The 53,206-nt window shown below is 65.3% G+C and carries 54 protein-coding genes; 22 read left to right on the top strand and 32 right to left on the bottom strand.

The window, feature by feature from the left end; translation table 11 throughout:
• Positions 1–156: 156 nt before the first annotated feature.
• Positions 157–495 (bottom strand): hypothetical protein, encoded by a 339-nt coding sequence (locus tag H3H39_RS26725; RefSeq protein ID WP_182157536.1) that lies wholly within the window; start codon positions 493–495, stop codon positions 157–159.
• A gap of 166 nt (positions 496–661) precedes the next feature.
• On the opposite strand from H3H39_RS26725, the gene H3H39_RS26720 reads away from it, so the two are divergent.
• Positions 662–1,936 (top strand): TCR/Tet family MFS transporter, encoded by a 1,275-nt coding sequence (locus tag H3H39_RS26720; RefSeq protein ID WP_182157534.1) that lies wholly within the window; start codon positions 662–664, stop codon positions 1,934–1,936.
• A gap of 16 nt (positions 1,937–1,952) precedes the next feature.
• Entirely contained in the window at positions 1,953–2,780 is an 828-nt protein-coding gene (locus H3H39_RS26715) for a substrate-binding periplasmic protein (RefSeq protein ID WP_182157532.1), read from the top strand.
• A gap of 59 nt (positions 2,781–2,839) precedes the next feature.
• Here the strand turns inward: H3H39_RS26715 and H3H39_RS26710 are convergent, their stop codons facing one another.
• A complete protein-coding gene (locus H3H39_RS26710) occupies positions 2,840–3,100 on the bottom strand; it encodes a CCDC90 family protein (protein WP_182157530.1) in 261 nt (86 codons plus the stop codon).
• 288 nt (positions 3,101–3,388) lie between these two features.
• Between H3H39_RS26710 and trpS the strand changes: the two genes are divergently transcribed.
• From trpS to H3H39_RS26695, 3 genes are read left to right on the top strand one after another with little or no spacing between them, the layout of a single operon-like run.
• Positions 3,389–4,411: a tryptophan--tRNA ligase gene (gene trpS, locus H3H39_RS26705; protein WP_182157529.1), complete on the top strand. Its 1,023-nt coding sequence runs from the start codon at positions 3,389–3,391 to the stop codon at positions 4,409–4,411.
• A 35-nt stretch (positions 4,412–4,446) separates the two neighbouring features.
• Complete coding sequence (locus H3H39_RS28430) at positions 4,447–4,953, top strand: DUF1294 domain-containing protein (protein ID WP_182157527.1); 507 nt, start codon at positions 4,447–4,449, stop codon at positions 4,951–4,953.
• Positions 4,954–5,001: 48 nt separating this feature from the next.
• Complete coding sequence (locus H3H39_RS26695; RefSeq protein ID WP_182157526.1) at positions 5,002–5,949, top strand: DMT family transporter; 948 nt, start codon at positions 5,002–5,004, stop codon at positions 5,947–5,949.
• A 9-nt stretch (positions 5,950–5,958) separates the two neighbouring features.
• On the opposite strand, the gene H3H39_RS26690 is transcribed toward H3H39_RS26695, so the two are convergent.
• Together H3H39_RS26690 and H3H39_RS26685 are read right to left on the bottom strand one after the other, a co-directional pair.
• Complete coding sequence (locus H3H39_RS26690; RefSeq protein ID WP_182157524.1) at positions 5,959–6,579, bottom strand: LON peptidase substrate-binding domain-containing protein; 621 nt, start codon at positions 6,577–6,579, stop codon at positions 5,959–5,961.
• A gap of 285 nt (positions 6,580–6,864) precedes the next feature.
• A complete protein-coding gene (locus H3H39_RS26685; RefSeq protein WP_182157522.1) occupies positions 6,865–7,155 on the bottom strand; it encodes an H-NS histone family protein in 291 nt (96 codons plus the stop codon).
• 456 nt (positions 7,156–7,611) lie between these two features.
• Here H3H39_RS26685 and asd point away from each other — a divergent pair, with 456 nt between their 5' ends.
• The gene (gene asd / locus H3H39_RS26680) at positions 7,612–8,457 is read left to right on the top strand and encodes an archaetidylserine decarboxylase (RefSeq protein WP_182157520.1); all 846 of its coding nucleotides are present in this window, start codon (positions 7,612–7,614) and stop codon (positions 8,455–8,457) included.
• A gap of 10 nt (positions 8,458–8,467) precedes the next feature.
• Here the strand turns inward: asd and H3H39_RS26675 are convergent, their stop codons facing one another.
• Positions 8,468–9,373: a LysR family transcriptional regulator gene (locus H3H39_RS26675; RefSeq protein ID WP_182157518.1), complete on the bottom strand. Its 906-nt coding sequence runs from the start codon at positions 9,371–9,373 to the stop codon at positions 8,468–8,470.
• Positions 9,374–9,484: 111 nt separating this feature from the next.
• Between H3H39_RS26675 and H3H39_RS26670 the strand changes: the two genes are divergently transcribed.
• The 5 genes from H3H39_RS26670 (at position 9,485) to H3H39_RS26650 (ending at position 13,444) form a co-directional block, all read left to right on the top strand.
• On the top strand, positions 9,485–10,084 hold the full coding sequence (locus H3H39_RS26670; RefSeq protein WP_182157517.1) for an FMN-dependent NADH-azoreductase: 600 nt from the start codon (positions 9,485–9,487) through the stop codon (positions 10,082–10,084).
• Positions 10,085–10,130: 46 nt separating this feature from the next.
• Positions 10,131–11,021 carry a pirin family protein gene (locus H3H39_RS26665; RefSeq protein WP_182157515.1) on the top strand — a complete coding sequence of 297 codons (891 nt, stop codon included), beginning with the start codon at positions 10,131–10,133 and terminating at the stop codon, positions 11,019–11,021.
• Between the two features lie 113 nt (positions 11,022–11,134).
• Positions 11,135–11,602: a hypothetical protein gene (locus tag H3H39_RS26660; protein ID WP_182157513.1), complete on the top strand. Its 468-nt coding sequence runs from the start codon at positions 11,135–11,137 to the stop codon at positions 11,600–11,602.
• Between the two features lie 31 nt (positions 11,603–11,633).
• Positions 11,634–12,593: a M14 family metallopeptidase gene (locus H3H39_RS26655; RefSeq protein ID WP_182157512.1), complete on the top strand. Its 960-nt coding sequence runs from the start codon at positions 11,634–11,636 to the stop codon at positions 12,591–12,593.
• A gap of 86 nt (positions 12,594–12,679) precedes the next feature.
• Positions 12,680–13,444 (top strand): substrate-binding periplasmic protein, encoded by a 765-nt coding sequence (locus H3H39_RS26650; protein WP_182157510.1) that lies wholly within the window; start codon positions 12,680–12,682, stop codon positions 13,442–13,444.
• Between the two features lie 108 nt (positions 13,445–13,552).
• Here the strand turns inward: H3H39_RS26650 and sugE are convergent, their stop codons facing one another.
• Positions 13,553–13,870, bottom strand: coding sequence for a quaternary ammonium compound efflux SMR transporter SugE (gene sugE / locus H3H39_RS26645; RefSeq protein ID WP_182157508.1), 318 nt, complete (start codon positions 13,868–13,870; stop codon positions 13,553–13,555).
• Between the two features lie 50 nt (positions 13,871–13,920).
• Between sugE and H3H39_RS26640 the strand changes: the two genes are divergently transcribed.
• The 3 genes from H3H39_RS26640 to H3H39_RS26630 are packed head-to-tail and all read left to right on the top strand — an operon-like array spanning position 13,921 to position 15,592.
• Entirely contained in the window at positions 13,921–14,166 is a 246-nt protein-coding gene (locus H3H39_RS26640) for a hypothetical protein (protein WP_182157506.1), read from the top strand.
• Positions 14,167–14,184: 18 nt separating this feature from the next.
• Positions 14,185–14,481, top strand: a complete 297-nt coding sequence (locus tag H3H39_RS26635; protein WP_182157504.1) for an ArsR/SmtB family transcription factor — start codon at positions 14,185–14,187, stop codon at positions 14,479–14,481.
• A 49-nt stretch (positions 14,482–14,530) separates the two neighbouring features.
• Complete coding sequence (locus H3H39_RS26630) at positions 14,531–15,592, top strand: alkene reductase (RefSeq protein WP_182157502.1); 1,062 nt, start codon at positions 14,531–14,533, stop codon at positions 15,590–15,592.
• 154 nt (positions 15,593–15,746) lie between these two features.
• On the opposite strand, the gene H3H39_RS26625 is transcribed toward H3H39_RS26630, so the two are convergent.
• The 7 genes from H3H39_RS26625 to H3H39_RS26595 all read right to left on the bottom strand — a co-directional run bounded on the left by H3H39_RS26625 (position 15,747) and on the right by H3H39_RS26595 (position 23,683).
• Positions 15,747–16,715 carry an MBL fold metallo-hydrolase gene (locus H3H39_RS26625; protein ID WP_182157500.1) on the bottom strand — a complete coding sequence of 323 codons (969 nt, stop codon included), beginning with the start codon at positions 16,713–16,715 and terminating at the stop codon, positions 15,747–15,749.
• 83 nt (positions 16,716–16,798) lie between these two features.
• Positions 16,799–18,325, bottom strand: a complete 1,527-nt coding sequence (locus H3H39_RS27685; protein WP_220461686.1) for an acetate kinase — start codon at positions 18,323–18,325, stop codon at positions 16,799–16,801.
• 51 nt (positions 18,326–18,376) lie between these two features.
• Complete coding sequence (locus H3H39_RS26615; RefSeq protein ID WP_229218330.1) at positions 18,377–18,931, bottom strand: hypothetical protein; 555 nt, start codon at positions 18,929–18,931, stop codon at positions 18,377–18,379.
• A gap of 14 nt (positions 18,932–18,945) precedes the next feature.
• Positions 18,946–19,629 (bottom strand): C39 family peptidase, encoded by a 684-nt coding sequence (locus tag H3H39_RS26610; RefSeq protein ID WP_182157499.1) that lies wholly within the window; start codon positions 19,627–19,629, stop codon positions 18,946–18,948.
• A complete protein-coding gene (locus tag H3H39_RS26605) occupies positions 19,626–20,081 on the bottom strand; it encodes a hypothetical protein (RefSeq protein ID WP_182157497.1) in 456 nt (151 codons plus the stop codon). The genes H3H39_RS26610 and H3H39_RS26605 overlap by 4 nt, the downstream gene beginning before the upstream one ends.
• Before the next feature lie 68 nt (positions 20,082–20,149).
• Complete coding sequence (locus H3H39_RS26600) at positions 20,150–21,910, bottom strand: hypothetical protein (RefSeq protein ID WP_182157495.1); 1,761 nt, start codon at positions 21,908–21,910, stop codon at positions 20,150–20,152.
• Positions 21,911–22,294: 384 nt separating this feature from the next.
• On the bottom strand, positions 22,295–23,683 hold the full coding sequence (locus H3H39_RS26595) for a sigma-54 dependent transcriptional regulator (protein ID WP_182157493.1): 1,389 nt from the start codon (positions 23,681–23,683) through the stop codon (positions 22,295–22,297).
• Positions 23,684–23,916: 233 nt separating this feature from the next.
• Here H3H39_RS26595 and H3H39_RS26590 point away from each other — a divergent pair, with 233 nt between their 5' ends.
• Positions 23,917–24,537, top strand: a complete 621-nt coding sequence (locus tag H3H39_RS26590) for a 1-acyl-sn-glycerol-3-phosphate acyltransferase (RefSeq protein ID WP_182157492.1) — start codon at positions 23,917–23,919, stop codon at positions 24,535–24,537.
• Between the two features lie 37 nt (positions 24,538–24,574).
• Here H3H39_RS26590 and H3H39_RS26585 read toward each other — a convergent pair whose 3' ends face one another.
• From H3H39_RS26585 to cyoA, 15 genes are all read right to left on the bottom strand, one after another.
• Positions 24,575–25,147, bottom strand: coding sequence for a HupE/UreJ family protein (locus tag H3H39_RS26585; protein ID WP_182157490.1), 573 nt, complete (start codon positions 25,145–25,147; stop codon positions 24,575–24,577).
• A complete protein-coding gene (gene ureG, locus H3H39_RS26580; protein ID WP_182157476.1) occupies positions 25,144–25,791 on the bottom strand; it encodes an urease accessory protein UreG in 648 nt (215 codons plus the stop codon). The genes H3H39_RS26585 and ureG overlap by 4 nt, the downstream gene beginning before the upstream one ends.
• A 21-nt stretch (positions 25,792–25,812) precedes the next feature.
• Entirely contained in the window at positions 25,813–26,493 is a 681-nt protein-coding gene (locus H3H39_RS26575) for an urease accessory protein UreF (RefSeq protein WP_182157544.1), read from the bottom strand.
• Positions 26,493–26,999 carry an urease accessory protein UreE gene (ureE, locus tag H3H39_RS26570; RefSeq protein ID WP_182157474.1) on the bottom strand — a complete coding sequence of 169 codons (507 nt, stop codon included), beginning with the start codon at positions 26,997–26,999 and terminating at the stop codon, positions 26,493–26,495. The genes H3H39_RS26575 and ureE overlap by 1 nt, the downstream gene beginning before the upstream one ends.
• 16 nt (positions 27,000–27,015) lie before the next feature.
• A complete protein-coding gene (ureC, locus tag H3H39_RS26565; protein ID WP_182157473.1) occupies positions 27,016–28,716 on the bottom strand; it encodes an urease subunit alpha in 1,701 nt (566 codons plus the stop codon).
• A gap of 1 nt (position 28,717) precedes the next feature.
• A complete protein-coding gene (locus H3H39_RS26560) occupies positions 28,718–29,044 on the bottom strand; it encodes an urease subunit beta (RefSeq protein WP_182157471.1) in 327 nt (108 codons plus the stop codon).
• A 90-nt stretch (positions 29,045–29,134) separates the two neighbouring features.
• A complete protein-coding gene (locus H3H39_RS26555) occupies positions 29,135–29,437 on the bottom strand; it encodes an urease subunit gamma (RefSeq protein WP_182157469.1) in 303 nt (100 codons plus the stop codon).
• 12 nt (positions 29,438–29,449) lie between these two features.
• Positions 29,450–30,301: an urease accessory protein UreD gene (locus H3H39_RS26550; protein WP_182157468.1), complete on the bottom strand. Its 852-nt coding sequence runs from the start codon at positions 30,299–30,301 to the stop codon at positions 29,450–29,452.
• Between the two features lie 356 nt (positions 30,302–30,657).
• Positions 30,658–31,194, bottom strand: coding sequence for a response regulator transcription factor (locus H3H39_RS26545; RefSeq protein ID WP_182157466.1), 537 nt, complete (start codon positions 31,192–31,194; stop codon positions 30,658–30,660).
• Positions 31,184–32,533: an ATP-binding protein gene (locus tag H3H39_RS26540; protein WP_182157464.1), complete on the bottom strand. Its 1,350-nt coding sequence runs from the start codon at positions 32,531–32,533 to the stop codon at positions 31,184–31,186. The genes H3H39_RS26545 and H3H39_RS26540 overlap by 11 nt, the downstream gene beginning before the upstream one ends.
• Entirely contained in the window at positions 32,517–33,281 is a 765-nt protein-coding gene (locus H3H39_RS26535) for an SURF1 family protein (RefSeq protein ID WP_229218328.1), read from the bottom strand. Before H3H39_RS26535 ends, H3H39_RS26540 begins: the two co-directional genes overlap by 17 nt.
• A 32-nt stretch (positions 33,282–33,313) precedes the next feature.
• On the bottom strand, positions 33,314–33,742 hold the full coding sequence (gene cyoD, locus H3H39_RS26530; protein WP_182157463.1) for a cytochrome o ubiquinol oxidase subunit IV: 429 nt from the start codon (positions 33,740–33,742) through the stop codon (positions 33,314–33,316).
• Positions 33,739–34,368, bottom strand: coding sequence for a cytochrome o ubiquinol oxidase subunit III (gene cyoC / locus H3H39_RS26525; protein WP_229218327.1), 630 nt, complete (start codon positions 34,366–34,368; stop codon positions 33,739–33,741). The genes cyoD and cyoC overlap by 4 nt, the downstream gene beginning before the upstream one ends.
• Position 34,369: 1 nt before the next feature.
• A complete protein-coding gene (gene cyoB / locus H3H39_RS26520; RefSeq protein ID WP_182157461.1) occupies positions 34,370–36,373 on the bottom strand; it encodes a cytochrome o ubiquinol oxidase subunit I in 2,004 nt (667 codons plus the stop codon).
• The gene (gene cyoA, locus H3H39_RS26515) at positions 36,357–37,364 is read right to left on the bottom strand and encodes a ubiquinol oxidase subunit II (RefSeq protein ID WP_182157459.1); all 1,008 of its coding nucleotides are present in this window, start codon (positions 37,362–37,364) and stop codon (positions 36,357–36,359) included. The genes cyoB and cyoA overlap by 17 nt, the downstream gene beginning before the upstream one ends.
• A gap of 129 nt (positions 37,365–37,493) precedes the next feature.
• Here cyoA and H3H39_RS26510 point away from each other — a divergent pair, with 129 nt between their 5' ends.
• Both H3H39_RS26510 and H3H39_RS26505 read left to right on the top strand, forming a co-directional pair.
• Entirely contained in the window at positions 37,494–38,843 is a 1,350-nt protein-coding gene (locus H3H39_RS26510; protein ID WP_182157457.1) for an MFS transporter, read from the top strand.
• 322 nt (positions 38,844–39,165) lie between these two features.
• Entirely contained in the window at positions 39,166–41,157 is a 1,992-nt protein-coding gene (locus H3H39_RS26505) for a diguanylate cyclase (protein WP_182157456.1), read from the top strand.
• Between the two features lie 37 nt (positions 41,158–41,194).
• On the opposite strand, the gene H3H39_RS26500 is transcribed toward H3H39_RS26505, so the two are convergent.
• Positions 41,195–42,856 (bottom strand): sensor domain-containing diguanylate cyclase, encoded by a 1,662-nt coding sequence (locus H3H39_RS26500; RefSeq protein ID WP_182157455.1) that lies wholly within the window; start codon positions 42,854–42,856, stop codon positions 41,195–41,197.
• 269 nt (positions 42,857–43,125) lie between these two features.
• Here H3H39_RS26500 and H3H39_RS26495 point away from each other — a divergent pair, with 269 nt between their 5' ends.
• The gene (locus tag H3H39_RS26495) at positions 43,126–44,643 is read left to right on the top strand and encodes a S10 family peptidase (protein ID WP_182157449.1); all 1,518 of its coding nucleotides are present in this window, start codon (positions 43,126–43,128) and stop codon (positions 44,641–44,643) included.
• 10 nt (positions 44,644–44,653) lie between these two features.
• Here the strand turns inward: H3H39_RS26495 and H3H39_RS26490 are convergent, their stop codons facing one another.
• The 3 genes from H3H39_RS26490 to H3H39_RS26480 all read right to left on the bottom strand — a co-directional run bounded on the left by H3H39_RS26490 (position 44,654) and on the right by H3H39_RS26480 (position 48,070).
• A complete protein-coding gene (locus tag H3H39_RS26490) occupies positions 44,654–45,619 on the bottom strand; it encodes a cation diffusion facilitator family transporter (protein ID WP_182157447.1) in 966 nt (321 codons plus the stop codon).
• Positions 45,620–45,704: 85 nt separating this feature from the next.
• Entirely contained in the window at positions 45,705–46,703 is a 999-nt protein-coding gene (locus H3H39_RS26485) for a L,D-transpeptidase family protein (RefSeq protein WP_229218326.1), read from the bottom strand.
• Between the two features lie 389 nt (positions 46,704–47,092).
• Positions 47,093–48,070, bottom strand: a complete 978-nt coding sequence (locus tag H3H39_RS26480) for a CE1 family esterase (RefSeq protein WP_311196995.1) — start codon at positions 48,068–48,070, stop codon at positions 47,093–47,095.
• A 213-nt stretch (positions 48,071–48,283) separates the two neighbouring features.
• On the opposite strand from H3H39_RS26480, the gene H3H39_RS26475 reads away from it, so the two are divergent.
• The 4 genes from H3H39_RS26475 (at position 48,284) to H3H39_RS26460 (ending at position 53,028) form a co-directional block, all read left to right on the top strand.
• Positions 48,284–48,682 (top strand): DUF2946 domain-containing protein, encoded by a 399-nt coding sequence (locus H3H39_RS26475; RefSeq protein ID WP_182157446.1) that lies wholly within the window; start codon positions 48,284–48,286, stop codon positions 48,680–48,682.
• A gap of 167 nt (positions 48,683–48,849) precedes the next feature.
• A complete protein-coding gene (locus H3H39_RS26470) occupies positions 48,850–51,222 on the top strand; it encodes a TonB-dependent receptor (protein WP_182157444.1) in 2,373 nt (790 codons plus the stop codon).
• Positions 51,223–51,247: 25 nt separating this feature from the next.
• The gene (locus tag H3H39_RS26465) at positions 51,248–52,522 is read left to right on the top strand and encodes a sialidase family protein (protein WP_182157442.1); all 1,275 of its coding nucleotides are present in this window, start codon (positions 51,248–51,250) and stop codon (positions 52,520–52,522) included.
• Positions 52,522–53,028: a thioredoxin domain-containing protein gene (locus H3H39_RS26460; RefSeq protein WP_182157441.1), complete on the top strand. Its 507-nt coding sequence runs from the start codon at positions 52,522–52,524 to the stop codon at positions 53,026–53,028. The genes H3H39_RS26465 and H3H39_RS26460 overlap by 1 nt, the downstream gene beginning before the upstream one ends.
• Positions 53,029–53,206 lie beyond the last annotated feature (178 nt).

The following is a 53,206-nucleotide window of genomic DNA, read 5'->3' as shown; positions in this document are numbered from 1 at the left end:
CAACCAAGCGCTAATTGCTCTCGCCAGGCGGCGCTGCGATGTCATCTACGCCATGATGCGAGACGGCACACTTTATTGTCCTGCCTCCGTCACAACTGCTTGACGAACGACATAGGGACACCCCCCTCCAAAGCACATGCGCGTCGGCCCGCGCCCTCACCGCTGGGCGGCGGCCCCCGTGGGCATGGCTTGGCGGATGGCCAGCCATGGCTGCACGCCCTGTCGGCCAGCCGCCGCAGGCGCGGGCACAGCGGGCGCAGGAGTGGCTGCGGGCGTGGGGGTAGCTGCGGGCGCGGGACGGACGCCGCGGCGCACTTCATCCCCACTCTCCTGAGTACGATGTGCGGTCGGCGCATCCTGGCGCGGACGGGCCGGCGCCGGCGCCCGCAAGTCTTCACCGCGCGGGCCCATGACGACGTTCGAGGTCGGCGTGTCGTCCAGCGCGTGCGCGCACGTGCAGAGCAAAATCAGGCTGGCGGCTAACATGGTGCGCATCGACGTCTCCCGATGTTGTTATTTGTTGTATTATTTTGCACAACACAAATGAAATTGGCAAGCAAATAATGTTTCTTTTCATCAAAACCTTGCACCGTGCGCGTGCACAACGAATTTCCGTGCCGCTCTATGGCGCGCCCCTGTTTCATGCCACAATCGCATCACCATGACCATCACTCACGACGCCACCGTCCCGTCCGCGCCCCCCCCTTCCGCGCCCGCCGGCAACCTCAATTTCGTTCTCGTCTGCGTATTCATCGACATGCTGGGCATCGGCCTGGTGGTGCCGGTGCTGCCCATCCTGGTGGGCGAGTTCGTGCATGGCCGCGCCGGCCAGGCGTGGTGGTATGGTGCGCTCAGTTCCACCTTCGGCCTGATGCAATTCATCTTCATGCCCATGCTGGGCGCACTCAGCGACCGCATCGGCCGCCGTCCCGTGCTGCTGTATTCGATGGCGGGCATGTGCCTCAATTTCCTGGCCACGGCCTGGGCGCCCAACCTGGCTTGCCTGTTCATCGGCCGGGTGGTGGGCGGCATGTCGTCGGCCAGCATGTCGGTGGCGTCGGCCTACGCGTCCGACATTTCCACGCCAGACAACCGCGCCAAGAGCTTCGGCAAGGTCGGCGCCGCGTTCGGGCTGGGCTTCATCTGCGGCCCCATGCTGGGCGGCCTGCTGGGCAGCGTGAATCTGCACCTGCCGTTTTATGTGGCCGCCGCGCTGTCGGCCGCCAATTTCGTCTACGGCTACCTGGTGGTGCCGGAATCGCTGCCACAGGCGCGGCGCCAGACCTTCAAGCTGGCCAAGGTCAATCCGCTGGCGGCCATCGCCAAGCTGGCGCGGCGCACCGATATCCGTGGCCTGGTGATCGTCTACTCGCTGGTCACGTTCGCCCAGATGATGTTGCATTCGACCTGGGTGCTGTATACCCACTTCCGCTTCGGCTGGAGCCCGCGTGAAAACGGCATCGCGCTGTTCTGCGTGGGGCTGGCGGCGGCCGTCGTGCAGGCTGGCCTGCTGGGCGTGCTGATCCGGCGCCTGGGCGAAGTTCGATTGATGCTGGTGGGCCTGGGCTCGGGTTGCATCACCTACATGCTGTACGGCCTGGCCACCGAGGGCTGGATGATGTACGTCTTCATCCTGTGCAACCTGCTGGCGTTCGCGGCCGGCCCGGCGCTGCAGGGCATCATCTCCAAGGCCACGCCGGCGCAGGAACAGGGCGAACTGATGGGATCGCTGCAGTCGATCAGCAGCCTGGGCATCATCGTCATGCCGCTGCTGGGCAATACCATCGTGGCCAAGGTGAGCGACCTGCCGGCGCGCGACTGGCGCATCGGTACCACCTTCTTCGCCTGCGCCGCCATGCAGGCGCTGGCCATCCTGGTGGCGCGCCGCTATTTCCACCTGAGCCGGCTGCGCCAGCAGGCGCGGATGCAGGCCTGAACCCGCCACAATTCCTATGAAGCTGCTTCCGTCGCCGTCGCGTGGCCCCCTGGCTTGGCTGCTGGCCTTGCTGGCTGGCGCCGCCGGCATGGCCGGGGCCGCGTGCTCACGCGACATCAGCGCGCCGGTGGCGCCGACCGGCGCCAGCGTCATCATCGAAGCGGGTAAAGTCAGCGGTATCTACCCGGAGCTGTTGCGCGACGTCGGCCAGAGCAAAGGCTGCACCTTCCTGTTCCCCATTGTGCCGCGCGCGCGCCAGGTAGCCCTGTTCGAGGCGGGCAAGGCCGACATGCTGGTACCGGCCACGCGCACGGCCGCGCGCGACCAGCTCGGCATCTTCGTCCCCATGATGGGCCACCGCGCCACCCTGATCTCGCTGGCCAGCGACCGCGCGCCCATCACCAGCGCCAAGGAGTTGCTGGAGAGGCGCGAGCTGCGGGTGGCCGTGGTGCGCGGCTTCGATCATGGCGAACAATACACGGCGCTGGTGAAGGAACTGGCCAAACAGGGACGCCTGTTCACGGAAGTGGACGTGAGCGCCGTGGCGCGCCTGCTCAATATGGGCGCGGTCGACATCACCATCATGGGGCCGACCATCCTGGCCGGGGCCATCGCCCACGAACCGCGCGTGAGCGGCATGCTCGACAAACTGCGGCTGGAGCCGATACCGGAACTGCCCTGGGGCCAGAGCGGCGCCTACATTTCACGCCTGTCGCTCATGCCGGAAGACCAGCGCGCGCTGCGCGAACTGCTGGAACAGGCCGCCAAATCGGGCGCGGTGATGGAGGGTTTCCGGCGCTATCATCGGCCCGACATCCTGGCCGCCAGCGTGCGGGCGCACTGATGACGGCGGCCATGCGCCGCCCAAGGATACGCAGGGTCGCTGAGAAGGGACCGGAACAACTAGTGCAGCAATTTCATCAGCGCGCCCAGTACCGTCGTCTGCACCACCGTCAGACTGACGATCCACATGAGCAGTTCCACTTTCAGTTGCACCAGTTTGACGTCCATGCGTTGCTCCAGGGCGAGCAGATCGTCCTTGGTCGCCAGCGTATTCGTCACCAGGTCCCAGATCGCGTTGGCCAGCACGGCCGCCTGCCTGTCGCTGAAGCCTCCTTCCACCAGAGTGTCCTTGAATGCCAGTGAATTGAATGGAGATGTCATTATGCGCCTCTGGGCGGCCTGATTCTGTTTAGATCGTGCGGGCCGGCCTCAAGTTCCCCGGCCACCTCCACGTTTGACCGGCCACAACAACTTGACAGACCGCCGCCGAACTGCAACCATACGCGGCATGAAATTGACCCCTATACCTCGTTCGAATGTGAATTGGTGGCGCCGCTGACAGCGAGCGGCCACTGTTTATCCATAGTGAATGATGTTTTTATCAACGCCGCCTCCGCCAGGCGGCGTTTTTATTGGCGCGCCGGACGGGGGTAACGTAAAGGAACCCTGATGAGTCTGCCAGCCAAGTCCACCTCCCCCGCCGTGATCCTGACCGGCGACCGCCCCACCGGCCCCCTGCACCTGGGTCATTACGTGGGCAGCCTGCGCAACCGCGTCACCTACCAGCACGACTACAAGCAGTACATCATGCTGGCCGACTCGCAAGCACTGACCGACAATATGGACGACACGGGCAAGGTGCACCGCAACGTGGTCGAAGTGGCGCTGGACTACCTGGCCGTGGGCATCGACCCTGCCAAGTCCACCATCCTGATCCAGTCGCAGATTCCGGAACTGGCCGAGCTGACCTTCTATTACCTGAACCTGGTGACGGTGGCCCGCCTGGAGCGCAACCCCACCGTCAAGGCCGAAATCGTGCTGCGCGGCTTCGAACGCGACATTCCGGCCGGCTTCCTCACCTATCCCGCCAGCCAGGCGGCCGACATCACGGCGTTCAAGGCCGCGCTGGTGCCGGTGGGCGAAGACCAGATTCCCATGATCGAGCAGACCAACGAAATCGTGCGCCGCTTCAACCGCCTCGCCAACCAGGACATCCTGGTCGAATGCAAGGCGCTGGTACCGGAAATCGGCCGCCTGCCCGGTATCGACGGCAAGGCCAAGATGAGCAAATCGCTGGGCAACACCATCAACCTGGGCGCCAGCGCCGCCGAGATCACGGCCGCCGTCAAGAAGGTCTACACGGACCCACTGCACCTGCGCGTGGAAGACCCCGGCCACCTGGAAGGCAACGTCGCTTTCATCTACCTGGACGCATTCGATCCCGACCAGGCCGCACTGGCCGAAATGAAAGCCCATTACGTGCGTGGCGGCCTGGGCGACAGCATCGTCAAGAAACGCCTCGAACTGGTGCTGCAGGAAATGCTGGCCCCGATCCGCGCGCGCCGCGAGGAACTGGCCAAGGACCGTGGCTACATCATGCAAATACTGAAGGATGGCACGGCCGCCGCGCGCGAAGTGGCGGCCCGCACCGCCGACGAAGTGAAGGCCGCGCTTGGCCTGAGCTACTTCTAACGGCCTGAGTCTCACCGTCCAGGCACGCGCAAGCCATGTCCACCGCACGCCGGCCACGCCCGGCCGACCGGCGCACCAGCAGCAACGTCGCCGGTAGTGGCCGGAGCACCGCCGCCGGTGGTGGCCGTAGCAAGGCTGCCGATGGTGGCCGTGGCAAGGCAACAGATGCTAGCCGTGGCAAGGCTGCCAGTGCTACGGGCGGCGTCGGCTACCTGGCGCTGGCCGCCTTCGCCCTGCTCTACCTGGCCGCCACCCTGCTGTGGCGATTGCCGTCGTGGGTGGCGCTGCTGTATGGGGTGGCGAGCGTGTTGTGCTTTGCTGCCTACGCGCTCGACAAGGCGGCCGCCGTGCGCGGCCGCTGGCGCACGCCGGAACGCACGCTGCTGATGCTGGGCCTGGCATGCGGCTGGCCGGGCGCCATCCTGGCCCAGCAATGGCTGCGGCACAAGTCCAGCAAGACGGCGTTCCGCGCCGTATTCTGGTGCACCGTGGCGGCCAACGTGGCCGCCTTCACCTGGCTGGCCCGGTGGCAAGCGGCGTAAGAATCGCTCGCCATCCTCAGCAAGAAATCAATGTAGAAAGTCTGGCCGATGTGGAATGGCGTGTTGTGTGGCTTGCTGGCCGGTGCGATGTGGGGCATGGTGTTCATCGTGCCGGAACTGATGGCGGCCTACTCGCCGCTGGAGCTGGCCGTGGGCCGCTACGTCGCCTATGGCGCCATCGCTGCCGGCCTGATGCTGCCGCGCCTGAACAGCCTGTTGCACCGGCTCGACCGGGGCGACTACCTGGCCCTGCTGCGCCACGCGCTGGCCGGCAACATCGTCTATTACATGCTGCTGGCACTGGGCGTGAAGCTGGCAGGCGTGGCGCCCACTTCGCTCATCATCGGGGTGCTGCCCATCTCCGTCACACTGATGGGACACAAGGACCACGGCTCAGTGCCGTTGCGCCAGCTGACCTTGCCGCTGCTGGTGGTCACGGCCGGCATCGTCTGCATCAATATCGACGTATTCACCCATGACAGCGGCGGCGCTGGCATCGCCATCGGCCAAAAACTGGTGGGCGTGCTGTGCGCCACCGGCGCCCTGTTGTGCTGGAGCTGGTACACGCTGGACAACGCGCGCTACCTCAAGCGCAATGCCCACTTCAGCAGCGGCGAATGGTCAGCCCTGTACGGCCTGGCCAGCGGCCTGATCGCGCTGGTGATCGGCGTGGCCGCCTTTGCCATCTACCATGCCGACGTGACGGGCGCGGCCGGTGCGGCCAGCGGCCGCCACTGGGGCACATTCTGGCTCGTCAACGCGCTGCTGGCATTGGGCGCCTCCGTGATCGGCAACCATTTATGGAACGTGGCCAGCCGGCGCGTGCCCGTCACGCTGTCAGGCCAGCTGATCCTGTTCGAAACCCTGTTCGCCCTGCTCTACGGTTTCATCTACAAGCAACAACTGCCGCGCCCGCTGGAAGTGGCGGCCATCGTGCTGTTGATCGTGGGCGTGGTGTGGTCGGTGCGCGTGCATGCGCTGGAGGAGGCGCACTAGCCGCGCGCGCTACTGGCTGGTCAACAGGCCGTTCTCGCTCAGCAGATCCTGGATCAGTTCCAGCCGCAGCACGGGATTATCCTGCAGCAGCAGCCGCTGCTTGTCGCGCAAGTCCAGCCGCAGCAGTTCGCACCAGCGGTTGGCCACCCAGCCCGCGTCATCGAGCCGGTATGGCGGCGCCAGGTGCATATTGGCGGTGGAAATCTGTTTCTTTTCCAGCGAGCGGATCAGCGAGCCGAGCGCATCGGCCACGTTGCGCTGTTCCTCGGGCACGGGCACGGCCCGGTCGCCATCGAGCGGATCGACGTCGGCCACCCACAAGCCGTGCCTGAGCCGCTCCGCGTTACGCACCTGGAAGCGCGTGGTGCCCACGCACGACACGCGCAGCAAGCCCGGCATGGGCGCCGACCAGTCGATGATACGGGCCATGGTGCCGACGCTGGACAATACTTGCTCCTGCTCCGGCACTTGCACCTCGCTCCCCTCCAGCAACGGCACCACGCCAAACGGTTCGTCCTGAGCGATGCAGCGTTTGATCAAATCCAGGTAGCGCACTTCAAACACTTGCAGCGGCAGGTGCCCGTCGGGGAATAAGACTGTATTCAGTGGAAATAGTGAAATGGCAAGCATCCCGCATGATCGCACAGATCGGGACGGCCGGCATTGCCCTAAACGGGTGATAGCGCAAGAAAGGCAATAAGCCAGACTTCCTTTCACCACAAAAGCAACAGGTATGGGAGAAGGCGGCAGGAATATAACGCTGCGCGCCGTGCACCGGTCAGGGCACCGGCGATAAAACACGATCACGCTGGCGCGGACCAATGCAGTACCCGTCCACACCGGCGGCGACGCTGGCGATCAACCCGGGATCCGCGCACTGGCATTCAATCCAGCGCACGCGCTCCCGGTCCGCCATTATTTGATCAGATATTGATCCTTGTTTTTACCTTCCAGCCACTTTGGTGCGCGGCCGCGGCCGGTCCAGGTTTGGCCGGTAGCGTCGTCGCGATATTTGGTGGGCACGGGGGCGCGCGTCTTGACTGGTTTGGCTTTCGTCACCGCACCCAGGTCGGCCAGCGTCAAGCCATAGTCGCGCATGATGGCGGCGATTTTTTCCTTGGCTGCCTGCAATTCCGTCTTGCGTGCGGTTTCGGCCAGGTTTTCCAATTCCGCGATCTTTGCTTTGTATTCCTGGTACGTCGTCATATTTATATCCTCTAGATCGGTTGAGAGCGAATGTTTAAACTCGTCTTTCGTGGCGTTGCGGCTTAACTCTCGGTGTGACATTGTGTGAGAATTCACCAGATGCCAATTTACCATAAGACTGGCGAATTGTTATGGCGATATACACAACAAATACCAATATAAATAGTATTTCGAATAATTTCTACAACTTTCTGAATGTATTTCAGAATCCGCGGGAGAATAGCGGTGAAATAGCGGATACCAATGCCAAGCACGCCAGAGACAGTAAGTATCAAGCGAACTTTTTGTTACAACGCAATACCCAAGCAGTTAAATCCAGGTTAAAGCGCGGGGCTGCCGCAAACCCGGCGCGGCCCGCGCCGATCACTAGATGGGATGCCCTAGCATGGGAAGTACATTTTTTCCCCGGCCCGACGCTATAATGCGTCACCATTTATTCGCCATGGATTGACTATCGTGTCCGACCGCCTTGCCGTGCTGCCCCAATACCTGCTTCCCAAGGGAGCGCTGACCAATTTCGCGGGACGCGTGGCCGGCGCCAAAGGCGGCTCCGCCACCACCGGCCTGATCCGCTGGTTCGTGGGCCGCTACGACGTCAACATGGACGAGGCGCTCGATCCCGATATCAGCCACTACGCCAGCTTCAACGAGTTCTTCACGCGCGCACTGCGCCCGGACGCCCGCCCGCTGGCGCCGGCCGATTACGTCTGCCCGGTCGATGGCCGCATCAGCCAGTTCGGCGCGATCGAGGACGACCAGATCTTCCAGGCAAAAGGCCATCAATTCAGCACCACCGCCCTGCTGGGCGGCGACAGCGCGCTGGCCGAACACTTCCGCCACGGCAGCTTCGCCAACCTGTACCTGAGCCCGCGCGACTATCACCGCATCCACATGCCCTGCGATGGCAAGCTGACCCGCATGATCTATATTCCGGGCGCCCTGTTCTCCGTCAACCCCACCACGGCGCGTGGCGTGCCCGGCCTGTTCGCGCGCAATGAACGCGTGGTGTGCGTGTTCGAAGGCGCCCACGGCCCCTTCGTGCTGACGCTGGTGGGCGCCACCATCGTCGGCAGCATGGCCACCGTCTGGCATGGCGTGGTCAATCCGCCGCGCTCGGCCGCGGTGCGCCAGTGGCATTACGCGGACCAGAACATCGTGCTGAAAAAAGGCGAGGAAATGGGCCGCTTCCTGCTCGGCTCCACGGTCGTCATGCTGTTCCCCAAGGACACCATCCACTTCAATGCCGGCTGGCAGCCGGCCGCCGCCGTCCGCTTGGGCGAGATGATGGGCAACACGAAATAAGCGCCACACCTCACACGGCGCTGTCCGCCGTGAAGCTCGCTTCTAGCATGTCGAGAAATACCCTGGTCTTGGCCGGCATCAGCCGGCGGCCGGGGAACACGGCCCAGCCCGTCACCGTCGGAAAACACCAGTCCGGCAACACCCGCACCAATTCCCCCGTTTGCAGATAAGGCAGCGCCAGCTGTCGCGTGCTGACCGCGATACCGACGCCCGTGCGCGCCATGCGTACCAGCAAGTCCGGCGAATTGGCCATCACGCGCACCGGCAATTCCCGCTCCCATAAAATCTTGCCCCGCTGCAGGGTCCAGCGGGTGAGCCCGTTCACGCGCGGCGGCAGGCTCAGCAAATCGTGCTGGAACAGGTCGTCCGGATGTTCGGGCAAGCCATGTAAGCCGGTGTAGGTGGGCGCCGCGTACAGTTCCAGCGTGCTCATGACGATGCGGCGCGCGGCCAGGGTGGCATCGTCGGGCAGCGCACCCATGCGGATGGCCAGGTCGAAGTTCTCGGCCACCAGGTCGACCCGGCGTGGCGACAGGTCCAGCTCCAGCGAAATGGCCGGGTATTGCGCCATGAAACGGGCCAGCAAGGCACCCATGATCAGATTGGCGAAATCGGCCGGCATGGACACGCGCAGCAGCCCGCTGGGCGCGTCCTGCCGGTGCTGGGCCAGCGCGCCGGCCGCCTCTGTTTCCTCGGTGACCCGGCGCGCGTGTTCCAGCAGGCTGGCGCCGAATTCCGTCAATACCAGCTTGCGCGTGGTCCGCTGCAGCAGCCGCTCGCCCAGCTGCGTTTCCAGCAGCGACAAGCGGCGCGAGACGGTGGACTTGGGCAATTGCACGCGCGCAGCGGCCAGGCTGAGACTGCCGCACTCGACAATGCGGGCGAACAGCAGCAAGTCGCCAGGGTCGATTTCCATGATTGTTCCATTGGCGGACTAATGTTATCCATTTTAACGGCTTCCGGATCATTTTTGGAACTGATAAAGTTCTTCCATCGTAACAACAACCCCACAGAAACGGAGCACACCATGAACATCCTGCAAATCAATTCCAGCGCCCGCAGCATCGGTTCCGAATCGACCCGCCTGGCCGACGCCCTGGTCGCCAAGCTGAGCGCCACCGCCACCAACGTCAGCGTGACCCGCCGCGACCTGGCCGCCCAGCCTCACCCCGTGCTGGACGAGACGGCACTGCAAGCCCTGTTCACCCCGGCCGACCAGCGTAACGCCGAGCAGGCCGCCCGCGTGGCCCTGGATGACGCCCTGATCGCCCAGGTGCAGGCAGCGGATGTGATCGTGATCGGCTCGCCGATGTATAACTTCGGCATTACCGTGCAACTGAAAAGCTGGTTCGACGCCATCGCCCGCGCCGGCGTGACCTTCCAGTACACGGCCACCGGCCCCGTCGGCCTGCTGACCGGCAAGAAAGTATATGTGGCCGTGGCCCGCGGCGGCATGCACCGCGATGGCCCGACCGACACCCAGTTGCCGCACCTGAAGACCTTCCTGGCCTTCCTGGGCTTGACCGACGTGCAGTTCGTGTACGCTGAAGGCATGGGCCTGGGCCCGGACGCAGTGGCCAAGGCGCAAGCCCAGGCTGACGCGGAAATCAACGCCGTCCTCGTATAAACAACGTGCCGCGCCGCAGGGCGGCGCGCAAAGATGGGAGAAAGTGATGACACAGACTACGACTGCCGTATCCGAACCAGTGCAGCAAGGCCGCACGGTGGAACGCCTGATCCACGGCCAGGCCGTGATGGATGGGGCCGGCGTCAAGATCAACCGCGTCCTGACCCAAGCCTTGCAGCGCCGCCTCGACCCGTTTCTGATGCTGGACGCGTTCGGCAGCGACGAGGCCAACGATTACATCGCCGGCTTCCCGTCGCACCCGCACCGGGGCTTTGAAACCGTGTCCTACATGCTCACCGGACGCATGCGCCACAAGGACAGCGCCGGCCATGAAGGCTTGCTCACCAGTGGCGGCGTGCAGTGGATGACGGCTGGGCGGGGTGTGATCCATTCGGAAATGCCGGAGCAGGAGGAAGGCGTGATGGAAGGCTTCCAGCTGTGGTTGAACCTGCCCGCGCGCGACAAGATGCGCGCGCCGTGGTACCGCGACTTCAACGGTGCGGACATCCCCCGCTACACCACGCCCGAAGGGGTGACGGTGCGGGTGATCGCCGGGCGCAGCCATGGTGTGGACGGCGCCGTCCAGCGCGAGGTGACGGAACCGCTGTACCTGGACCTGGAGATCCCGGCCGGCGCCAGCTTCAGCCAGTTGCTGCCGGAAGGCCACAACGCTTTCCTGTACACCTACCGGGGCACGGTCACGGTGGGCGACAAAGCGGTGCCGTCGAAGGCGATGGCGATCCTGGCCAACACGGCCGGCGCCGATGGCGTGACGCTGCACGCTGCCGAGGCCAGCCGGGTCATCCTGCTGGCGGGCCAGCCCCTGAACGAGCCGATCGCGCAATACGGCCCGTTTGTGATGAACACCCAGGCCGAGATTTTCGCGGCCGTGGAAGACTTCCGCGCCGGCCGCCTGGGCGAGGAAGCCCAAGTCTGACATTGCGGTCACATCGATCACACCAGCCGCCGGGTTGCGCAAACCCGGGGCTGGTTTCTTTTCACTCCCCATCCGCACTGCCGCTGGCGTTGTATTGCAGCTAAAATAACGCCATGACTTCCACCCTCCTCGCCTGGCTGCGCCACCTGAGCCGCGTGTGCGGCTTCGAGACGGCCGACGCTTTTCCGCCCGGCCATCCCTACGCGCGCACGCGCTGGAACGGCGCGTACTTCGACATCGCCTCCGACGTCAAACCGGAGCAAATCGAAAACCGGCTGTGCGAAGCGATCGCCAACACGCCGCTGGTGTTCGGTTACATCACCAATCCCACGCCGCGCATGCAGCGCACGCTGCTGGCCGCGCTGGAACAACGCATGCGCAACAACCGTGGCCGCGCCACCGAGCTGGCCTTGCTGCTGATCGAGGCTTACCGCAGCCCGCACGTGATGGAAGTCTTGCCGGGCCTGCGCGCAGCCATCGCCAGCACCGACGGTCAGGACGATGGCGAGCGGGCCCGCAGTCTGATGGCTTACCTCGGCAGCATGCAATCGCCATTCGACGTGATCGACGCCCGCCCCTGAGCATGGCGCGGCCACCCCGGCGGAGAAACGCATGAACCCAGCCAGCCAAATCCAATTCAAATCCGTGCAATATTGCGGCCAGGGGGACGGCCCACGCCTGATCGTGCTGGGCGCCGTGCATGGCAACGAGACTTGCGGCACGCGCGCCATCGAACGCCTGATGGCGCAACTCGACAGTGGCGCCCTGCACATCGCCAACGGTTGCCTGACGCTGGTGCCGGTGGCCAATCCCCTTGCCTATGCCAAGGGTGAACGGGCCGGCGACCGCAACCTGAACCGCAACCTGTTCCCCAATGCCGCGCCGCAGGACTTCGAGGACCACGTGGCCAACTGGCTGTGTCCGCTACTAGCCAGCCATGACGTGCTGCTGGACCTGCACTCGTTCAACGCCCACAGCCAGCCGTTCGTGATGGTGGGGCCGCGCGACAACAATGGCCCGCTGGAACCATTCCAGCACGCACGCCAGGAACGGGCACTGGCGCGGCGGCTGGGCGTACGCCGCTGCGTGGAGGGCTGGCTGCGCACCTATGGCCAGGGCGTGCAACGGCGTCTGCGCGGCGACAGCCAACTGGACCTGGTGCTGCGTTACGGCGTCGGCACCACGGAATACATGCGCAGCACAGGCGGCTATGCCCTTACGCTCGAATGCGGCCAGCATGCCGATCCGCAGGCGCCACACGTGGCTTACCAGGCGATCCTGAACACGCTGGCCTTCCTCGGCTTGACGGACACGGCGGCTCCGGAAGCGCTGCCCGACGCGCAGTTGGACGTGCTTAGCATGGCCGAAGTGCATGACAAGCACCATGCCGGCGACCATTTCAGCCGCGACTGGGCCAGCTTCGACCCGGTACGCCAGGGCGAGGAAATCGGCCGCCGCGCCGACGGCACGCCCGTGCTGGCTGGCTTCGATGGGGTGATGCTGTTCCCCGATAGCGCAGCCGGGGCCAATTGCGAATGGTATTACCTGGCCCGCCCCAGCCCGGGCCTTTGACAAGGGCGATGTTTTTTGGTCCGGCCCACGCCATGCAATGGTGGCGCGCTGCGGGCGATGCGTCTAGAATCGTCGCAGGAGGCAACATGCATATCCCTGCGTTACTATTGTTGGCGACCGCCGCCTTCACCGCATGGCCGGCCTTCGCACGTGCAGGGGCGATCACGCTGACCGTGCAGGCCCAGGAAAGCCTGCCGCCCAAGTGGATCGACCGGGGCGACCACAGCGAGGGCATGTGTCCCGACATCCTGCACGCCATCGAGAAGGCGGAGCCGCGGTTGCACTTTACCGGCCAGCACGAATTCCGTTCCCTCCCCGTCATCGAACAAGGGCTGGCGGCAGGCAGCGTGACTTGCGCCTGCGCATTACTGGACACGGCGCACCGGCGCGCCATCGCCAACATCGTGGGCAAGCCGCTATACATGGTACGGCACCGGGTGGCGGCGGCCGCCAGCGATCATGTCAAGGTCGACAGCCTGGACGCGCTGATCAAGCTCAAGCCGCTGATCAATACCTCGCGCGGGGCCGGCTATTCGGATCAATTGCGGGCGCTGGGCCTGAAGGTGGACGACAGCTCCAGCGACAATATGGTCAACCTGAAGAAGATCATCGCCGGCCATGGACGGTTCTTTTACATGAACGAGCTGTCGTTGAACTGGATCCTGCGCGAGACTGGCATGCGGGACCAGATTCGTATTGTGCCAGGCGTGCTGAAGGAAGAACCGGTCTTTTTCTGGGTCAGCAAGAAAACGCCGCCCGCCACCGCCCAGTTGCTGGACCAGACCTTGCTCAAACTCAGGACCAATGGCGAGCTGAACCGAATTTACGAGCGCTGGAGTGCGGCGCGCTGACGGGCCGGGCCGCGCAGGCCGTGGCCAGCTGCCCAGGGCGCGGCCGGTGGTTCAGGCCGTGGTCGGTTGCTCAGGGCGAAGCCGGTCGTTCAGGCCATGGTCAGTTGCTCAGGCCGTGGCCAGTTTCAGGCCGAGGATGCCGGCCACGATCATGGCGATGCACACCAGCCGGGCCACGCTGGCCGGTTCGCCGAGCACGATAATGCCAAAAATCACGGTGCCCACCGTGCCGATCCCGGTCCAGATGGCGTAGGCCGTTCCCAGGGGCAAGTTACGCAGGGCCAATCCCAGCAAGCCTACGCTGCCCGCCATGGCCAGCAGGGTCAACACGGACGGCACGGGCCGGGTAAATCCCGCCGTGTACTTCAGTCCCACGGCCCAGGCCACTTCCAGCAGGCCGGCCAGTATCAAAATCAACCAGGTCAACGTCATCTCCTTATTCGGCAAGGCCGCAGTGTAGCACCGCCCCGGCCGGCTTGCCTGCCACCACCGCGACCAGGACCAGGACCGGGACCTTCAACTTCAACTTCAACTTCAACTTCAACTTCAACTTCAACTTCAACTTCACCTTCACCTTCACCTTCACCTTTACCTTCACCTTCACCTTCACCTTCACCTTCACCTTTACCACCATTTTGGAGCACCGCCAGCACGCTTTCGATTTATATCGTAATATGGCGATATTGAAATCGGTAAAAACCGATACATATATCGTCCTGTGACGAAACAAGCGAGCAATCATGGATATCGATGCAATTCACAAAGCGCTGGCCAACCCGATGCGACGCCAGATCCTGGCGTGGCTCAAGGAGCCGGAAGTATTTTTCGCCGACCAGCAACACCCGCTCAGTCTGGGGGTGTGCGCCGGCCTGATCGACCGCCGCTGCGCACTGTCGCAATCGACCGTGTCGGCCCACCTGGCCACGCTGCAAAAGGCCGGGCTGATCGTGTCGTACCGGGTTGGCCAGTGGAATTACTTCAAGCGCGATGAAGCGACCATCCAGGCTTTTCTCGACCACATGAATACGGGCCTCTGAACGGGGCACGCCCTCGCCGGCCTGGTCCGGCACTTTTAAGGAACTCATCATGGCAAATCTGTTCGACCCCATCACCATCGGCAACCTCACCCTGAAAAACCGCATTGTCATGGCGCCGCTCACCCGTTCCCGCGCCGTCGGCGGCGGCCGCGTGCCCAACGCCTTGATGGCCAAGTACTACACCCAGCGTGCCAGCGCCGGCCTGATCCTGAGCGAGGCGACGGCCGTCACGCCCCAGGGTGTGGGTTACGCGGACACGCCCGGCCTGTGGTCGGATGAGCAGGTGGAAGGCTGGAAGCTGGTGACGAGCGCCGTGCACGCGGCCGGCGGCCGCATCTTTGCTCAACTGTGGCATGTGGGCCGCATTTCCGACCCATCCTTCCTCGACGGCCAGCCACCGGTCGCGCCCAGCGCCATCGCCGCCAAGGGCAACGTGAGCCTGTTGCGTCCGCAACGCCCCTTCCCCGTGCCGCGCGCACTGGAGACGGCCGAACTGCCGGGCATCGTGGCCGCCTATCGCAAGGCGGCGGAAAACGCCAAGCTGGCCGGTTTTGATGGCGTGGAAGTACACGGCGCCAACGGCTACCTGCTCGACCAGTTCCTGCAAGACAGCACCAACCAGCGCACCGACAACTATGGCGGCTCGATCGAAAACCGCGCCCGCCTGCTGCTGGAAGTGACGGACGCCTGCATCGCTGTGTGGGGTGCCGAGCGCGTGGGCATGCACCTGGCGCCACGCCGCGACACCCACGACATGGGTGACTCGGACCCGGCCGCCACCTTCGGTTACGTGGCCCGCGAACTGGGCAAACGCAAGATCGCCTTCATCTGCGCGCGCGAAGCGGTGGGTGACGACAGCCTGGCGCCGATGATCAAGCGCGAGTTCGGTGGCGTGTTCATCGCCAACGAGAAGATGGACAAGCAGACCGCCCAGCATGTGCTCGACGCTGGCACGGCCGACGCGATCGCGTTCGGCAAGGCTTTCATCGCCAATCCCGACCTGCCGCGCCGCTTGCAACTGGACGCGCCGCTCAACGAATGGAAGATGGAAACCTTCTACCATTCGACGGAAGAAGGCTACACCGACTACCCGGCGCTGGAAGTGGCGTAAAACAGGCACGGGGCGCCGCGGCGCCTCATGGCACGTTGCCCGCCCACCACGGCCACTGATGAATTTGGGACGTGATGGGCGTGGGGACGCAACACCTGCCAAGTAAAACAGGGCGCCGTGGCGCCCTGTTCCCGTTTACCGCCGCGACACCCGGTCAGCGGGGAATCTCATAGTTGACTGGCACGAACTGATAGCCCTTGCCGCTGCTGCGCAGATGCCCCAGGGCCGGGAATTGCAGGTGGGCCGCGCCGATCAGGTAGCCCTGTTTGGCTGCGTCGGCAAAAGCCGCCTTGCGCTGGACAGCGGCCGACTTATTGTCCGTATCGAACGCGATGGTCACGGCCGGCGCGTCGAACTGGACGGCCGCCACGTGCATCAAGTCGCCCAGCAGCACCAGCTTCTGGCCCTTGCTTTCCACCACGTAGGTGGTATGCCCCGGCGTGTGGCCGGCGCTGGCATAGGACTTCACGCCCGGCACCAGTTCCGTGTTGCCTGTGATCGGCAGAAACTTATTGGCCTGCACGTACGGCCCCAGCGCGCCCATGGCCCCCTGGAAGAACCCCTTCTGCTCGGCCGGCGCCTTGTCCAGGTTGGCCTGGCTGAGCCAGTAGTCGGCGTCCGCCTTGCCGGCCCGCACCACGGCGTTGGGGAAGACGCGTTGGCCATCGGCCATCAGCCCGCCCACGTGATCCGGATGCAAATGAGTGATGTAGATTTCGTCGACCTGCTCGGGCTGGTAACCGGCCGCCTTCAGGTTCGCCACCAGCTTGCCCAGCGTGGGACCGAACAGCCCGGCCGCGCCCACGTCCACCAGCACCAGTTTCTCGCCCGTGTTGATCAGGTAGCCGTTGACCGACGTTTCCAGCGGGCTGTGCTCGAACGACTTGGCCAGCGCCTGGTCGGCCTTCTGCTTGGGCATCTTGAGCAAGGTGTCGACGGGCAGCTCAAGCGTGCCGTCATTGAGCACGGTCACTTCGAAATCGCCCAGCATGGCGCGGTAAAAGCCCGGCGCCTGGAATTTGGCCAGGGGCGCGGCCCCCTGGGCCGGTGCGGCGCAGATGGCGGCGGCGATGGCCAGACCCAGGGCGGCACGGGCCGGGATGGAGAGCGTGGTCGAAATCATGTGTTCCCTTTGTAAAGAAGTTGCCAGGAACACTAAGATACCTGAACCGCAAGGTTCCTGCTGAGCTCGCTTTGAACAGCCGCCTAAAACGTGAAGGGCAGCCGCACCGACAGTTGCACATCCGGCGTGTCGCGGGTCAAGCCCGCGCCCACGGCCACGTTGATGGTGCGCCGCTCGCTGAGCCGATAGGACATCCCCATCAGCAACGTGCCCAGCTGGGTGCGCACGGAACCGGGCACGGGCTGGCCGTTCTGGCGGGTACGGGCGATGGAACTGTGGTCGTAACCAAAGCTCATGGCCAGCTTGTCGTTCAGCGCCAGCCCCACCCCAAAGTTGAAGCCGAACACACCACCAGGCGCCACCGTGCCCAGCGGCTCGGACTGACCGTTCAGCACCTGGCGCATCACGTTGCTGCGCCGGAAATTGTGCAGATAGCTGACGCTGCCGAACAGGATGGCCGGATCGCTGGGATAAAGCCAGGTGAGGCTCGGTTGCAGCGCATAAAAACCGGAACCGGTCGGCAACTGCAAGGGCAAGCCCGTGCCGGTGGCGTCAGGACCCACGCAACGGGTCACACAATCGGTGACGACGTCGAACGGATCCTTGCCGCTACGGGTCTTCAGGCGCAGGCCACCGATGTAATAAGCCTCGCTGCTGGCACCGCGCCGGAACTGGTGGCGCAGCGCCAGTTCGACGTCGCCCAGCGACTTGCCGCTGGTATCGAAGGCCCGGTCCACCCCGGTGCCGGTGAGGATTTCGCGGCTGACCGTGCTGTCGGAACGGTACACATAGGGTACTTTCAGCTCCACTTCCGTACGCGGACCGATGCCATAGCGCCCCGTGAGCGTGGCCGTCGTCGTGTTGCGTTTGAGTTCGCGGATATCGACCAAGCCGATCAGCAAGGCCGGAATAATGGTGTAGCCGACCAGCGCCACCCGGTTGCTGGAGGAATAGCCGAACTGCAGCGACGGCTCCAGCACGTAGTGGCCCTTGGCCGTGAGCACGCCCGGCTGCTCGAACAGGGGCGCCACCTCGGGTGGGCGGCCCTCGCCCGGCGGCGCTTCGCCCACGGGTCTGCTGCCCGCCGCCGGCCCGGCCACCTGAGCTTGTCCTTGACCTTGACCTTGCCCCTGCGCTTGCGCTTGCGCTTGTCCTTGTCCTTGTCCTTGTCCTTGTCCTTGTCCTTGCGCTTGTCCCTGAGGTTGAGGTTGAGGTTGAGGTTGCGCTGGCGATTGCCCTTGCGCTAATCCTGGTCCTTGAACTTGTCCTTGCCCCGTTCCGCGTTGTGCCGCCAAGTGCGTGTCGGAGACGGCGAACGCCGCGCCGGCCTGGCCGCCCTGTCCAACTCGGCTGCCCGGGCCGCCCGGGCCGCCATCCTCCGGCCCGGCCCTGCCCTGCTCAAGCTGGCGCCGCAGCGCCTGCAATTGCACCTTTTGCTCGGCCAGTTGTTGCTGCATATCCCGCAGCCGCACCTGCAACTCAGTCAGCGACACGCCAGCCGCCGTCTGCTCCTGGCCGGCCGCCCCGCCCTGCTGCGCGAGCACAGGCGCACTGCACAGCACCACGGACAATCCTATCGAACTGATACGCACCTTCTCGCGGTATGCCATTGTCTCTCCCCAAGCGTGGGTGGCGCCAAGGCCACAGGCGGCGGCCGCGCCCTACTTCGGGCGCACGGCATTGCTGAGCGCATCGCGCAGGCCGCCTTCGAAATTCAGACTCTTGAGCAAGGACAAACTGTTGACGACCGTGCTGATGGTCGTCTGGCTGCGGATCAACTGGTCACTGGCACTGTTCTGGATCACCAGCGCCCCTGCCGCCTGCCCGGTCAGCGTGGCGTCGAACACATTGCCCGCGCCGTTCTGCACCAGCGTCAACGCCGCCAGCGCGTCGCCGGCCAGCGCGCCATGGCCCGCCACCACCTTGCCCACGTCGGAAAGAGTAAAGTTACTACTTGCCACGACGTTGCCATTGATCGAAACCAATCTTTCTACACCTAGCGACAAAATCAAGCCATTGCCCGCGTCCAGGCCACCGCGCGCCGCCTCGAGCCGGCTGTCATCCACGGCCACCCAGTCGTCGGGCGTGTCGTGGGCCAGGGCCGGCGCACAGCACAGGCACAACGTCAGCAACACCGGTCGCAGGTACGGCAGGCGCGACGGGCTTGGCGGCGCCGGCGATGCTGGCGACGTTGGCGACATAGGCAAAATTGGCATAGCCGCACGCTCCCTCAGAAATTGCCTGCGCCGTTCTTGAGCAGCGTGACATCGGCCAGGCCGCGGCTCTCGAACGCGTCCACCAATGGCGCCTGCGGCGCGGCGCGCCAGTCGGCCACCGCGTTGAAGCGTGCCGCGCCACGCCAGCCGTGTATCACGAACAGCAGCCGGTTGCGCCAGATGGCCTCGAACGCCGCCTCGCTCATGGCGCGCGTGCCTGCGGCCGGGTCGCCCAGCAACACCCGTCCCCCGGCGACGCCCTTGACGACGACAAAATGCTGATAACCGTGGTCCGACACCAGCACGATGGCCGGATAACGCGCTTGCACCAGCTTGGCCAGCGGCAACTCGTAACCATCGGCCGTAAAGCCGTGCTGGGCCAGGTAGCGCTTCATGTCCAGCAAAGAGAACCCTTCGCGCCGTATCTTCGCCTGGTCGCCGTGGCTGATCATTTCCGTAAACACGTGCTGTTCATCGACCGGGTAGCCGTAGTGATAGCTGAGCAAGGTGGCCACGGCCGCCGAGCCGCAACTGAAGTCAAACTGCTGATGCACCGTGCTCTGGTAGCGCATGGCCTTCAGGCTGGCGACGGGGGGCGCGAAAGAGCCGCCCCCGGCCGGCAATTCCAGCTCGACGGCGCGCGCCATCCGGCCACACAAGGCGGCAAGTACCAACAGGCTGATAGCGGCGCGTTTCATTGTAGTTGCACGTTGATAATGGTCGCGTTCTGGATCAACACGTTCGCGCCCGAGTTCTGTATCGCCACCGGCAAACCGGAAGCATTGCTGAACGAACCGTTGGTGATGATGTTGGCGCCCGTGGCCACGTTGACGGCCGTATTGCCCGCCACCGCGCCGTTGAGTTTCATGTCGTTCCACACCGTATCCGTTCCGCCGCGCAGCTGGGCCAGCCGGTCCGCCGCCAACGGGGCCACCCCGAATGGGGCGTCATCGGCGTCGCCCGACGCCGTTGCCGCCGCCAGCGACACGACTGGCAGCAGCACCGTCACGGGGACCGGCCCCGGCGCGGTGATCGGCATGATGGCCGGCTGGGCTATGTCACTGGTATCGGCCGCCTCTCCATAGGCCACGCCCTGCAGGCACGCGGCCAAGGCCAAAGCACCACCGATAGAATGTTGTCGAATGTGCATATCGTCCTCTGTCTGGAAGTGATGGACGGCGGCGGGCCGTTGCCCTGGTCCGCCGCCGCCACCGCGCACTACTTACCGACCTGCAAGTTGGCCTGCACGTTCACGCTTTGCTGTACCAGCGATGCGATCCCGCTGTTCTGGTTGACGACCATCACGCCGGCCGCCGACTGACCCACATTGCTCATGGTGTTGGACATGTTGAACGTGCCCGCGTCCACCGAGACATTGCCGGACGCGCCCCCCGTGCCGCCCGCGCCAGCGCCACCCGTGCCGGCGCCAGCCGTGTTGGTGCCGCCCGCGCCGCCGGCGCCGCCCGTGTTGCCGCCACCGCCAGCACCACCGGCACCGCCGTCACCGGCGGTGGCGCTGCCGTTGCTCGGGTTGCCATTGCTGCCATTGCCGCCCGTGGCCGTGCCGCCACCGGCGCCGGCGCCGCCCGTGTTCTGGGCCATGCCGCTGGCCGCGCCATTGCCGCCGGCCGCACCGGCCGCACCGGCGCCACCGGCAGTACTGCCATTACCACCGGCCGCACCCGCGCCACCGGCGCCGGTGGTCGCCGCCGCGCCCGCGCCCGCCGTGTTGTTCACGCCCGCGCCGGCACCACCGGCACCGCTGGTGGCTGCGCCGCCGGCCGCGCCTGCGCCAGCCGTGTTGGTACCGGCGGCGCCCGCCGCCCCGGCGCCACCGGCACCACCGGCCGCGCCCGTACCACCGGCGCCACCGGTGGACGCGCCGGCCGTGCTGTTGCTGTCACCCGAGGTCGCGCCGCCGCCCGTGCTGTTGCCCGTCGACGCGCTGGCCGCCTGGCTTGGTGGCGTGCCTGGCGTCGTCTCGCCCGGGGCGCCATGGTTGTTGGTCGCGCTGGCGCCGCCGGAGGTGGCGCCGCCGGCACCGGGCATGTTGCTGGCCGTGGAGGTGCCGCCGCCGGCCCCGCCTCCGGCCGCGCCGGCACCACCGAGGCCGCCGGTACCGCCGCCACCGCCAGCGCCACCGGCGGCGTTGCCCGTGCTGCCGCCCATGCCGCCATTGGCGCCATTGGCCACGCCGGTACCGCCGCCGGCGCCGCCGGTCGAACCGCCAGCGTTGCCGCCCGCGCCGCCGGTGGCCAAGCCCGTCGCGCCACCCATGCCACCCGCACCGCCGCCCGCATTGCCGGAATTGCCGCCGGCGCCACCGGCGCCACCGGCCGCGCCCGCACCGCCGGCACCGCTGGTGGCATTGGCCGCCGTGCCTCCGCCACCGCCGGCACCGCCAGTCGCGCCACCGCCATACGCATCGCCATTGCTGGCGCTGCCATTGGTGGCCGTGCCGCCAATGCCGCCAGCGGCGCCATTGCCGCCCGCCGCGCCGCCACCGGTGCCGCCGGTGGCGGTGACCATGCCGCCCGTGCCGGTACCGCCCGTGCCGCCGGCCGCGGCGCCACCGGTGGTATTACCGGCGTTGCTGGCCGTGTTGCCGATATTCTGGACGGAGTTGTTGCTGACCGATCCGTTCAGTGTGCTGGTGGCCGTGGCGTTGGAATTGTTGAACGAATTACTGAAGGTGGACGTGGCAGCGGCCCCGTTGTTGGCGGACACAGCGCCAGCAGCGCTGGCAGCGGCCCCACCGGAGCTGCTGTTGTTATCATTCTTGTTGCTGCTGTCGTTGTTACGGTTGCTGCTGCTGTCGTTATTGCGGTTGCTGCTGCTGTCCTGCGAGGCGCTGGCATTGTCGTTGGCGATCGCACCGGCGCCCGATTGGGCGGTCGACACAGTAGGCGGTGTCGTCTGGGCATACGCGCTGACGCTGAACGCGAGCGCGATGGCCGTACTGATCAGAGTTCTTTTCATGGCTGTTTCCTAGCTTCCAAGGGTTGATCGGTAAGTTGCTGGCCGGGCGTAATGCCCGGCCAGCCAGTCACCGCAAGCTTGATGCCACCTGCCGTGCGCCGACGGCAAGTCCCTGAAAAACAAGAATATATTGCCGCGTATTTCAATCATCGACGAGGTACGCACAGTGTATCGGCCGCCTGTTTGTCTCATCCGTGTGACAGCGGCGAGCGGACTGGACGGCGACAGCCGGCGGGGGGCGGCGGAAGTCGCATGAGGCGTCATAGCGCAGCGCCCGTTCCCGCGACTGAAAAATTTCCAGGCGCAAGCTGTAACATGCCGGTGACACTGCAATTGCACATCCGTGGCGCCTCAGCGGTACCTCCGTGGCGCCTCAGCGATACATCAGGGCTGGCTGGCCCGCGACGGCGGCGGGATGCCGTGCTTGGCCAGCAGCCGGTACAGCGTCATGCGCGAGACACCCAGCGCGCGCGCGGCCACCGTCATGTTGCTGCCCGCCCGCAGCAACGAAGCGTCGATGGCGTCGCGCTCGGCGCGGCTGCGGGCATCTCCCAGCGGCGCCCCGTCCGGCCCGGTGACGCCATCGGCCAGTCCCAGGTCCTGCGCGGAGATCAGCCGTCCCTCGGCCATCACCATGGCCCGCCGCACGCGGTTGATCAGTTCCCGCACATTGCCGGGCCAGTCATGCTCACGCAACATCTGCATGGCCCGGGCGCTGAAGCCGCGCAGGCGCGGCGCGCGCTCGGCCGCATAAAGACGGAAGAAGTGTTCGGCCAGCGCCGCCACATCGTCGCGCCGCTCGCGCAGCGGCGGCACGTCCAGCGCCAGCACATTGAGGCGGTAATACAGGTCCTCGCGGAACGCGCCGCGCTGCACCGCCTGCTGCAACTGCACGTGCGAGGCGGCGATCACGCGCACATCAACCTCCATGCTGCGGGTGGCGCCGACCCGGCAGATCGTCTTTTCCTGCAGGAAGCGCAACAGGTTGGCCTGCAATTCCATCGGCAAATCACCAATTTCGTCGAGAAACAGGGAACCGCCCTCGGCCGACTCGATCAGCCCCCGCTTCTCGCGCGCCGCGCCGGTGAACGCCCCCCGTTCATAACCGAACAGTTCGGACTGGATCAGGCTGGCTGGCATGGCGCCGCAGTTGACGGGCACAAACGGTCCGGCCGCCCGCGGCGAGCACAGATGCACGGCCTTGGCCACCAGCTCCTTGCCGCTGCCGCTCTCGCCCCAGATCAGCACGGGCGCGCTGGCCCCGGCCACCTTGCCGATCTGGTTGCGCAAGCGCACGATGGCCGCGCTGTGCCCCGTCAGCGCGGCGTCCGGCGCGGACAGGGGCCCTTCCGCCCCCTCAGGCGAGCCGGGCGCGCCGGCGCCGCCCGGCGGCCCGCCCCGCAAGGAAGCCATGCCCTGCGCGTGGCCCAGCGCATAGGACAGGCGCGCCGCATCGAGCGGCCAGGTATGGAAATCCCAACAATGCTCCTGCACCAGGCGGCGCCAGACGGGCAGCAGCAGTGCCGGCGGGTGAAACACGGCGATCCACAGCATGTACCAATGCTCGCGCAGGAAGGCGTCCAGCGCGTCCTCCCCGTGCGGATGGTCATCGAACAGCAGCAGCCCGACCGGCGCGGGACGCATGCGCAGGGCCCGGCGCGCCTCGGCCAGCCCTTTCGCCGGGCACAGCGTCCAGCCGGACAAGGCGGCCGCCGCCGTGTCCAGCACGCCATGCTGGCCCAAGGCCAGGCATAAAATGGGAGTCGCGTTCATTTACCACCCGTTCACGAAGTCCGCGCCGCACAGTTTGACCGGCGTGACTAGTTTTGACCGGGAAAGCGTCCTATTGTTCCCTTGATAAGGCGGCCTCGGCATGGGTGGGCGGTGGAAGCGCTTGCCGCTCCGGCCCCGCCCGGATAGAATGCGGGCGGATTTTTTGACTAGCGAGATGCCAGCCTGTCAATAGTGAAATTAAAACAAACTATAAGAACGACGGGGTGATGAGCATGACCGACTATCTCTTGCGGCCGAGTGATCTGCCCACCTGGCGCCAGCGCGCCTCACTGCGCCTGCTGGGCCTGTTCGGCTGGCGCATGTTGTACCGGCCGCTGCCGGGGCCGCGCGGCATCTGCGTGATCTATCCGCACACGTCGAACTGGGATTTCCCGGTCGGCTTGCTGGGTAAATGGGCGCTCGACCTGCCGTTCCGCTGGCTGGCCAAGGATTCCCTGTTCAAGTCGCCACTGGGCAAATGGTTCCGCTCGCTGGGCGGCGAGCCGGTGGAACGGGGCACGCCCAGCGGCACCATCAAAACGCAGGCGGCGCGCATGAACGCGGCCGACTGGTACTGGGTCGGCATCACGCCGGAAGGCACGCGCAGCTACCGCCCCAACTGGAAGAGCGGGTTTTACCACCTGGCGCTGGAAGCCAAGGTGCCGCTGGTGCTGGTCTACATCGATTTCCCGAACAAGACGCTGGGGCTGGTGGACCATGTGCACCTGACGGGCGACCAGGAGACCGACTTGGCCGCCATCCGCGCCGGCTACGAAGGCCACCTCGGCCTGTACCCGGAAAAGGCGGCGCCCATCGTCCTGTCCGAACGCCGCCAGGAACCGCGCGACAAATAAATACCGCGCCGCGCGCTCAGCAAAACCGCGCCCGTGCTCAGGCCAATCCCGCCGCGGCGGCGGCTGCCGCCAGCATCACCCCGGCCGCCGCGATCATGGCGCCGGCCAGCTTGAGCAAGAGCGCCGGGCTGACGCGGGCCAGCAAGCGCCCCGTTTCCAGCAGCAGCGCGCTGGCCAACAGCAGTCCCATAGCGCTGGCCACCTCAGGCATCTCGTGTCCGTGCGCGTTGCCGTGCAGGACGGCGAACGCCGCCAGTATCAGCGCGCCCACGACGGCAGGCAAACGGGCGGCCACGAAGATCAGCACCCCCAGCACCGCCACCGACAGCGCGATGCCGGTTTCCAGTTCCGGAATTTCCAGACCGGCCACACCCGTCACCACGCCCACGAACAGCATCGCCAGGAAGGCCAGCGGCAGCATGCGCGCGTGCGGCTGGCGCATGCTCCAGATACCGACGGCCAGCATGGCCAGCACATGGTCCAGGCCCGTGAACGGATGGATAAAACCGGCCGCGAAGCCGTGCGCATGGGCCCCGGCGGCCGGGTGGGCCAGCGCGGGCAGGCAGGCCAGCGCCAGCGCCCCGGCCAGGAATGGCTTGAGATATGTCATGTGAGCTCCTTTGCGATGTGATGGTCTGGTCCCAGCAAGCCCTGCTCGCGGATGAAATCGATCACGGCCGCCACGCCTTCGCCGCTGCGCAGGTTGGTGAACAGGAAGGGGCGCGCGCCGCGCATGCGTTTAGCATCTTGCGCCATGATGTCCAGGTTGGCGCCCACGTACGGCGCCAGGTCCGTCTTGTTGATGATCAGCAGATCGGAACGGGTGATGCCGGGGCCGCCCTTGCGCGGGATCTTCTCGCCACCCGCCACGTCGATCACGTAGATGGTGAGGTCGGACAGCTCCGGGCTGAAGGTGGCGGCCAGGTTGTCGCCGCCCGACTCCACCAGGATCAAGTCCAGGTTGGGAAAATCGGCCTGCATGCGGGCGATCGCTTCCAGGTTGATGGAGGCGTCCTCGCGGATGGCTGTGTGCGGACAGCCGCCCGTCTCCACGCCCATCAGCCGTTCGGCCGGCAGCGCGTCGGCGCGCAGCAGGATCTCCATGTCTTCCTTGGTGTAGATGTCGTTGGTGATGACGGCCATGTCGAACTGCTCGCGCATGCCCTTGCACAGCATCTCGCACAGCGCTGTCTTGCCCGAACCTACCGGGCCGCCTATGCCCACGCGCAGCGGATTGGAAGTGATGGTTGTCATATTGGTGTTCTCTCTCTCAAATCAGGACCGGTACAAGCGGCTGTACTGCGCCTCGTGCCGCAGCGACAGCAGTGACAGGCCGGGCGCCCAGTTGCCCATATCGTCATCGGCCACGGTTTGCGCGTAGCGCGCGGCCGCCTCCAGCTCGGGCCGCAGCGACAGCAGCATGCGCTGCCCCGCCACCTGCCCCAGCGGCACGGATTTCACGCACACCAGCACCTGGTTCTCGGCCCAGGCGAACAGCATGGCCAGCAACGCCGCCTCGTGCGGCATGTCCAGCGCGGCCACGGCGCAGGCGTAGGCCGCTGGCAGCGGCACTTCGGGCGCGCGCCGCAACAGCGCCAGCAAGTCCGCATCGGCGATCTCCAGTTGCCCGATCAACTGGGCCAGCGAATAGCCCATCTGGATCGTCTCGGCGCGAAATTCAGCGCTGTCGCGCGAGGCGATGAAGCGCTCCGTCCAGGCATCCACGGCTTGCGCGTCGCGCTGGGCGTAGGCCCGCATCAACCGCCAGCACACGGGCGCTTCCCACTGCGCCACCACCTCGTGCAGGTGGCGCGCGATCCACGCGCGCGCGGACGCGGCGTCGCGCACCATGCCATGCTCCAACGCCGCCTCCAGCCCCTGCGAATAGCTGTACGCGCCGATCGGCAAGGCCGGACTGGCGAACTGCAGCAAATTCAACAGGGCGGACGCTTGCATCATGCCGTGTCGCCCGGACGGTGGATCTTCTGGCGCAGCGGGATCGGCGCCAGCGGATGATGGTCGTGATGGCCATGGCCGCCACCATAGGCGCCCGACTCCGGCTCGAAGGCCGCCATCTCCTCCTCCACGCGCGCGCCCAGGCCGGCCAGCATGTCCTTCAGCACGGCGTCGGCGCGGATGCGCAGGAAGCCATCGCCCACCTGCGCCTGCGTGTGCCGGTTCCCCAGGTGGAAGGCACAGCGCAGCAGGGCCTGCGCGTCGGCGCAGGTCACTTTGTAGGTCGGCTCGGGCGCCGCCACCACCCGCACCACGCGCCGGTCCTCGCCCGTGAGCAGGTCGCCGTCGCGCAGCACGGTGCCGCGCACGGTGAACACGGCCACCTCCTCGCCCGTGTCGAGGGTGGCGCGCAGACGGCATTTCTCGCGCAGTTCATAAGGCAGCACCAGTTGCGCGGCGATCTCGCCGGCGTTGGCGTTGGCCAGTTTGGTATGCAATGTGAGCATGGATTCCCCTGCGTAGTCAGAACAGGAAGTAGCGCTGCGCCATTGGCAGCACGGCCGCCGCCTCGCACACCAGCAGCTCGCCGTCGGCGCGTACTTCATAGGTTTCGGGATCGACTTCCATCTTCGGCGTGGCAAAGTTATGGATCATGTCGGCCTTGCGCAGCGCGCGCATGTTCTTCGCCACGATCAGCGTCTTGTTCAATTTGAGCTGGTCGCCGATGCCCGCATCGAACGCAGACTGCGAGACAAAGGTGAACGACTTTTTCAGCCCGCCGCCGAAGGCGCCGAACATCATCCGGTAATGCACCGGCTGCGGCGTGGGGATGGAGGCGTTGGGGTCGCCCATCTGCGCCGCCGCGATCATGCCGCCCTTCAGGATCAGCGACGGCTTGACGCCGAAGAAGGCCGGCTTCCACAGCACCAGGTCGGCGATCTTGCCCGGCTCCAGCGAACCGACGGCGTGCGCGATGCCGTGCGTGATGGCGGGGTTGATGGTGTACTTGGCCACGTAGCGCTTGACGCGGAAGTTGTCGTTGCGGGCCGTATCGGGCGCCAGCGGACCGCGCTGCAGTTTCATCTTGTGCGCCGTCTGCCAGGTGCGCATGATCACCTCGCCCACCCGGCCCATGGCTTGCGAATCGGACGACATCATCGATATGGCGCCCAGGTCATGCAGGATATCCTCGGCGGCGATGGTCTCGCGCCGGATGCGCGATTCAGCGAACGCCACATCCTCGGCGATGGCCGCGTCCAGGTGGTGGCACACCATCAGCATGTCCAGGTGTTCGTCCAGCGTGTTGACGGTGTAGGGGCGGGTGGGATTGGTGGACGACGGCAGCACATTGCCCTGCCCCACGGCCGCGATGATGTCCGGCGCATGGCCGCCACCCGCGCCCTCGGTGTGGAAGGTGTGAATGGTGCGGTCCTTGAAGGCGGCCAGCGTGTGCTCCAGGAAGCCGCCCTCGTTCAAGGTGTCGCTGTGAATGGCCACCTGCACGTCCATGCGGTCGGCCACCGACAGGCAGTTGTCGATTGCGGCCGGGGTGCTGCCCCAGTCCTCGTGCAGTTTCAGGCCGATGGCGCCGGCCCGCACCTGCTCCTCCAGCGGCGCCGGCTGGCTCACGTTACCCTTGCCCAGGAAGCCCAGGTTCATGGGGAAGGCGTCGGCCGCGCCCAACATCGCGTGCAAATGCCAAGGCCCTGGTGTACAGGTGGTGGCCGAGGTGCCGGCCGCCGGGCCGGTGCCGCCGCCTATCATGGTGGTCACCCCGCTCATCAGCGCTTCCTCGATCTGCTGCGGGCAGATGAAGTGGATGTGCGTATCGACTCCGCCGGCCGTGACGATCATGCCCTCGCCCGCGATGATCTCGGTGGCGCCGCCGATGGCCATCGTCACGTTGGGCTGGATGTCGGGATTGCCGGCCTTGCCGATCACCGCGATCATGCCGTCCTTCAGGCCGATGTCGGCCTTGACGATGCCCCAGTGGTCGACGATGACGGCGTTGGTGATGACCGTGTCCATCACGTGCGCGTGGACGCGCTGCGACTGGCCCATGCCATCGCGGATCACCTTGCCGCCGCCGAATTTCACTTCCTCGCCATAGGTGGCGTAGTCGTGCTCGATCTCGATAAACAACTCGCTGTCGGCCAGCCGGATGCGGTCCCCTTTGGTGGGGCCGAACATCTCAGCGTAAGCCTGGCGCGAAATAGTCGCCATATCAGCTCCTGGGTGGAGTGGATTTCAGTTTGCCCTGCACTGCGCCGTTGAAGCCGTAAACCTCCTGGTCGCCAGCCAGTTTGACCAGTTCAACGGTGCGCTGCTGGCCCGGCTCAAAACGGACGGCGGTACCGGCCGCAATGTTCAGGCGCATACCATATGCCTTCCAGCGCTCGAAACCGAGGGCGGAATTGACTTCGAAAAAATGGAAATGCGAACCGACCTGGATCGGCCGGTCGCCGCGGTTATGGACCACCACGGTGGCCGTCTCGCGTCCCACATTCAAACCAATTTCGCCCTCTTCGAGCATATATTCGCCGGGGATCATGAAGGGCTCCTTAAAAACAGAAAAATAATGTGCGTCGTCGGCCGGATGGGCCACGGGCACGTGGGGAATGGGCCGAGATCATCGGCACATTCATGGAATCGGGTGATGCACGGTCACCAGCTTGCTGCCGTCCGGGAAAGTGGCCTCCACCTGAATGTCGGGAATCATCTCGGGCACGCCTTCCATCACGTCGGCGCGGGTCAGGATCTTGGCGCCATCGGACATCAGCTGCGCCACCGTCTTGCCATCGCGCGCCCCTTCCATGATGGCGCAGGTAATCAGCGCGATGGCTTCCGGATAATTGAGCTTCAAGCCGCGCGCGAGGCGGCGCTCGGCCAGCAGGCCAGCCGTGAAGATCAGCAGTTTGTCTTTTTCGCGTGGGGTCAGGTCCATGATGGTTCCAGTTCAGGTTTGCCAGATGCGCGGCGTGACGGCCGCGCGTTCCAGCAGATGGGGGCGCACGCGGCGCCACACGGCGAGCATGGTGCGGCGCGCGGCCTCGCTGTCGTCGCCCAGATGGCGCGCCACCAGCACGCCCCTGGTTTGGGTGATGCCGAACGCCGTATCGGCCGCCATCCCGGCGCGCAGCTCGTCCAGCAGCGATGCGGGCAGCGGCGCGCCGATGGCGATCAGCGTGGCGCAGACGGTGTGGCCATTGAGCGCCAGCGGACTATCGAGCCGGCCACCCAGCAAGGCGCCCTGCTCCCACCAGATCAATTTGCCGTCGCGGCGGATTTGCGTGCGCTGCGCCACGCAGCCGGTGGCGAACGTTTCGCCCGATGCGCGCCGGCCCATGCAAAGAATTTCGCAACCGATATAGCGGGCGTCGGCGGCCAAGTGGATAGTCTGTTCCAGCGCAACGTCGGCCTGGTCGAAAAAGATGGTTTCCTGCGGCAGCCATTCGAGCGACCCGCCCTGGCCTACCTCCAGCAGCACCGTCTGGCGTGAACGCTTGCCGTTGGCCTTGTACCACTTGGCCGCGCCGGGCGTGGTGAGCAAGGCCCGCGCGAGCTCGCCCACAGTGACGGCGATGGCAAGCTGGTCGCCGCCCACTACGCCGCCGGGCGGATGGACGATGATCGCGTGGCACACGGCGCCGCCTTCCGGGTACAGCGCCTTTTGCACCCGCAGCGGGCCCACGTGGGTGTTATCGATCAGGCGGGTGGTACCGGCATCGTCGGCGAATCGCAGCGCGAGACTGGCCTGCCAGGCGCTATGGCTGGCGGCCGCTTCGGTCGGTGCGATGCAATCGGGCATGGTGGGGCAATCAACAGTGATAACCCTTACTGATCAGCAATATCCGTGCCAGCGTTTATGTTCCGTTAAGCATGCTTTGAGTCAACTTTCCGCACTGGCCTGGTTATTTTGCACCAATTCCGTGCGGCGTTGGGACAACATCAGGTCAGTGAGTCGGTGTCATGAGTCGGTGTCAGGTCTGTCTTTTGGACACAAAGATGACACCTTTGCGCTAAATCAAACGGTATCCTATTAGATACACGGCCCCCAATTTACGCTAATTTGGTAACCGACAAATCGCACGTTGAGAAGAATCAAAGGTGCGCGCCCACTGTCCGAATGACAGACCTGACACCGAATCAGGACACCGAATTGGCTTACTTCACCCGCTGCTTCTCGAGCTTGCGCGCCAGCGTGCGGCGGTGCATGCCCAACCGGCGGGCCGTTTCGGAGATGTTGAAGTCGGTCTCGGCCAGCACGGCGTGGATGCGCTCCCATTCCAGCGTCTTGATCGAGGTGGAACGCGCTGTCACTTCAATCTCCGCGCTGCCGGCCACGTGGCCGAACGCGGCTTCGATGTCGTCCGTGTTGGACGGTTTGGCCAGGTACTGGCAGGCGCCCAGCTTGATCGCTTCGACCGCCGTGTTGATGCTGGCGAAGCCGGTCAGCACGACGATCAGCATCTCCTCGTCATGCTGGTGCAGCATCTGCACGCAGGCCAGGCCAGAGGAGTTGCCCTTCAACTTGAGGTCGACCACGGCGTATCCGGGATCGTGTTCTTCCAGCAGCGCCGCCGCCTCCTCCTGGTTGGCGGCCACCAGCACCGTGTAGTCGCGCCGTTCGAACGAGCGGCTCAGGGTGCGCGCGAACGCGGCGTCGTCTTCGATAATCAGTAACAGTCGTTCATTCGGCATCGGCCGGCTCCTCTTGCAACACCAGCGCGGCCAGCGGCAGCCGCATTTGTACCGACGCGCCACCTTGCGGCCGGTTGCGTGCTTCGACCGTGCCGCCCAGCGTGCGGGCGACGTTCACGGACAGGAACAGTCCCAGCCCCCCGCCCGGCCGGCCCTTGCTCGAATTGTAGGGCTTGCCGAACTGGGCCAGGATCTCGGGCGCGAAGCCCGGTCCACTGTCGGCCACGGACATGACCAGCATGTCGTCCTCGCGGGTGGCGACAAAGCTCAGCCATTCGGGCGACGCTTCCAGCGCATTGTCGAGCACGTTGCAGATCATCTGTTTCAAGGCCGAGTCGAACACCACCGGCAAGTCCTCGCCGATGCGGTTGTAATAGTCGAACGAGGCCACAGGACGGCTGGCGCGCCATTCGGCCGTCAGCTGATCAAGAAAAGTGTGGATGGTGGTGCGCACGGACGATTCGCCGCGCGCTTCGCCAGCCGACAGCAAAATGCCGCTGACGATGGATTTGCACCGTTGCAGCTGGGTCTGCATTTCCGTGATGTCGTCCAGCAGGTCGGGGTTCTTGCTGACGGCGGGCATGCGGCGCCAGTCGCCCAGGATCACGGACAGCGTGGCCAGCGGCGTGCCCAGTTCATGCGCGGCGCCCGAGGCCAGCAAGCCCATACGGACGATGTGCTCTTCCTCGGCGGCGCGCTGGCGCAGCGCGGCCAGCTTGGCGTCGCCGGCGCGCAGGTTGTTGGTGATGCGGCGGATGAAGAACACCAGCAGCGCGGCGTCCAGCGCGAAGCACAGCAGCAGGCCTTGCACGTACAGGCTGAAGATGCCGCGGCTGTGATCCAGTTGCAGCGGCAGCGGCTTGGCGAACAGGGCCAGCCCGGCCAGGCACACGCTGGTGGCCAGCACGATGATCCAGGTGGCCCAGCCGCGCAGCAGCACGGCGCTCAGAATCACTTGCAGCAGGTAGAGGAAGGCGAACGGGTTGTTGGTGCCGCCGCTCAGGTAGAGCTGGGTCGTGAGGCTGATCACGTCCACCAGCAGGGACAGGAACAGTTCACTGTTCGTCACTTCCTGCTGTTCGCTCCAGCGCAGATGGCTGGCGACGTTGAAGGCGACCAGGCAGGCCACCACTTCCAGCATGTACGGCAGCGGCAGTTGCACGCCGAATACGATGGCGGCGATGACGATCGTCGTCACCTGCCCCGCCACGGCGATCCAGCGCAACTGGATCAGCAACAGCATGTTTTTATGTCCGGGCGCGCGGCCGCCTCTGACGGCCGCATTCCAGCGCTCCGTCAAGCCGGTTTCCCTGCCCTGGCCTTCATTTTGATTCTCCATCACGGCGTGTCCATTTGTCTCGCGTCAGCAACAGGCAAGCACCAGCGGCCATCAGGGCGAGCGCGAACCAGGTGAGCGCATAAACCAAATGGTTGTTGCGGAACGAAATCACGGTCAGCCCACCCACGGGGTGCGCGCCATCGGGCGACGCGGCGTCCGCATCCGCCTCGGCGTCGAGGAAGTACGGGGCCACGCGGCGCAAACGATGCGCGCCGGCGATGGCGTCCACGTCGCGCGAGTACCAGCGACTGGTGGCGGCGTCATTGTAACGCACCACGCTGCCACGCGGCTCGCTCAGGCGCAGCGGGCCGGTGATGGTGGTCTCGTCCGGACCGCCGGCCGCGTGCGGCAGGCAGCTGTTGGGCTGTGCGCGGGAGGGCGCGGCGGGGTTGTAGTCGCCGGGACGGGCTGGCACGAAGCCACGATTGATCAGTAATATGGTGCCATCGGGGCGGCACAGGGGCGTGAGCAGCCAGAAACCGGTGCCCTGCTCGGTGGATGCCTGGACCCGGGTGGAGAAATTGGGCAGCCAGTTGCCGGCCGCCGTGATACGCAGGTATTCGTCCGTCGTGGCCGTCAGGTGCGGCCACAGGGACGGACCGGGCGCGGGCACCGGCGCGGCATGCACGCGCTGGTTGACCCGTCCAATGAGATCGAGTTTCCATTGCAGGCGCCACAACTGCCAGCAGCCCAGCGCCAGGAAACCGGCCAACATCAGTGCGGCGCCGGCCAGCCATGCGAAACGCATGGTGGACCGGCGCCGCCGTCCGGCCGCTTCCATCATGGCATGTCGCGCATTTTCTGCACGACCGTGCCCACGTCCTGGGCCATGCCAGGCATCATGTTGTGGTTCAGGTGGTACATGACCCAGATCGAGCCGCTCAGCATGATCACCAGCAGCATGGTGGTGAACAGCAGCGCCAGCATGTTCCAGCCGCCTTCCGCTTTCGCGTTCATGTGCAGGAAGTAGACCATGTGGACGACGATCTGCACCGCCGCGATGGCCAGGATGACGAAGGCGGTGGTGCTCGATTTATCGAACACCTTGCCCATCACCATCCAGAACGGGATGGCCGTCAGGATCACGGACAGGATGAAACCGATCGCGTAAGTCTTCAGGCTGCCGTGGTTGGCGTGATCGTCATGGCCGTGGTGGCCGTGGTGGCCGTGCTCGTCGTGGCCGTGGCCGTGGTGATTGTGGTCGCTCATGGCAGCACTCCCATCAGGTAGACAAAGGTAAATACGCCGATCCAGACCACGTCCAGGAAGTGCCAGAACATCGACAGGCACATCAGGCGGCGGCCGTTCTCGGGCGTCAGGCCATGCTTGATGACCTGGAACATCAGGGTCACCAGCCACACGATACCGAACGTCACGTGCAGGCCGTGGGTGCCGACCAGCGCGAAGAACGAGGTCAGGAAACCGCTGCGCTGGGGACCGGCGCCTTCGGCGATCAGGTGCGCGAACTCTTGCAGTTCCAGGGTCAGGAAGCAGGCACCGAGCACGCCGGTGATGGCCAGCCACACCAGGGTGGCGGTCTTCTGCTTCTTGGCCATGGTCAGCATGGCGAAGCCGTAGGTGATCGACGACAGCAGCAGGAACGCCGTGTTCAGGGCCACCACAGGCAGCTCGAAGATCTCGGCGCCCGAGGGGCCGCCCGCGTAGTTGCGGCCCAATACGGCGTAAGTCGCGAACAGGCAGGCGAAGATCAGGCAGTCGCTCATCAGGTACAGCCAGAAACCGAGCAGCGTGCCGTTTTCCGGGTGGTGCTCGAGCACGTAGTAACGCGCGCTCGGGTCGGCGCTCATGGCGCCGGCGGGGATATTAGCGTTCATCTCAGGCAGCACTTTCCAGCAGACGGGTACGATCGTTCTCAACGCGGGTCACATGGTCCGCCTTGATGTAGTAATCGCGGTTGTAATTGAACGTGTGGATGATGATGGCGGCCATCATCACGACGAAGCTCACGCCGGCCAGCAGCCACATATTCCAGATCAGGGCGAAGCCCACCACGGCGCTCAGGGCGGCGATGATGAAGCCGGCGCCGGTGTTCTTCGGCATGTGGATGTCGACGTAGCCTTTCAGCGGACGCTGGTAGCCATTCTTCTTCATGTCGGCCCAGGTGTCGTTATCGTGCACCATCGGCGTGAAGGCGAAGTTGTAGTCCGGCGGTGGCGACGAGGTCGACCACTCCAGCGTACGGCCGCCCCATGGGTCGCCCGTCACGTCGCGCAGCGTGGCGCGGTTCTTGAAGCTCACGTAGAACTGCATCAGCATGGCGCCGATACCGCCGGCGATCATCACGGCGCCAACGGCGGCGATGATGAACCAGATGTGCAGCGAAGGATCTTCGAAGTGGCTCATGCGGCGGGTCACGCCCATCAGGCCCAGTACGTACAGGGGCATGAAGGCCAGGTAGAAGCCGATGGTCCACAGCCAGAACGACCACTTGCCCCAGTAGCTGTCGAGCTTGTAGCCGAAGGCTTTCGGGAACCAGTAGTTGATACCGGCGAACAGGCCGAACACCACGCCGCCGATGATGACGTTGTGGAAGTGGGCGATCAGGAACAGCGAGTTATGCAGCACGAAGTCGGCTGGCGGCACGGCCAGCAGCACGCCCGTCATACCACCGATGACGAAGGTGATCATGAAGCTGATGGTCCACATCATGGGCAGTTCGAAGCGGATACGGCCGCGGTACATGGTGAACAGCCAGTTGAAGATCTTGGCGCCGGTCGGGATCGAGATGATCATCGTGGTGATGCCGAAGAACGAGTTGACGCTGGCGCCCGACCCCATGGTGAAGAAGTGGTGCAGCCACACCAGGTAGGACAGGATGGTGATCACGACGGTCGCGTACACCATCGAGGTGTAGCCGAACAGGCGCTTGCTGCAGAAGGTGGACACCACTTCCGAGAAGATGCCGAACACGGGCAGCACCAGGATGTAGACCTCGGGGTGGCCCCAGATCCAGATCAGGTTCACGTACATCATGGCGTTGCCGCCCATGTCGTTGGTGAAGAAGTTGGTGCCGAACATGCGGTCCAGCGACAGCATGGCCAGCACGGCCGTCAGCACGGGGAAAGCGGCCACGATCAGCACGTTGGTGCACAGGGCGGTCCAGGTGAAGACAGGCATCTTCATCATGGTCATGCCGGGGGCGCGCATCTTGATGATGGTGACGATCAGGTTCACGCCCGACAGCAGCGTGCCCACACCGGCGATCTGCAGCGACCAGATGTAGTAGTCCACGCCCACGTCGGGGCTGGCCAGGATGCCCGACAGGGGCGGATAGGCGAGCCAGCCGGTGCGGGCGAATTCACCCACGAACAGCGACACCATGGTCAGGCCGCCGCCGAACACCGCCATCCAGAACGAGAAGTTGTTCAGGAACGGGAAGGCGACGTCGCGCGCGCCGATCTGCAGCGGCACCACGTAGTTCATCAGGCCCGTCACCAACGGCATGGCGACGAAGAAGATCATGATCACGCCGTGGGCGGTGAAGATCTGGTCGTAGTGGTGCGGTGGCAGGAAGCCGTTGGCGTCGCCGAACGACAGCACTTGCTGGGCGCGCATCATCAGTGCGTCGGCGAAGCCGCGCAGCAGCATCACGAGGCCGAAGATCATGTACATGATGCCGATCTTCTTGTGGTCGATACTGGTCACCCAGTCGCGCCACAGGGGGCCCCACAGGCGGAATTTGGTGAGCAGGCCGAGGACGAGCGCGCCGCCCAGCGCCACCATGGCGAAGGTGCCGAGCAGGATAGGCTCATGGAACGGAATCGCATCCCAGCTCAGCCGGCCGAGTAGGAGCTTGGTCAGGTCAGTATGGTCTTGCATTGTCAGTCTTCTGCGAAGTGGATGGGGTAACGCAAATCTCGGCGCCGTTCAGGGCCACGCGGCCATCCTTTTCAGGGGCGGCGTTCTTTTGCGCGTCGGCGGCCATCATGGCGTTGATGCAGGTGCTGCCATCGGCCACGCAGCGGTTCACGACTTTGCTGAACAGTTCAGCATCGACGGCGCCGTAGTGGCGCACCGGCTCGCGTTCGCTGGGCTGGGCCAGCTGCTGGTAACCAGCGCGGCTCAGTTCGCCACCGGCGGACTTGGCCGACTTGATCCAGTCGCCGAACTCGGCCTGGCTCACGCCGCGGTACTTGAAGCGCATGTGCGAGAAACCGGCGCCGCTGTAGTTGGCCGAGAAGCCTTCCCACTCGCCGGGCTTGTTGATCACGGCGTTGAGCGTGGTCTGCATGCCGGGCATGGCGTAGATCTGGCCGGCCAGCGCGGGGATGTAGAACGCGTTCATCACGGTCGAGGCGGTGATCTGGAACCGCACGGGCACGTCGACCGGGGTCACCAGTTCATTCACGGTGGCGATACCCTGCTCCGGATAAATGAACAGCCACTTCCAGTCCAGCGCCACCACTTGCACCACCAGCGGCTTGACGTCGGCGGCCACGGGACGGTTGGCGTCGATGCGGCTCAGGGGACGGAACGGATCGAGCAAGTGGGTGCTGATCCAGGTCAGCAGACCCAGCACGATGATGATCAGCAGGGGCGCACCCCAGATCACCAGCTCCAGCTTGGTCGAGTGGTCCCAGTCCGGGTCATACTTGGCCTGGGTATTGTTCTGGCGATAACGCCATGCGAACAGGAGGGTCAGTGCGATTACCGGAACGATAATCAGCAGCATCAACAGCGTAGCGACAACGACGAGGTGTCCCTGCTGAGCAGCAATGTCACCGGAAGGATTGAGCACCACCGTATTACAGCCGGCCATGGCCAGCAGGGGGAGCAGCATCAGTCCGCGACGAACGGTCGGAGAAATCATGCGGTTTTATGCGTTACACAAAGTGGAGATCATGCTACTGTAACGGTAACGGCTCGCTCTGGCGATTGGACACTTTGCCCCACCCCCACGGGCGTGACCGTCTATTAAAACGACTTAGAGACGACAACCATGGCAAATACGACTACTTTCGGCGGCAATGGCCGCGTCGACTATCCACCGCGTCATACCGACAGCGGCGCCCGCAACATCAACTCGCGCGACGGGCATATCGCCCCCGGCGAGATCGCAATCGGCGTCGTGATCGGCAGGGCCTCTGAATATTTCGACTTTTTCGTCTACGCCATCGCATCCGTGCTGGTGTTTCCTTCCATCTTCTTCCCGTTTGACGGTCGTCTCGAAGGCACGCTGTACGCCTTCGCCATCTTCGCCTTCGCCTTCATCGCCCGCCCGTTCGGCACGCTGGCGTTCATGTACATACAACAACGGTTCAACCGCGAGACCAAGCTGACGCTGGCGCTCGTGCTGCTGGGCGCCTCCACGGCCGGCATCGCCTTCCTGCCGACCTATGCCACGCTGGGGCCGCTGTCCATCCTGCTGCTGTCGGTGCTGCGGGTGGGCCAGGGCGTGGCGCTGGGCGGCTCGTGGGACGGCCTGCCCTCGCTGCTGGCGCTGAACGCGCCGCCCAACAAGCGCGGCTGGTACGCCATGCTGGGCCAGTTGGGCGCGCCGGTCGGCTTCATCCTGGCCGCCGGGCTGTTCTCGTTCCTGCTGTCCACGCTCGACAATACGGACTTCCTCGACTGGGGCTGGCGCTATCCGTTCTACGTGGCCTTCGCCATCAACGTGGTGGCCCTGTTCGCCCGCTTGCGGCTGGTGTCCACCACGGAATATTCACGCCTGCTCGATGAACGGGAACTGGAGCCGACCAATGTGATCGAAATGTCGCACAGCCAGGGCCGCAACATCCTGATCGGCGCGCTGGCCGCGCTGGCCAGCTACGCCCTGTTCCACCTGGTGACCGTGTTCCCGCTGTCGTGGATCAACCTGTATTCGAGCCGTTCGATCGCCGACTTCCTGCAACTGCAGATGGGCGGCGCGGTGCTGGCCGCCGTCGGCATCGTGCTCTCCGGCCTGATCGCGGACCGCTTCGGCCGCCGCAGCACGCTCGGTGCGCTGGCCGTGCTGATCGGCGTGTTCAGCGGCTTCGTGCCGATGCTGATGGATGGCGGCGCGCTGGGCCAGAACGTGTTCATCCTGACCGGCTTCTGCCTGCTGGGTCTGTCCTACGGCCAGGCGGCCGGCGCCGTGACGGCCAACTTCGAAGCCAAATACCGCTACACGGGCGCGGCCCTGACCTCGGACCTGGCCTGGCTGGTGGGCGCCGGCTTCGCGCCGCTGGTGGCGCTGGGGCTGTCGGCCCACTTCGGCCTGGCCTACGTCAGCCTGTACCTGCTGTCGGGCGCGGTGGGTTCGCTGGCCGCCCTGAGCCTGAACCGGGCGCTGGAGATTCGGGACTAAGCCTGACGGGGCGCTAGCCCACACGACGGGGAGGGTCGCCTGACGGGCGCCCTCCCCGTTTTACTTTTCCACACCCGCCCTCCGCAACACCGTTGTTTATCAGCAACAGCCTTATCATGGATCAAGTTCTTGCACTGGGAGTAATTACGCGCCTCTGCCGCGACGATTTATTCTTGTAATTGAACAAGCATTATTTCCGGGCCGACCGAATAATGATCAGCAGCAGCTGTGCCATTCACAACCGAATGCCGCCAGAAATCCGATACACTGCCAGCTTTCCACGATTCGCCCCCACAGGCTACACCTTCGCCGGCACCCCAAGATGACCCAACCATTGCCCACGCCAGAGCAGCCCATGTTCTTTGTGCGGCCATCGCAACTGGCACAGATGCGCGATCCGCTGCACGCCAGCTGGAACCGCGCACTGGCCTCCCGCGATGCCACGCCCCCGTCGGGCATCGATCTCACGCAACTGATCGACTTCAGCAAGATGAACGAAGTGTTCGCCAGCTACCTGGAAGTGATCGGCTTGCCGGTGGCGGTCATCGACTTCAACGGCGTGGTGCTGGCGTCGTCGAACTGGCAGCGGCTGTGCATGGAATACCACCGCAACCATGAGGGCACCCTCAGCCGCTGCCTGGAAAGCGACACCAGCCTGTCGCGCCAGATGCAGGACGGCACCAATTACGCCATCTACCGCTGCAGCAATGGTTTGACGGACTGCGCCTCGCCCATCATCGTCGACGGCCAGCATATCGCCAACCTGTTCATTGGCCAGTTCTTCCTGCAGCCGCCCGACCTGGCCTATTTCGAGGGCCAGCGCGCACAATTCGGCTTTGAGCGCGACAGCTATTTCAAGGCGCTGGCGGAAGTGCCCATCGTGGCCGAAGAACGGGTGCCATCCATATTGAAGATGCTGGTCGGTTTCGCCAATCTGCTGGCCACGCAAAGCCTGGCCGAACACCGGGCCCGCACCGCCTACCTGGACGTCGAGCGGCAAGTGATCGAACGTACCCAGGCACTGGCCCGCAGCGAGCAGCGCATGCGCGCCATCATTGAACTATCGCCCATCCCCAAGGCCACGGTGACGGCCGACGGCCACATCTCCTATGTCAATGCGGCCTTCAGCCGCAGTTTCGGCTTTACCCTGGCCGAGGTCGCGACCATGGACGCGTTCTGGACCCGCGTACTGCCCGAGCCGCGGGCGCGGGCGGCCGCCGTCGCCACCTGGTGCGATCGGCTGAACGAATCCGTCGCCAAGGGCTTGCCGTTCCAGCCCACGGAACTGGCGCTGACCTGCCAGGATGGCGACGTACGCACCGTGATCGCTGAAACCGTGTCCATCGGCGGCGAGGCCGGCGGCGAGGACAGCCGCCTGATCGTGTTCTACGACATCACGCAGCTGAAACGGGCCGAATCGGCGCTGCGCGAAGCGAAAGAGCGCGTGGAAGCGGCCGCCTCGGCCGGCATTGTCGGCATCTGGGACTGGGACGTGGTCAACAACCGGCTGGTGTGGGACCAGGTGATGTACAAGCTGTACGGCCTGCGCGAAGGCGATTTCGGCGGCGCGTTCGACGCCTGGGCCGCCTCCATCCACCCGGACGACCGCGCCCACGTCGAGCGGGAAATCCAGGCCGCGCTGCGCGGCGAGCGCGAATACGCGCTTGAATTCCGGGTGCTGTGGCCTGACGGCTCCACCCATTACCTGAAAGCGGTGTCGCAAACCACGTTCGACGCGCAGGGCAAGCCCTTGCACATGATGGGCGTGAACTACGATACGACGGCGCAAAAGGAGATCCAGCTGCAACTGGACAAGCTGGCCTATTACGACCTGCTGACCGGCCTGCCCAACCGCCGCCTGCTGGAGGACCGGCTGCAGCAAGCGATCGCGCTGGCGCAGCGCAAGCGGCGCAAGGTGGGCGTGCTGTTCATCGACCTGGACCGCTTCAAGCAAGTCAACGACCTGCACGGGCATCAGGCGGGCGACTGGCTGTTGAAGGAAGTGGCCAAGCGCGCCAAGGCTTGCCTGCGCGCGTCGGACACGCCCTCGCGGCTGGGCGGTGACGAGTTCGTGGTGCTGCTGCCGGACGTGCTGAACATGGACGACGCCGTCAGCGTGGCCGAGAAGATCCGCGCCAGCCTGGCGCTGCCGTTCACCATGGATGACGGCCAGCTGCTCGACATCTCCTCCAGCATCGGCGTGGCGCTCTATCCCGACCAGGCGGACGACGCCCGCAAGCTGCTCATGTGCGGCGACGAAGCCATGTACAAGGCCAAGCAAGGCGGCCGCAACGCCGTGGTGGCCTGCGCCTGACCGCGGTGATTCCCGGCCGCCGGCACCAGCGCCAGCGCTAATAGGTCGAGGCCGCGTCGGACTGCTGGACCTGGCCCCGGTGGCTGTGGCCGTACCATTGGTAGTTGTTGCGCCCCCGCTCCTTGGCGCGGTACATGGCCACGTCGGCGTTCTTCATCATCGTCATCAGGTCGGCCCCGTCCTGCGGATAACAGCTGATGCCGATGCTGATGGTGACGCTGATCTCATGCTGGTCGAAATGGAAATTGGGCGTCATGGCGGCCATGATCTTGCGTGCCGTCTGGTTGATGGCATCGGTATCGGTCTTCTCCGTCACCAGCACCACGAATTCGTCGCCACCGAGGCGGGCCACCATGTCCGTCTGGTGCACATTGGCCGTCAGGCGGGCGGCCACTTCCTGCAGCAGCTTGTCGCCGGCGTCGTGGCCCAGTTCGTCGTTGATGATCTTGAAGCGGTCCACGTCGATGAACATCAGCGCGAACGCGCCCCCCTCCAGGGACTTCCTGCATAGCTGCTCATCGAGCGCCTCCATGAACATGGCCCGGTTCGGCAAGGCCGTCAATTCGTCGTAGAAGGCGCGCCGCTGCAATTCCTGCTGGTAGCGCTTGCGCTGTTCGATATTGTTCAAGGCCGTCAGCACGCATTCCTGGCCGTCAAAAACGATGCACTGGCACGACATCGAGGCCCAGAACGGCACGCCGTGCGCGTCCTGCAGGCGCACCTCCCAGTCCGCCACGCTGCGATGCTGGCGCAGATGCGCGAGCAGCACGTCGCGGTCTTCGCCGCGCAAGTAGAAGTCGGCCGGCCGCATCAGCGCCAGCGCCGCGGCCGGCCATTTGAATTGTCTGAGGGCATGCTCGTTGGCGAGCAGAATCGTATTGTCGCTGGTCCGGACGATCACGATGGGCAAGGGCGCGAACTGGAGCAGCCCCCGCAATTGCTGCTCGCCGTAGCGCAGCGCGCGCTCGACCCGCTCGCTTTGCCGCACCATGCGCTGCGAGAACAGGAACGCGGCCACCAGCAGCACGGACACGCCCACGAACATCAAGGCCAGCAGGATCACCTTGGTGGTGCGGAAGGCCCGGCCCAGGGTGGACGAAAAATCGTCCTCCAGCGGCTTCAGGGTTTGGTTGATGACGTTCAACTCGTGCAGCCGGGGCAGCATGGCTTCGTCGGCGGTGTCGCCGGCGCGCACGGCCTGCCGGATCTGCTCCCCCAGCGCCATCAGGCGGTCGATCTGGGCATCGGCCCGGGCCCAGATGGTGATGGCCTGGTCGATGTCGGGAATGTGGCGGAAGTGGCGGAACAGGCCGATCATGCCATCGATATCGTCGGGATGGTTGCGCCCCTGCAGGAAACCGGCGCGGGCGCGCGCCAGATCGGGATGGGGCTGTTCCAGTTCAAGCCGGGCCTGGCGGTCGCCCAGGATCACGTTCAGCGCTTGCCGGTAGGCCTGGAAGTCCTCTTCGCGCTGGTAGCGCCCGTAGCGCCCCAGCGCGAACACGGCATCTTTCTGGGCCTTTGACCACAAGCCTTCGCCGCCCACGTAGGCGCGACCGGCCGACAGCAAACCGATGCCGTAATAGGAAAACAGCAATACCACCACGATAATGGCCGAGAACAGCCACGCGATCAGGATCAGGCGCCGGCTGCTGGCGCCGTTGGCATGTACCGGTTCGATGTGCAGGGATTCGGCCATCTGTTCGCTTTTCGATATCGCAGCATGTCCGTCATGCGCGCGGACGGCTGACGTAAATGATACTCCCGTCCCGTCAGCGCTGCACGGCCACGAGCACAGGGGTGTGTTTCCTGGCAACTAGCAAGATGAGCATACCAGCTTGCCATTGGTCCAATATACATATTCTCTCACAGTTTCTCACGGGAAACAATTGCATGTAAAACTTGCCCTATGGGCATTTTTACGCAAAACTGATTGCGCTTTATTTCACCCTACGAAAAGGACGGCCCATGCCCACCCCAACCGCACGTCCCCAGACGCTCGCCAGTCTTATCCTGATTGGCCTGTTCAGCCTGGGTTTGCACGCCCCCGCCCACGCGGCCGACACCAAACCGGAAGCGAAAGCCGACGCCAAGAGCGAGATCGAGCTGCCGCCCCTGTCCGAGGACAAGAAAGTCCACCAATCCATCACCCTGAACGGCAAGGTGCTTAATTACGACGCCACCGTGGGCGCCATCAAGGTGCGCGACGCCAAGGGCAAGGTCACGGCCGAAGTGGTGTACACCTCGTACGTGGTGCCGGGCGCGGACGCCAAACGCCCCGTCACCTTCGCCTTCAACGGCGGACCGGGCGCCGCTTCCGTCTACCTGAACCTGGGCGCCATCGGCCCCAAGCGGGTGCAGTTCGGCGACGCCGGCAACGTGCCGTCCGATTCGTCTGAACTGAAGGACAACGGGGCCACCTGGCTCGACATGAGCGACCTGGTGTTCATCGACCCGGTGGGCACCGGCTTCAGCCGCTCGCTGGAGGACGCCGACAAGACCAAGGCCGATTTCTACGCCACCGAACCGGACATCAAATACCTATCGCGCGTGGTGTACGACTGGCTGGTCAAGAATGGCCGCCTGCGCTCGCCCAAGTTCGTGATGGGCGAATCCTACGGCGGCTACCGGGCGCCGCGCATCGCCTACCACCTGCAAACCCAATTGGGCGTGGGCGTGAAGGGCCTGATCATGGTGTCGCCGTACCTGGACCCGGCCGCCATCGGCGACGACTCGGCCCTGTCGCCGCTGCCGTGGATGATCAACCTGCCGTCGATGGCCGCCGTGCAGCTGGAAAGCCAGCGCCGCCTGACGCCGGCCGCCATGCAGGAAGTGGAATCGTATGTGCGCAAGCAGTACGCGCTGGACCTGTTCGCGGGCCGTTCTGATCCGGCCGCCATCGAACGCCTGGTGGGCAAGGTGTCGGGCCTGACGGGGGTCGATGCGCAAGTGGTGGGCCGGCTCGATGGCCGCCTGGACATCGGCACCTTCCTGCGTGAAGTGCACCGCGCCGACAAGAAGATCGGCTCCATCTACGACGCCAACGTGACTGCCTGGGACCCATTCCCGGAATCGGCCGACCGCAAGTCGGGCGACCCTATCCTGGACGCGCTGATCGCGCCCACCACCAGCGCCATGGTGGACTTCATCACGCGCGAGGTGGGCTGGAAGACGGAGGCGCGCTACAACGCGCTGTCGTATGACGTGAATCATGCCTGGGACCGGGCCGCCACCAACAAGGACAAGCCGGTGAGCGACCTGCGCATGGCCATCGCCAACGATCCCAACATGGGTGTGCTGATCGTACATGGCTATAACGACCTGGCTTGTCCCTACTTCGCCTCGCGCCTGATCATCGACCAGATGCCCAAGATGGGCAGCTCGCCGGTGCGGCTGTCGGTCTACCCCGGCGGCCACATGTTCTACAGCCGCGACGCCTCGGCGCAAGCGTTCAAGCGCGACGCGCGGGCGCTGTACGGCCTGTAATCAGCGCGCTTCAGCGCAGTAAGCCGGCCGCTTCGGCGGCCGGCACGTGATCCAGGTCGGGCCGGCGCCACGGGTCCACGTGGGTCATCAGGTTCAATACGCGGTGGCGTTGCAGCACGCGCTGGCGCGCCACCACGGCGATGTCGTGGCCCTGCTCCACGGTCAGCATGGCATCCACTTCCAGGTGGGCGTCCACCACGATCAGGTCGCCCATCTTGCGGGTGCGCACGTCATGCACGCCGCTCACGCCGGGCGTCTCCAGCAGCGTGCTGCGGATCGCCTCCACTTCCAGTTCGTCGGCGGCGCGGTCCATCAAGTCGTGCAGCGCATCCCAGCCGAACTCCCAGCCCATTTTCGAAATCAGGAAGCCGACGATCAGCGCCGCGATCGGGTCCAGGATGGGATAGCCCATCAGGTTGCCGGCGATACCGATGCCCACCACCAACGACGACGCCGCGTCCGAGCGCGCATGCCAGGCATTGGCCACCAGCATACTGGACTTGACGCGCGTGGCCACGGCCAGCATGTAGCGGAACAGCGTTTCCTTGGCCACCAGCGCGGCGGCGGCTACCCACAGCGCGGCCACATGCACCTGCGGGATCGCATCCGGTTTTTGCAGCTTGGCGATGGCGGACCACAGCATGCCCACGCCCACGCCCAGCAGCAGCAAGCCAAGCACCAGCGAGGCGGCAGTCTCGAAACGCTGGTGGCCGTAGGGGTGATCCTGGTCCGCGTCTTTCTTGCTGTGGTGGCTGGCGAACAGCACCACGAAGTCCGCCACCAGGTCCGACAGCGAGTGGATACCGTCCGCGATCAAACCCTGCGAACGGGAGAACACCCCAACGCCCACCTGGAGGCTGCTCAACACCAGGTTGATGGCGACGCTGACCCAGGTACTGCGGCTGGCGGCCGCCGCGCGCTCCTGCACGCTGTGCTGGGATTCTTCCTGGTCGTCTTCAAGCTGGTCAAAATTCATGGGCGGTGGGCTTTCTTGTGATGAGGAGTGCGGACGTTACAGCCGCCATTTTACGACGGGACGGCGCGCCGCGTGGCGGCCACCCTTATTCCTGCAGCAGCACCGAGGCGCCGCGCGCCAGCGCGCCAGCCACGGCCAGCGCATCCCAGTTGGTCAGGCGTATGCAGCCATGCGATTGCGTCTTGCCGATATTGCCCGGTTCCGGCGTGCCGTGGATGCCGTAATGCTTCTTGCTCAGCTCTATCCACACGGCGCCGACCGGGTTGTTGGGACCGGCCGCGATCATGGCCTTGGCGTCATTGCGCCTGGCGTCCCAGAACAGCTTGGGGTCATAGCGGTAGACGGGGTTGCGCACCACAGCCATGACCTTCCACTGGCCGTAGGGCAGCGGATCGTGCTCGCTGCCGGTGCTGGCCGGGAACTGGGCGAACGGCATGCCGCCGGCGTCGAGCAGCGTGAGGGTGCCGTCGGCCCGGCCGACCATCAGCGCCGTGGCCTTGGGCAGCGGACTGGCCGCCAGCACGTTGGGCACGACAATCTGTTCACCCGCGCGGTTCAGGTGCTTGCCGGGATTGAGCCGCTTGAGCAGCGCCGGGCTGCAATGAAAGCGTTCGCCCAGCGCCTCGGCCACGTTCGCGTAACCCAGCGTGGGCAGCCGGGCCTTGTCCGCCATGCTGGCCGGCGCCGCCGCGTAGGGCCCGGCCGCGTCCTGCGCCGTGATCATGTAGCTGCCCAGTATGGGCTCCTTGTCCTGCGCCAGCAGCGACCAGGTGGCCGCGTCGATGGCGCCTGTCACCTTCAACTGGTGCAATTTCTGGTAGCCGCTGATGGCGAGACGCAGGTTGCGGCTATAAGTGCCGTCGATCTCGCCGGACGAAAAGTGGGCGCGGTCCAGCAGCACCTGTGCCCGCAGCACATTGGCGCCCTTGGTGCGGGGGCCGATGGTGGCGGTGACGGGCAACTGGTTGATGGCGGCCGGATTGGGCGCGGCGACCTCCTTGTCCGGCGCGGCCAGCGCGGCAGGCGTGGCACCGGGCAGTGCGAGGCAGGCCGCCAACGACAACAAAAGACGGGGTGTTCTCAAGCGGAGTTCTTCCAGGGCGTATTTTCGTGACGCAAGATTATGACACCGGACGGCCAGCCGGCGCCACCGCGCGCGGCAATCGTGCGCGCCCCATGGCGGCAGGACACAGGGGGGCGTCCCATTTTTTTCGGTTTTACTAAATTGCGCGATACCTTACTAATTCACTGTAGCCAGTGCTATTCCATGCTACTTAGCGTCAAATCGCGCGACGAAACCGTACTAAATGACGCTAACGCCATATCGCTATTTAGTGTGATTTAGTGTTTCCGGGATGGCCATTTTAGTAAGGAATAGCGCGTTCCCGTATCGTTTCGCTAGCTATCGCGGCGTATAGAAAACCGCATCCCGGACGAGAACCACCCCGCATCCCCCGCGGCAGGGCAACGCCCTCAAGGCTGCAAACCCGCCTGCTTGTCGCGGAAGAAGGACCACGCCTCCTCCGCTATCTCCACGTCGCCGTTCTGCGGCCCCAGCATCATGCGGTACATCCATTTCAGCCGCTTGACCATGCTCGGCTCAGTGTGGCCGCCCTTGTCTACGCGGATCAGCGCCACTTGCAGCTTGCGGGGATCGGCGCCCCATGTGGTACGGGTGGCGCGCGTGACGTCGGCCACGTCGCGGTGCGGGAATTCCATCGACACCCCGGCCGCCGGTAACTGGTCCAGCTGGCGCCATTCGGCCACCGCCTCCTCCACCGGCACCACGGAGCCGCGCTGGCGCAACATGGCGAAGCGGATGTCGCCGCCCGCATAGGGGACGATGGGATCGGCCGTGCCGGCCACGATCAGGGCCGACACGGGCGTCCTGGGCGCGGCACACCCGCTCTTGGCCGCCATGGATGCGCCCACGGTGGCGAAGCCGGCCAACCGCGCGCCGCTCTCGGTGGCCAGCCGGAACGCCATGATGCCACCGTTGGACATGCCCATCACGTACACCCGCGCCGGATCGGCATGGTGTTCGGCCACGGCCTTGTCGATCACCGCGTTAAGGAAGCCCACGTCGTCGCTGTGGGGATTCGAGACGGCGTCGGAACGGCAATCGTTCCAGCCCGATTTGCCGTCGCTGCCCAAAGTGCCGTCCGGCGCCAGCACCAGCAACTGCTCGCGGTCGGCGATGTGCAGCCACATGGACAAGGGCGCCGCGATGCGCTCGCGCCCCAGCACCTGGGCGGCCGATCCCACATGGCCATGCAACACGATGACGAGTGGATGACGGCCCGGCGCCGGCTGGTCCGGGGTAGCCAGCAGATAGTGGCGCGCGCCGTCGGGCCGGGCCAGTTCGTAGGACGTGATCTGGGCCGCGCCCACGGCATGGGCCACGCCGGCCAGCAACAAGCCGGCGGCGGCCCGGGACAGGATGGATTTCACGGGATTGCGCCTTTCCTTGGTCCATTAGCTCCGGCGATACTGCCACAGAACACGATGACGGGCAATCAAGCTTGCCCGCCCCGCCACCCGGCCTGGCCCGGACGCCACACCAAATGCCCAGCCAGCGCAACACCCAAACGGCAGCCACTTGATCCGGCGATGGTTGCCACGCCCTTTTCCGCAACACGCCACTGATATAATCGACGCATGGGAATGACACGCACGACTCGCCTTTTCGCCGCCTGGATCGCCTGCCTGGCCATCCTGTTCGCTGCGTTCGCGCCATCGATTTCCCACGCGCGCGCCGCCGCGACCGGCGCCGGCTGGATGGAGGTATGCAGCACGGCGGGCGCCAAGCTGGTGGACATGAATGCTGGCCAGGGCCTGGACATGCAACTGCCGGCCGCCGGCGGTGTCGACACCTCCCACCTCGATCATTGCCCATTTTGCTACACCCATGGCGGCGCCCCGCTGGCCCTGCCGGGCGCGCAACTGACGCTGCCCGCCTTCGCCGCGCAAGACACCCATCCCTTCCTGTTCTATCACGCCCCGCGCCCGCTGCCCATCTGGACGGCGGCGCACCCGCGCGCACCACCTTCCGCAACGATCTAAGCCTCACTGACGCTGGCTGCCCAGGCGCACTGCGCGCCGCCGGGCTCCGGTTCGTGCCGTCAATTCGCGCCCTGTTCCCGCATCCGAAACGCCTTAGGCGGCGGCATGCGGTCCGGCGCGCCGGCCTGCGTCCCAAAATAACAAGATCAGTGCAGAAGGATAGCTCCATGAAGTCGCACCACACCCCCATCGCCGCGGCCCTGCTCGCGGCTTTCGCCTGCACCTGCGCCGGCGCCCTGGCGGACGACGCCATTTTCGACAGCGGTCTGCAGGAAGTCGTGATCAAAGGCGAAAAACGCGCCACCGTGGCGCCGGTCGTCACCACCGAGTCCATCACAGCCTCCCAGATCGAGGCCAGCATCAACGCCGTCACCACGGCCGAAGTGCTCAACTACCTGCCCAGCATGCACGTGCGCGAGCGCTACGCGGGCGACCGCAACGGCATCCTCGTCATGCGCGTCAACAGCTCGATCTCCAGCGCACAGACCACCGTGTACGCGGACGACCTGCTGTTGTCGAACTTCCTCAACAACAGCTTCAGTACCGCGCCCCGCTGGGGCATGGTGGCGCCGGTGGAAATCGAGCGGGTGGACGTGCTGTATGGCCCATTCTCCGCGCTCTACCCCGGCAACTCGGCCGGCGGCATCGTGATGATGACTACCCACATGCCGGAACGCTTCGAAGCCCACGCCGGCGTTGACCTGATCAGCCAGGACTTCAAGCTGTACGGCACCAGCCAGCACTACAACGGGACCCACGCCAGCGCCGCCCTCGGCAACAAGGCCGGCCCGTGGTCGTACTGGATCACGGCCGATCACCTGGACAACCACGGCCAGCCCCAAACCTTTGGCGCGGCCACCAAACCCCTACCCAAGGACTCCCCCAAGGCCGGCACGGCCTACACCTCCGTCAGCGGCGAACTGCGCGACACAGATACCAGCGGCAACCCGCGCATCATCACCAGCGCCATCGGCGCCGACCACACGGTACAGGATACCGACAAGATCAAGCTCGCCTACGACTTCAGCCCCACCGTGCGCGCCATGTACACGCTGGGCATCTGGCAGAACAAGTCCACCACCGACGTCACCGCCTACCTGCGCGACAACGCGGGCAATCCCGTCTACAACACGGCATCCAGCGGCGCGGGCAAATATGTCAAGTTCGCCGGCGACAGCAATTACTACACGCTGGCCGGCACCTCGCCCGGCTACAGCGAAAGCCGCCACCTGATGCATGGCCTGTCGCTCAAGTCGGACACGGGCGGCACGTGGGACTGGGAAGCCATCGCCAGTCTGTACGCGCAGGACATGGACCGCAGCCGCAGCGCCGCCAACACGGGCAGCCTTACGGATTCCGGCACGGGCGCCCAACGCCCCGCCGGCACGCTCACCGTGGCCGACGGCACCGGCTGGCGCAACCTGGACCTGCGCGGCACCTGGCGCGCCGACGGCACGGCCACCAGCGCCCACATCCTCAGCTTCGGCTATCACGTGGACCGCTACACCCTCAAGTCGGTCACCTCGGCCGTGGCGTCGGACTGGCTGTATGGCGACGCGGCGGCCAAACCGTCCAGCAATTCCTACGGCAAGACGGAAACGCAGGCTCTGTACCTGCAGGATGCGTGGCGCCTGGCGCCGGCCTGGCGCCTGGTGGCGGGGGCGCGCGCCGAACACTGGCGCGCCTTCGACGGCAGCAACTACAACGCGGCCAACGTGCCCGCCTACCAGCAACTGAACTACGCGGCCCGCAGCAGCACCGACATCTCGCCCAAACTGGGCCTGTCCTGGCTGGCCAACACCGAGTGGACGCTGCGCGCCGCGCTGGGCAAGGCCGTGCGCTACCCCACCGTGGCCGAGATCTTCCAGGTCATCAGCCTGCCCAACAACGTCAAGCAGAACGATCCCAACCTCAAGCCCGAGCGCGTGGTATCGGGCGAACTGGTGGCGGAGCGCCACTTCCAGCGCGCCAGCCTGCGCTCGTCGCTGTTCTGGGAAGCCAAGCGCGACGCGCTGATCTCGCAATCGGACGTCACCGTCACGCCCAACATCTCCAGCATCCAGAACGTGGACAAGGTGCGCACCTACGGCATCGAGGAAGCGTTCGACGCGCGCGACTGGCTGCTGCGCGGCCTGGACGTGAACGGCAGCGCCACCTGGACCCGCACCACCATCACGGGCGATACCCGCAACCCCGGTCTGGTAGGCACCGACCAGCCCCGCATTCCCGACTGGCGCGCCACGCTGGTGGCCACGTACCACGCCACCGACCGCATGGCACTCAGTGTCAGCTACCGCTTCAGCGGCCGCCAGCACAATGCGCTTTACAATACGGCCACCCACCAGTACAACGACGTCAATCCCAACGTGTACGGCGCCGTGAGCCATTACAGCGTGTTCGACACCAAGCTGCTGTACAACGTGAACGAGCGCTGGTCGGCGGCGCTGGGCATCAACAACATCGGCAATTTCAAGTACTACGTGAACCCGAACCCGTATCCGCAGCGCACCCTGTTCGCCAGCGTCAAATATGACTACTAATACAACCATGAAGCGGAACACTGCGATGCGACCATTATCTTTCCAGGCATGCACCATGCAGCAAATCGTCAATTCCATCCGTACGCGCGGCTGGCCCGCGCTGGCGGCGTTGGCGATGTTGACGTCAGGCGCCGCCAGCGGCACCGCCGGCGCGCAGGCCATGCCCCAGGGGCACACAATGAAGCCCGCCAAACCGGCCGAACTGGGCACGGCCGCCGCCATCGACGCGCGCGGCGCCATCTGGACCGTCAGCAAGGAGCTGGACGGCGCGGCCCAATATCTGGTGCTGCGCAAGTCCGACGACGACGGCGCCAGCTGGTCGGCGCCCACCCGCATCCTGAGCGAACCGGAAGCCATCGCGGCCGATGGCGAAAGCCGTCCCAAGCTGCTGTTCGGCCCCAAGGGCGAGTTCTACATCAGCTACAGCAAGCCGCTGGCCAAGCCCTACACGGGCGACGTGCGCTTCATCCGTTCGCTCGACGGCGGCCACACCTTCTCGGCCCCCGTCACCGTGCACGCCGACCGTGCCATCATCACCCACCGCTTCGACGCCATGACCATCGACCCGCAAGGCCGCATCTACGTGGCCTGGATCGACAAGCGCGACGTCGAACAGGCCCGCGCGCGCCAGCAGGACTACAGCGGTGCGGCCGTCTACTACGCGATGTCCGACGACCGCGGCACCAGCTTCCACGGCGACTACAAGGTGGCCGACCATAGCTGCGAATGCTGCCGTATCGCCTTCACCACCAGCCCGGACGGCAAGGCCATGGCCCTGTGGCGCCACGTGTTCGCCCCCAACGTGCGCGACCACGCGCTGGCCGAACTGACGCCGTCCGGCGCCGTCGCCACGCCCACCCGCGCCACCTTCGACGACTGGCACGTGGATGCCTGCCCGCACCAGGGCCCGGCGCTCGCCTACGCTGCCGACGGCACCCGCCACCAGGCGTGGTTCACCGTCAAGGGCGAGGATGGCGGCGTCTATTACGCCAGCGCGGCGCCGGGCAAGCCGCTGGGCGCCCCGGTCAAGCTCGGTTCCGACCAGGCCGACCATGCCGCCATCGCCGTCGATGGCCGCAACATCGTGCTGGCGTGGCGCCAGTTCAACGGCAAGGCCACCGCCATCATGGGCCGCGTCTCGCGCGATGCGGGCCAGACCTGGCGCGAAACGGAACTGGCCAGCACGGCGCAAGCGTCGGACCATCCGCAACTGCTGCAGGGCCGCAGCGGCATCGTGCTCGTGTGGCGCACCGCGGCCGAAGGCGTGCGCGTGGTGCCTGTCAAACTGGAGGAAAAATAATGAAACGCTTGATCGCAACCGTCTTAATGTCCCTATCCATGTCGCTGGGCGCAGGGGCCGGCGCCCAGACCGCCGAAGCCAGACTGCCCGTGGCCTCGTTCGAAGCGGACAGCCTGACGCAGATCGTGCGTACGCACGCGGGCAAGCCGTTCGTGCTGATCCTGTGGTCGCTGGACTGCGTGTACTGCCAGGCCAGCCTGAACGCGCTGGCGGAACAGAAGCGCAACCACCCGGAACTGGACATCGTGACCCTGTCGACCGACGGCGTGGGCGATCCGCAAACGGACGCGCTGGTGGAGCAGCGCCTGCGCAAGCTGGCCCTGACCGGCAACGCCTGGGGCTTCGGCGCGGCGCCGGCTGAACAACTGCGCTACGCGATCGATCCCAAATGGCATGGCGAGATGCCCAGAAGTTACTGGTTCGACGCCCAAGGCCGGCGCACGGCCCATTCCGGCGTGGTCACGCCCGCCACCATTGAGCGACTGGCGGGCAAGAACCAACTTTAAGTCGCGGGACTGGTCAAGTGTATTAATCCAGGCTTGAGCTGACAGGAGGTATGAGGTGTACTGTCAATAGTGGACACTTCCGTTTCAAGCCGCCAGCGCCTGTTTGCTGAAATCAGCGGCAAACGACGCTGGTGATACGTAGCCAAGGCGCGAATGACGCCGCTGGCGGTTATAGAAG

This window comes from Rugamonas apoptosis, from assembly GCF_014042355.1.
GTDB lineage: Bacteria > Pseudomonadota > Gammaproteobacteria > Burkholderiales > Burkholderiaceae_D > Rugamonas > Rugamonas apoptosis.
This window is presented reverse-complemented; position numbering and strand designations above follow the sequence as displayed.

Coding starts and splice junctions, on each gene's coding strand:
- H3H39_RS26685 (WP_182157522.1), bottom strand. CDS start 7,155: ATGACGACGTACCAGGAATACAAAGCAAAGATCGCGGAATTGGAAAAC.
- H3H39_RS26490 (WP_182157447.1), bottom strand. CDS start 45,619: ATGAATTTTGACCAGCTTGAAGACGACCAGGAAGAATCCCAGCACAGC.
- H3H39_RS26595 (WP_182157493.1), bottom strand. CDS start 23,683: ATGAACGCGACTCCCATTTTATGCCTGGCCTTGGGCCAGCATGGCGTG.
- H3H39_RS26500 (WP_182157455.1), bottom strand. CDS start 42,856: ATGGCCGAATCCCTGCACATCGAACCGGTACATGCCAACGGCGCCAGC.
- H3H39_RS26465 (WP_182157442.1), top strand. CDS start 51,248: ATGCGACCATTATCTTTCCAGGCATGCACCATGCAGCAAATCGTCAAT.
- H3H39_RS26510 (WP_182157457.1), top strand. CDS start 37,494: ATGGCAAATACGACTACTTTCGGCGGCAATGGCCGCGTCGACTATCCA.
- H3H39_RS26555 (WP_182157469.1), bottom strand. CDS start 29,437: ATGGACCTGACCCCACGCGAAAAAGACAAACTGCTGATCTTCACGGCT.
- H3H39_RS26675 (WP_182157518.1), bottom strand. CDS start 9,373: ATGGAAATCGACCCTGGCGACTTGCTGCTGTTCGCCCGCATTGTCGAG.
- cyoD (WP_182157463.1), bottom strand. CDS start 33,742: ATGAGCGACCACAATCACCACGGCCACGGCCACGACGAGCACGGCCAC.
- H3H39_RS26660 (WP_182157513.1), top strand. CDS start 11,135: ATGACTTCCACCCTCCTCGCCTGGCTGCGCCACCTGAGCCGCGTGTGC.
- H3H39_RS26650 (WP_182157510.1), top strand. CDS start 12,680: ATGCATATCCCTGCGTTACTATTGTTGGCGACCGCCGCCTTCACCGCA.
- H3H39_RS26665 (WP_182157515.1), top strand. CDS start 10,131: ATGACACAGACTACGACTGCCGTATCCGAACCAGTGCAGCAAGGCCGC.
- H3H39_RS26550 (WP_182157468.1), bottom strand. CDS start 30,301: ATGCCCGATTGCATCGCACCGACCGAAGCGGCCGCCAGCCATAGCGCC.
- H3H39_RS26470 (WP_182157444.1), top strand. CDS start 48,850: ATGAAGTCGCACCACACCCCCATCGCCGCGGCCCTGCTCGCGGCTTTC.
- H3H39_RS26545 (WP_182157466.1), bottom strand. CDS start 31,194: ATGCCGAATGAACGACTGTTACTGATTATCGAAGACGACGCCGCGTTC.
- H3H39_RS28430 (WP_182157527.1), top strand. CDS start 4,447: ATGTCCACCGCACGCCGGCCACGCCCGGCCGACCGGCGCACCAGCAGC.
- H3H39_RS26505 (WP_182157456.1), top strand. CDS start 39,166: ATGACCCAACCATTGCCCACGCCAGAGCAGCCCATGTTCTTTGTGCGG.
- H3H39_RS26540 (WP_182157464.1), bottom strand. CDS start 32,533: ATGGAGAATCAAAATGAAGGCCAGGGCAGGGAAACCGGCTTGACGGAG.
- H3H39_RS26535 (WP_229218328.1), bottom strand. CDS start 33,281: ATGCGTTTCGCATGGCTGGCCGGCGCCGCACTGATGTTGGCCGGTTTC.
- H3H39_RS26600 (WP_182157495.1), bottom strand. CDS start 21,910: ATGAAAAGAACTCTGATCAGTACGGCCATCGCGCTCGCGTTCAGCGTC.
- H3H39_RS26690 (WP_182157524.1), bottom strand. CDS start 6,579: ATGCTTGCCATTTCACTATTTCCACTGAATACAGTCTTATTCCCCGAC.
- H3H39_RS26670 (WP_182157517.1), top strand. CDS start 9,485: ATGAACATCCTGCAAATCAATTCCAGCGCCCGCAGCATCGGTTCCGAA.
- H3H39_RS26655 (WP_182157512.1), top strand. CDS start 11,634: ATGAACCCAGCCAGCCAAATCCAATTCAAATCCGTGCAATATTGCGGC.
- H3H39_RS26695 (WP_182157526.1), top strand. CDS start 5,002: ATGTGGAATGGCGTGTTGTGTGGCTTGCTGGCCGGTGCGATGTGGGGC.
- H3H39_RS26590 (WP_182157492.1), top strand. CDS start 23,917: ATGACCGACTATCTCTTGCGGCCGAGTGATCTGCCCACCTGGCGCCAG.
- H3H39_RS26710 (WP_182157530.1), bottom strand. CDS start 3,100: ATGACATCTCCATTCAATTCACTGGCATTCAAGGACACTCTGGTGGAA.
- H3H39_RS26560 (WP_182157471.1), bottom strand. CDS start 29,044: ATGATCCCCGGCGAATATATGCTCGAAGAGGGCGAAATTGGTTTGAAT.
- H3H39_RS26460 (WP_182157441.1), top strand. CDS start 52,522: ATGAAACGCTTGATCGCAACCGTCTTAATGTCCCTATCCATGTCGCTG.
- H3H39_RS26575 (WP_182157544.1), bottom strand. CDS start 26,493: ATGCAAGCGTCCGCCCTGTTGAATTTGCTGCAGTTCGCCAGTCCGGCC.
- H3H39_RS26715 (WP_182157532.1), top strand. CDS start 1,953: ATGAAGCTGCTTCCGTCGCCGTCGCGTGGCCCCCTGGCTTGGCTGCTG.
- H3H39_RS26615 (WP_229218330.1), bottom strand. CDS start 18,931: ATGCCAATTTTGCCTATGTCGCCAACGTCGCCAGCATCGCCGGCGCCG.
- ureG (WP_182157476.1), bottom strand. CDS start 25,791: ATGACAACCATCACTTCCAATCCGCTGCGCGTGGGCATAGGCGGCCCG.
- ureE (WP_182157474.1), bottom strand. CDS start 26,999: ATGCTCACATTGCATACCAAACTGGCCAACGCCAACGCCGGCGAGATC.
- H3H39_RS26475 (WP_182157446.1), top strand. CDS start 48,284: ATGACACGCACGACTCGCCTTTTCGCCGCCTGGATCGCCTGCCTGGCC.
- H3H39_RS26495 (WP_182157449.1), top strand. CDS start 43,126: ATGCCCACCCCAACCGCACGTCCCCAGACGCTCGCCAGTCTTATCCTG.
- H3H39_RS27685 (WP_220461686.1), bottom strand. CDS start 18,325: ATGGCATACCGCGAGAAGGTGCGTATCAGTTCGATAGGATTGTCCGTG.
- cyoA (WP_182157459.1), bottom strand. CDS start 37,364: ATGATTTCTCCGACCGTTCGTCGCGGACTGATGCTGCTCCCCCTGCTG.
- H3H39_RS26630 (WP_182157502.1), top strand. CDS start 14,531: ATGGCAAATCTGTTCGACCCCATCACCATCGGCAACCTCACCCTGAAA.
- cyoC (WP_229218327.1), bottom strand. CDS start 34,368: ATGAACGCTAATATCCCCGCCGGCGCCATGAGCGCCGACCCGAGCGCG.
- H3H39_RS26625 (WP_182157500.1), bottom strand. CDS start 16,715: ATGATTTCGACCACGCTCTCCATCCCGGCCCGTGCCGCCCTGGGTCTG.
- cyoB (WP_182157461.1), bottom strand. CDS start 36,373: ATGCAAGACCATACTGACCTGACCAAGCTCCTACTCGGCCGGCTGAGC.
- H3H39_RS26635 (WP_182157504.1), top strand. CDS start 14,185: ATGGATATCGATGCAATTCACAAAGCGCTGGCCAACCCGATGCGACGC.
- H3H39_RS26720 (WP_182157534.1), top strand. CDS start 662: ATGACCATCACTCACGACGCCACCGTCCCGTCCGCGCCCCCCCCTTCC.
- H3H39_RS26585 (WP_182157490.1), bottom strand. CDS start 25,147: ATGACATATCTCAAGCCATTCCTGGCCGGGGCGCTGGCGCTGGCCTGC.
- H3H39_RS26725 (WP_182157536.1), bottom strand. CDS start 495: ATGCGCACCATGTTAGCCGCCAGCCTGATTTTGCTCTGCACGTGCGCG.
- ureC (WP_182157473.1), bottom strand. CDS start 28,716: ATGGCGACTATTTCGCGCCAGGCTTACGCTGAGATGTTCGGCCCCACC.
- H3H39_RS26605 (WP_182157497.1), bottom strand. CDS start 20,081: ATGCACATTCGACAACATTCTATCGGTGGTGCTTTGGCCTTGGCCGCG.
- H3H39_RS26610 (WP_182157499.1), bottom strand. CDS start 19,629: ATGAAACGCGCCGCTATCAGCCTGTTGGTACTTGCCGCCTTGTGTGGC.
- trpS (WP_182157529.1), top strand. CDS start 3,389: ATGAGTCTGCCAGCCAAGTCCACCTCCCCCGCCGTGATCCTGACCGGC.